Below are 57,671 nucleotides of genomic sequence, written 5' to 3'. Positions count from 1 at the left end.
ATTCAAACAGAAAAAATGTCTAGTTTGGGGCAAATGGTAGCGGGAGTAGCTCATGAAATTAATAATCCTATTAATTTTATTCATGGTAATATCAATCACATTGGTGAATATATAAAAGAATTATTAGAATTCATTAATATATGCCAAGAAGAATATGCATCTGCTGATTTTTTTAATGAAAAAGCGGCGGAAATTGATTTAGATTTTATTGCGTCAGATTTGCTGAAAATACTAGATTCAATGAAAACAGGCAGTACAAGAATCCGGAATATTGTTTTGGGTTTACGTAACTTCTCCAGATTAGATGAATCTGACATGAAGCGGGCTAATATTCATGATGGACTGGAAAACACTTTGATGATTTTACAACACCGACTTCAGAAAAAAAGCGATCGCCCTGAGATTCAGGTTATCAAAGAGTATCAGCAATTGCCAGAAGTCAATTGTTATGCCAGTCAACTCAATCAGGTATTTATGAATATTTTAAGTAATGCAATTGATGCCTTAGAGGAGTCAGAAAATAGAAAAAATAAAAATTCCCAACCAACAATTCGTATTTGCACAGAATTAGGCGAATCAAATACCGTTAAGATTAGAATTATTGATAATGGTTGTGGTATACCAGAGCTAATTATACAGAAAATTTTCGACCCATTTTTTACTACTAAACCTGTAGGTAGTGGTACAGGTTTGGGCTTATCAATTAGCTATCAGGTAGTCGTCGATAAACATAAAGGTCAATTGCTCTGTAGTTCTACTCCAGGTGAAGGTACAGAATTTATCATTGAAATTCCGATGTAAGTGAACAAAACGCACTGTAGTGTCCCTCAGGCTAGATATGAATCAGATTTCTTCCTGCTTAGACAATTTCATTACACATAAAATAGTTACATCTCTGATTGCAGAATAGTTTAAAAAGGTTTAAATTTTACTCCACAAGAGCTAGACTTAACATCTCAGAAGTTAAATATCCTTTATCTTCATTTACTAGAGAAGATTCTAAATTTTCTGATAGTTGAACTTTGAAGAATTCTAACAATGGTATTATATGCACATCTTCTAACCATTCTGCCGCCAAATCCTCAATAACATGATGTTCTTGAATTAATCTACTACCACAAAAACGTCTAATAATAGGATGGATGAAAGCGCTTTGTGCAGCATTGCTAGCATTATTTTTATGAACCCGATCAAGTGCGAAAGGATCTGAAATTTCACCTACTTCCAAACCAAATTCTAAGGAAATAGTATAGTAATGATTACATTTACCAAGTTTACTTTCATGGATATAGTCTTTAGGTAGTTCCTGATAATACTTAGCTGATTTACCTAGCTCTGAAATAACTATTAAGTCGCAGAGAAAGCCTGTTTGCTGCCATAATCCAGAACTTGTATTAACTCGCTTTAAAATTTCCTCTGTCAAAGCTTCAGGTGTAGCAGTGAGTAATTGATAGGGCAATTCTTGGTTATGATACTTATAATCTAAAATTTTTTGAATTGCACGAATATTATAACGAAATCCATGAATAAAGCCGGATTGCTTTTTCTTGAAATCTCGCATATGACTCAGTACTCCGATAAAGTACAAATCTTTAATATTGACTGATTCCCATTCACTAGTTTGAGCCGGAAAACGGTTGTTAATAACTAACTCAGGTTTACAGGATTTATCAAAAATTGAATCATCAAAGCGAAAGCCAGTGCAGACAATAACGCGATCGTAAACTAGATCTTCTTCTTCTCCATTAGCGTGTGTATAGGCAAAAGATACAATGAATTTACCTTCATGACGCTCTATCTTAGTAATACTTGCATCTAAAACAGCATTCTGAGATTTTAGCTGGTATGTATCGAGAAAATTATTATTGACTGCTCGTAGATGTCCTACATATTTAGTCTTCCAGGCCATAGATATAGGATTTTGACTAGCTATATGAATTATTGCGGCTGTATCGATGAGATTATCAGCTGTTTCAAAGCCAGAATTTCCTTTACCAATTATTAAGACTTTTTGATTCACAAAATCTTCTGGATCTGTGCTGACATCAACGTAGTTTTCTGCTAGTTCAATTCCAGGTATTTGTGGAATGTAGGGTTTTGCAAACCCTGTAGCAATGATGAGACGGGATGCAGAATATATGTTACTGTCTTTGTCAGTGACAACAAATTTACTATCTTTATTGATATTGACAACTTGGCAGCCGTATTTAACGTTGAGATGAAAGTGGTTAGCAAAATCGTGAAGATATCTGACGAGATCGCTTGCATTGGGAAAATATTTCCTGCTGTAATTCTTGAACAGCATGATATCGCTATCATTCAATAGAGAATTCCAATCCCACCTCAGATTAATTTCTTTATCATCATAGCCAGTATGAATTTTATTAATCGAAATTAACTTACCGTGTCGGGGAAACTTTTCAAAAGAAGTCCCTGGAGAGTCTCCTGATTCTAGTATCAAATATTTTCTTTGGCATTTTTCTAAGAAATAACCTAGTTGTAATCCAGCAGGGCCAGCACCAATTATCAAATATTCAAACTCTGTTATTACGTTCATGGTCTTACCTGTTTATATCTGTGACTAATTTGGATGAAACTAATGGTTGTCTATCTGTATAAGAAAACAGACTCATTAGGAGTATATGAATTGCAAGTATGTGCAGTTTGTAAAAATCAGGAAAGCAATTTTTGATTTATGCAGCATTAGACAGTTGTTGTATTTTGTGTTTTTCGGCATATATGAGAAGAGAATGTGTAAATTCAGTGAAAACCGCAAATAGTTTCTCGACTAATTCAAAAGCATCTTTGCGAGTTTCTTCTGTAAGTTGAATTTTTTTGATAAATTCTTCTGTACCAGGAAAACCTGTTGTGTGCCCAGTTTCTACAGCTAAATGAAAATCTGCAAAATATAAGCATTCTTTTTGAGTAATTGATTTAAGTTCTTTACCAATATTGGCTGCTGTTGAAAACATCACATTACCCGTAGTTTCAACAACTTCAATTACTATCAATTTCTGGATAGGAGTAGCTTGTAAAATATATCGATAAAGTTGATATGTTAACCAACGTGACGTTTCGGTTTCTTCACTCCAAAGAAATCTCAAAGCTTCACTAAATTTTAGTGATTTGTCAAGTTCTAAATGCTTGAGATCTTCCAAAAACCATAGCCAATGATGGTCGTCTTCATAAGTATGTTTATTAATTAGTATTTGTAGAGGATCGCTAGTTGGTTCTACTCGTAAAAAATATTTATTCAGTTCTCCAAAATTCATGACAAAATGAGCCGCGCATGGTGCCCAAGCCAGCCTTTGTTTGGGATCTATACTTTGATCTCTCATAAAATTAAATAATGGCAACTGAGCAAATTCTTCTTTTCTAAGTTGAATCAATTCTAGAACTTCTTTCATGTTCAAGCCTCTCAAAAGTTGGATGAAAGTAGACTCTGATACTTTATAGTAAGTTTCTTGGTAATATCGTCTTCATAACCAACTATTACGACCGTTAATAAAATAGCGATCGCTTGTGTACAAAAGTTGGTATGACCACAAAAAATAACTAGCCGAAAAAAGTAATGTTGATTTTTGTTCTAGAAACTGAAGTGAAGCACCCAAAAACAAGCATATCTTGCTAGAACATCAACATTTATGTTCTCAAAAATTTAACTACCCGATTTATTCGTTAATGAGAATCTATCTCTCCTGACCTTAATTACATTAGGTATTCAAATGCACCTTGATTACCATAATCATTCCGCAACACAGAACAAATGAATGACTAACAAGTCATCAAAGAATTCTTATCTGGTAAGATTTCTGGAAACATCAATCAATTTAATACTACTTCTACACAACTTCATAAATATTATGTATGCTGCTATAAGCAGTATGTATTATTGATAATTTAGATGTCCAAGAATTAATCTATTTAATTATTTTTTAATTTTTAAGCTACAAAAGTATCCGTAAATATCGGTAACTATTTAGTTTTTTTTTACATTGAACTACAAAGTAACAAAAAATACATTTTGATAGAAAAGTTAGCTTTGCATGACTATCTAGGTTGTAAAGCTAGGCATAGCTTGCTTTCTATCTAAGAATATATAGTAAATTGTGATTACATATACGTATTTTTCTGTCCATTTACGAATAAGCATAAATTTAAATTATGTAAAAGCATTTGTAATATAGTTTAAACAAAAGATAAGTTGTAACAAAATATACATTTTACTTACCTTGATAATACATAAATGTCATCGTTGCTTGACAAGCCTTACATTAAATGTGTTTTTTGACCATAATTTACGTACTTAGGTAAGTCTTGACTTAGCTTTCCTAGATGGCTGTAGTCAGCATACAGGATTGTGGATATAGCTGCAAATTCGCACTTAACAGCCAAAATTCAATACTTCGGCAAGCGAGTACATCTATGAAAAACTTAAAGCAGAATCATTTATTTGTGGAATTTACCTAAGTAGTAAATTGAACTAGTAGGTAAATCATTAGTACAAAGCTCACAATGCAGATATTTTTTTAGCTATGCTGGTAATGTTTGCAAAATAACGCCCATCCTTTGATAGCATCTGGGAAATGTCAACATTTGTGTCTCAAGAGATAAGTAACAGCAGCTATGACAAAGGCATCTTACATTTTTCTGGCTGGAGCCAGTCGTGGTGTGGGGCGAGAAATTGCCAACTACCTCACAAATCAGTTGTTTGCACAAGCGGATTTTGCGGAATTTAATTTAGATTAATGTTGACGGTTGACTGTTGACGGTTGACGGTTGACTGTTGACGGTTGACGGTTGACAACTGTACGGGCGGGTTCACAAATATGCGCACTGATCAACGATTACTCTCAATAAACCCGCCCCTACTGACTGTTGACTGAGGGGAGAGATTTTCTGGAATTAATCTGGACTACTCCCCAGAGATTTGTACAAATACTGTACGCTGACGGGGGCCGTCTAATTCAAAAAATAATATTGATTGCCAAGTTCCTAAAGCTAATTTGCCATCGACAATAGGAATAACTTCGCTAGTACTGAGCATCATTGCCATTAAATGAGAATGTGCATTCATCGGTTCGTCTTCGGGAACAATCCTTAAATGCAAGTCATTATGTAAATATTTATCTGACTCTGGCGCTAATTTCCGCAAGAAGACTTTGATATCTTCTAATAAACGTTCTTCATTTTCATTGATAGCTAAAGCAGTTGTGGTATGTCTTGAAAAGACTAACACTTGTCCATTTTGAATTGATGTGGAGTTAATTACATCCTGAATTTGGGGCGTGATGTTATGGATATTAATTCCTTGTTCGGTTTTAATTTCTAAGATTTGATTAATAATTGTCATATCTTCAATTACTAAGCTAATACAAGTACGCGCTTCGGGGCATGGCAGTGCCAGTGCCCCTACAATCAACGATATAATCTGTACTTCACCAACTGGCAATCTGCTGTAAAAGCAGAATAGCTTACTTCAATATTGTTTGTAAGCCTTGTACTAATCTTTCCATACCTGTTTTGACTGTTTCTTGTTGCAACGCACCGTAAGCAACGCGCAGATAACAGCCATCTTCCATCCCAAATGTTGTACCGGGAATTACGGCGATTTGATGTTCTTGAATGAGTCGTTTTACTAATTCAAAAGCATCAATTTGGGTATGCACTTTGAGGAAAAAATAAAAAGCGCCATCAGCAGGAGTAATAGTACATAAGCCTTGTAAACGATTGAGATATTTAATTACTAATTCTCGCACTTGGGCGATTGCTCCAATATGTTCTGTAAAATATTCCTCTGTGGCTTGTAATGCCCCTAATGCGGCATACTGAGAAATTACAGGCGGACAAATCAAAATTGTATCTTGGACTTTTTTAATCGGATCGAGCAGGTGTTGAGGAATTACCATATAACCGATACGCCAGCTAGCAAAACCGTAGGCTTTAGACAGGCTGTAAAGAGAAATGGTGTAGTCGCTACTACCAGCAAAAGCTCCTGGTGATAGGTGTTTTACGCCGTTATAGGTAAAGTATTCATAGGCTTCATCGCTAATATGATAAATATTGCGATCGCAACATAGTTGATTAACTGCCCGTAATGTTGCTTCTGGATACACCACTCCTGTAGGGTTATTCGGTGAAATTGTCACCACTGCTTTGGTTTTAGGTGTAATTGCTTGCGCGATCGCATCCGGACGCAGTTGATAGTTTTCATCTGTATCTACTAATACCGCCCGACAACCCGCCATTGCGATCGCCATTTCATGATTGAAATAGTACGGCTTATTCAAAATAATCTCATCGCCTGGGCTAGTAATTGCCAAAATAGCGTTTACATAAGCCATATTGCTTCCTGCAGTCACAACTATGCAATTTTCGGCGTTAATTTCAATCTGATTAAAAGCTTGTAACTTGGCAGTTAATGCCGCTATTAATTGAGGAATTCCCTCAACAGCTTTGTATAAATTATTGGTTGGCTCTGATAAAAATTTGGCTAAAAAGTCTACAGATGATTGCGGTGGGCTGTATGAAACAACACCTTGTCCTAAAGAAATTGTTCCGGGAGAGTTTTTAATTAATTCCCCAACTACCGGAATAATCGGCGATTGTACCGCCTGCATACGAGATATTAGGGATTTCATATAGTAATCCTATTTGATATGCAAACAAAAGGGACAAGGGGGACAAGGGGGACAAGGAAGACAAGGGGGACAAGGAAGATAAGTATTTATCATTGATTTAGGATTGCTATATTCAGTTTTTACGCTGATAGGGCAGGAGGAAAGCGGATATCGGCACTAAATTGCTCAACATTGGCACTGCGATGAATCGGTAACACATATTCTAAATTTTCATGGGGACGGGGAATAATATGATGAGAAAGAATTTCACCCCCATTAACTCGCCCTACTGCTGCTAACCCAGAGACTACAGCCACATTTACCTCACCCACTTCCCCCCGAATCAGCACGGTAATTCTTCCCAAATCAGTATTTTCATACCCTACCAGAGTGATGCGAGCAGCTTTACACATAGCATCCCCTGCTTCCACTGCTGCGGGGATACCATAAACCTCAATCATTCCCAGTGCCAGTGTCACGTCGCCTCGCTCCGAATTTTAAAATTAAGTAGGTTGGTGTAATTAAATATAACTGGCAAGGGCTGTCATTTGTCATTTGTCATTTGTCATTTGTCATTTGTCATTGGTAATACCAATTCTTGATGAAGATACATATAGCAATCTTATCTGAGTTGTGAAAATATTTTTTTAATGAACCGCCAAGTACGCCAAGTACGCCAAGGGTAAGAGAAAAAACTGAGAGTTCTTAAATTTTACCAATGATTTAAGATTGCTATATAATTAGCCTGCGTAGGCAGGCTTTGTTGGTTTAGCCCCACCCTTGGAGGGTGAGGGCGTTAATATGTAGGCTGACATAAAATTGGTATGAGAACAGTCAAAAAACTGATTTGGCGTAGGTTGGGTTGAGGGACGAAACCCAACATTTTCGGCGCTTTGTTGGGTTTCACTTCGTTCAACCCAACCTACATTTATCTTTAACTGAACCGTATTGTATTAGAACAGTTTTTTATGTTCTATTCAAGGGGATTATTTATTAATTTTGTTAAGTTGCATATATCTATAAATAGCTGCAATATTGCGAGCATCATCAATACCGCGATGGTGTGTACCTTGCAATTCTAATCCTAGATGTTCTAGTGCCTGTGCCATGCCAAATCTTTTAGATACACCCAGATATTCGGAAAATTTCTCTTTAATATTTATATGCTCTGAACTAAAGGGATAGGGGATTTTATGATATTTACAATCTTGCAAGAATTGATTTTTATCATAGTTGCCCCAAGAGCAGAAAATATAATTAGGAAATAATTTCAGCCAAGCTTGTAATTTCTCAATTGCTTCAGTAAATTTGGGTGCTTGGGCAATATCTTGCTGTTGAATGCTAGTTAATGTTGTACAAAAATTTGTTAATTGCGGATGTCTTACAGGCTGGATAAATTGTTGAAATTCGGAATCAATTTCCCATGTGGTGCGATTGAGGATAACTGCACCAATTTCGATGATTTCCATTTCATGTCTGGGAACTGAGCCACCATCACAACATGTGGCTTCTAAATCTATGATGAGATAGTAATGGGAATTTTTAGCTGTCATATTCATAAGTAAATATGAGTAAGTTAGTTAACTGCGTTATAACTAGAATTCTATGTGAGGCTGCCCATTAACGCCCTCAGGCTCCAAGCCTGGGGCTATAATTACAAAGCCTGCCTACGCAGGCTAGATGATATGCGTCTTCATATTGAATTGGTATGAGATAAATCATACTTCTTTTGTAATACATATATTACATAGAAGATTTTTGAAGTCAATAGTCTGTGGGGATTGAGGGGAAAGGTTTGAGCCAACCAATTTGCATTGCGGTATCTATGACTCTAGCCGCGATCGCAAACCACAATACACTTTCACCAGCTAAAATCACAGAAGGTAATACTGTAGCCAGAGAATTCCAGCTAGCTTCTATTTGCGCTAACCCCCGCACCAAGCCAAAAGCCAACACACCACCAGATTTAAGATGAGGATTGCTGTCCTTGCGGATAATATAGCGATAGGTAGCGCCAAATAAAAAACCAGAGAAAGAAGCGATCGCGCCACTCAGGGCAAAATCCAAATCCAACGGCTCAATTGCTAAACTTGCAAGCACCGGGAAATTCTTCGATAGAACCAGGGTATTGACAAGACTAGCGATAATAAACGCGATAAACAGGGAAAAAGCACCAATAATTCCCACTTTTAGCGATTCTATCCGTTCTAACATTAACTGAGGCTCAAAAATTCTCTTCACAATATTGCAACGCCAAAGAGGGAAATAAGGACAAGGGAAGGAGGCAGGGAGCAGGGAGCAGGGAGCAGGGGAGAGATAAATAACTTTTGCCCAATGCCCAATGCCCAATGCCCAATGCCCAATGCCCAATGCCCCCTTTCCCAGTATGATAAATATTAGAAACGTTTTGTAATTATTTTAAAAGTGGGATTATGGCAATTTTGACACTGGGTTGGGTATCACTCTTAGTCGTGTTTACTTGGTCTATTGCAATGGTAGTTTGGGGACGTAACGGATTATAGAGGTAACGTGGAAAATCCAGTCCTAAATATTTTGGCATTGTTGGGCATACTGCTGCTAGTCTTAGTGACTGGGGGTGTTGGTTATTTAACCTTGGCAGATTGGCGCGATCGCCGTCGTCAAGAAAATGAAAAACGCGATACCAAACCCATCACTCCTAAGCGACGGTGATTTCCCGCTTTTCTTTCACCAATAATTCTTCTTTAGGGACACGAGCGATCGTTGTCCCTATATTGTTTTATATATTACCAAGTAAAAATTATTAAATTTTTTTGTGATATTTATTACTTCTATTGTAAAAAATTCTGGATTTATGTAAATATCTGTTACTTCAGAGAGATATATTTACATATTTGTTACCTTGGTAGTGATTCAGGGAATTCTGAAATAGAAGACTTTCATTATTTAAAGTTCTATTCGGCATGGAAAACTCCTTTACCCTGACATCAACACAACCGAATTCAGAGCTAAAAGAATATCAACCCGATCATTCTTTTCATCAAGGTGATAAGTATAAAGCCTTATCTAAAGTGATCGCCCGAATTCGCGAGTCATTAGATATAGATACTATATTCAAGACTACAGTTACGGAAGTACGCCAACTTTTAAATAATGACAGAGTAGGGGTGTTTCGTTTTTACCCTGAGTTGGGGTGGGAAGGAGAATTTATTTATGAAGATGTGGGAAATGAATGGAATTCTGTACTAACAGCTAAACTTTACGACCATTGCTTTGCAGAGGAATTTGTAGAACTTTATGAGCAAGGTAGTATTAATGTTATAGCTGATATTCATCAAGCTAGTATTAGTGATTGCCATATCAAAATTCTCGAAAGATTTCAAGTCAGAGCTAATATTGCTGCTCCCTTGATGAAAGGTAAACATTTATGGGGATTGCTTTGTATTCATCATTGTAGCGAAGCTAGACAATGGCAAGCCTCAGAAGTTGAATTTGTGCAACTGATTGCTGAACATTTAAGTGTGGCGTTACAACAAGCAGATTATCTCGAACAAGCAAAAATACAATCTGCACAACTAGCCAAAGCAAAAGCTAGAGCCAAAGTAGCCGAATGGCAAAAAACCATAGCTATAACTGTAGAAAAAATTCGTCAGTTTCTTGATTTAGAAAGCATTTTTCGCGCTAGTACTGAAGAACTAAGAAAACTTTTAAATACAGATCGCGTTGCTATCTACCGATTTTATCCAGATTGGAGCGGTGAATTTGTTTTTGAATCGGTAGCAGCAGGTTGGACTTCCTTAATAGATGAACAACTTCAACGCCCAGAATTAGGTGAAAATGTCAGCGAATGTAGTGTTAAAGATTTAGCGGAAACGCCAGTAGTAGATACTTATCTACAAGACACAGAAGGCGGTCGTTTTGCTAGGGGTGAAGTCTACCGCGTCTGTAATGATATATACAATGCTGGCTTTAGTGAATGCTACCTCAAAGTTCTAGAAAGCTATCAAGCAAAAGCTTATGTCATCATTGCTATTTACCACGGACAAAGGCTTTGGGGTTTGCTAGCTGTTTACCAAAACGACAGTCGGCGTGATTGGCAAGAAGATGAGGTATATTTGCTCACTCAAGTTAGTACTCAACTAGGTGTAGCATTACAGCAAGCAGAATTTTTACAACAATTGCAAACTCAAGCAGCAGCACTCACCAAAGCGGCGGAAAGACAAAGAGCTTTAGCGAATACCGTCGAGAAAATTCGCCAATCTTTAGATATAGATACAATTTTTCAGGCGACGACTCAAGAAGTGCGCGGACTATTAGAAGTAGAGAGAGTATCAATTTATCGCTTCTACCCTGATTGGAGTGGTGATTTTGTTGCTGATTCCATTGCTGATAATGCCATAGCCGACATGAGACCGCAATTAGCGATCGCACATAATCTCTTACCCAAAACACCAGCAAACAAACATCCCCGTCATGAAGTTTTTGTCCCCATATCTCAAGGCGAAAAACTCTGGGGATTGTTAGTAGCTTATCAAAACTCCCACGCACGTTATTGGCAAGATGAAGAAATCAACTTACTGGCGCAAGTCGGCGTGCAATTAGGCGTAGCAATACAACAAGCAGAAACCTTGAAGCAAGTACAATTACAAGCACAGCAACTTGCACAAGCCGCAGAACGCGAACGGGAAGCCGCAGAACGCGAACGCAAAGCTACCGAAAGGGAAAAAACATTAGCTGCAACGGTAGAAAAAATTCGCCAATCCCTTGATTTAAAGAATATTTTTGCTATCAGTACAAAAGAAGTTAGACAACTTTTAGAAGTGGATCGGGCAACAATTTACCGTTTACTTCCTAACAAAACTGTGGAATTTGTAGCTGAATCGTTAGCTCATAATAGTACATCAAATCAAGAAGTTGTACCTTTTATTATTCAGGATTACTTACAACAAACTCAAGGAGAAAATTATGATATTGGTCAGATTGTCATAATTAAGGATATTTACAATACTGTAGATTATCCTAGTCAAATTAATTTGCTCAAACCCATTGTGGCTAGAGCATATATGATTGTACCAATTTTTCAAGGAGATAAAATCTGGGGATTATTAGCAGCTTATCAAAATACTAAGCCCCGGAATTGGCAACAAGAAGAAATCGATTTATTGGTACATATTGGCAATCAATTAGGTGTGGGAATTCAGCAAGCAGAGTTACTAGAAAAGACTCAGATTCAAAAAGAAGAACTAAAGCAGACGCTACAAGAATTACAACAAACTCAAAGCCAGTTGATTCAAAGTGAAAAAATGGCAGGTTTAGGACAGTTAGTGGCTGGTGTAGCTCATGAAATCAATAACCCCATAAATTTTATCTATGGGAATATTACCTATGTATCTGAGTACGCAGAAGATTTACTAAAACTGCTACATATTTATCAAAAAAACTATCCTAATCCGAAAGCAGAAGTTCAAAAGCATATAGAAAATCTAGATTTAGATTTTCTGGCGAAAGATTTGCCCAAAATTATCAATTCCATGACTGTTGGAGCAGAACGAATCAGCGAATTAGTACTTTCATTACGTACTTTTTCTCGCTTAGATGAAGCCGACATGAAACCAGTCAATATTCATGAGGGTATTGATAGTACATTATTAATTCTCGAACATCGTTTAAAGCCCCAGGATAATTTTACAGCAATTGAGGTATTTAAAGAATATGGCAACTTACCCTTAGTAGAATGCTATGCGGCTCAGTTAAATCAAGTTTTTATGAATGTGATTAGTAACGCCATTGATGCGCTAGAACATTCAATCAGCAAAGACAAAAAATTGCATAAGCCACAAATTCATATTCAAACAGAAGTAATAGATGAAAACTCTATTGCGATTCGGATTGTTGACAATGGTTGTGGTATTCCTGATGATGTGCGATCGCGGATTTTTGATCCCTTCTTTACCACAAAAGAACCTGGTAAAGGTACTGGTTTAGGATTGTATATTAGTTATCAAATTGTTGTTGATAAACATGGTGGTCAAATTCAATGTATATCTGAACCTGGTAAGGGTGCTGAATTTCGGGTAGAAATACCGATAAAACGGGAGGTAAGTTAAGCAATTTTAGCTGTGCGATCGCTTTTTTTGGCTCACGCAGAGGCGCAGAGGCGCGGAGGAAGAGGAGGAGGGGCTATAGCTGGGCGAATACTATTAACTTTATAATTTCATTACTATGAGTAATATAGGTGGCTCTAGTAATTAACATGGAAACTCAGCAAATTCTCCAAGCACTTGCAAATCTAAATGTAAGCGATCGCCTAAAAATAGCTGAAGCAGCTTTGAAATTGGTGCTTCAAGAGCAAAATTCACTTACTAAAGATGAGCAAAAACGTCAATTAAAACTAGCCGCAATGACAGCTATTGAAGATTATGCACCTGATGGTGAATTAAATATCTTTTCTGATTTGGATGGAGAAGATTTTTATGAATATCCAGATGAAGACTTAAAGTAACTCAGAGTCTTATGTATAGAGGTGAAGTCTGGTTAGTTAATTTAGATCCAACCGTAGGGACAGAAATTAGCGATGCCTGCGGCGGGCTTTGTCTATGCATTTTGGCGCGTGAGATGCGATCGCTTTTTCTAAAAAACCGCAGAGGCGCAGAAGAGAACACAGAGGAAGAAGAGAGTGATAACTGCACTAAGCTATACTGCCACAGCTATAATTTTATTAATACCAGAAATAAACTTATGAGCAATAATCAACCTATCTCAGAATCTTCAAGCAACCCTCGCAATGATTTGTTATTAGAAATTGAACAAACCCCAGAAGAATATCTGCCAGAACTACTAAAAATTATCCGTTTGTTTCCTCAAAGTATAATGATGAAACAGGCTGCGTTAAATGATTGGGAAAAAGCTCTGAATGAAATTAATCAGAGCGATGATAATCAAAAGCAAAACCGGAGAGCCAATATTCAAAATTTATTCACTTCATGGAGAAATATAGATGAACAAAAAGAACAACAAGAAACATTAGAAATTATTGATTCTATGAAAGGTATCTCTATTTAATTTGGCAATTAAAAACTAATTTTCTACAAAATAATTTCAAATTAAAAGGTAAAAATCATCAGGATTTATACCAAGATTTAGTTTTAAGCTTCTCAATATTTTTCCAAACTAAAAAACTTGCTTCAGAAGCATCACACCCCTAAAGCAAGCCACTCTCAAATTCTTTCTTTACTTCGCGCTCTTCGCGTCTTCGCGGTTCGTTAAAGCTGCTTCACTTCCGAAACCAACTTCGACACCATATCCTTCGCGCTACCAAAAAGCATCGTAGTTTTATCCTTGTAGAACAATTCATTATCTACACCGGCAAAACCTGTACTCATCCCGCGCTTAATCACAATTGTCTGCTTCGCCCGATCTACTTCCAAAATTGGCATTCCAAAAATTGGGCTATTCACATCAGTACGCGCTGCTGGATTAACTACATCATTAGCCCCAATTACTAAAGCCACATCCGCTTGTTCAAATTGAGGATTAATATCATCCATGTCATACAACTGGGTGTAAGCCACATTCGCCTCAGCTAGCAACACGTTCATGTGTCCTGGCATTCTTCCCGCTACAGGGTGAATGGCATACTTAACATCAACACCCATCCGTTCTAGGTGATCTGCCAACTCTCGCACGCTATGTTGTGCTTGCGCTACCGCCATACCATAACCAGGTACAATTACCACAGAACGGGCATAACCCAACATCATCGCCCCTTCTTCGGGATCGATGCTGCGCACGGTTTGATCGATGACATCACCACCAGCAGCACCACCAGCCGCACCGCCTGTACCAAAAGCGCTGAACAGCACGCTGAAGAGAGAGCGGTTCATGGCTTTACACATAATTTCGGTGAGGATGATCCCAGAGGCTCCCACCAATGCACCAGCGATGATTAACATATTGTTCATCACCACGAACCCGGCGGCTGCTGCTGCTATCCCTGATAAAGAGTTCAACAGCGAAATTACTACCGGCATGTCGCCGCCACCAATGGGGATGACGAACATGACACCTAGTACTAGAGAAACAGCTACTACCGCTAAGAATATCGGTAAGCTATCTGGTGTAACGATTAAGTAGGCGCTACCTGCGATATAAAGCCCCAGCAATAAAAGGTTAAATGGTTGCTGGAAAGGAAATGTAATCGGGGAACCGCTTATTAAACCTTGCAATTTAGCAAAGGCGAGAAAACTACCTGTGAAGGTAACACCACCGATTAACACATCCAACAGCATGGAAATGTTGACATCTAAAGGTATGGGTGAGCCTGAATCCAATAATCGCCAAAATTCAGCCACAGCGACTAATGCAGAAGCTGCACCACCCAAACCATTGAGTAAACCCACCATTTGGGGCATTTCTGTCATTTGGACTTTGTAAGCTGCGATCGCACCAATACCCGATCCAATCGCTAAACCTAACAAAATCATCTCGTAGTTCAACACATGCTGATCTAACATTGTGGCGACAATCGCCAACAACATCCCCACAGCCGCGACAACATTACCGTTTCTAGCTGTTGCAGGTGAACCTAGCTTTTTCAATCCGAGAATAAATAAGGATGCAGCGACTAAGTACGTTAACTGAATCCCAGTTGGTATAAAATCGCTCACGCCTTAATCTCCTTTTTCTTAAACATTTGCAACATTCTGTCTGTTACGAGAAAGCCGCCCACAACGTTAACCGTCGCTAGTACTACGGCAATTAAACCGAGAATCACTGATACGCTGGTTTCTCTAGCACCAGAAGCCACGATCGCGCCTAATACAGCAATCCCTGAAATCGCGTTCGATCCCGACATTAGGGGAGTGTGTAAAGTTGGTGGCACTTTATTGATGACTTCAAACCCAATAAACGATGCCAGCACAAACACAAACAAAGCAGCAAGTAATGCCTCTGTCATGAAATAAAAACTCCTTGTTTAAATGGGCATGGGGCATTGGGCATGGGGCATTGGGCGGAGACGCGATTAATCGCGTCTCTACAATTGTCCCCCTTGTCCCCTAGTCCCTATCTAGCCTCTAACTTTCAACGCTGCTAATGCTTCACTAACTCGTTGATTGCGAATTTCACCGGCATGGGTGACGCAAGCTGCTTCAACGATGTCATCGGCAAAGTCCACATTTAAAGCTTTTTCTTTATTAATCAACAATTGCATCAATGATGTCAGGTTCTTGGCGTACAGTTGGCTGGCGTGAACTGGCATTGATGATGGCAGATTGATCGGCCCGATGATGGTGATGCCGTTGTATACGATGTCTTTACCGGGATCGGTGCAAGCACAATTACCACCTTGTTCGGCGGCTAAGTCTACAATCACTGAACCTGGTTTCATCTGTTTCACCATTTCTTCGGTGACTAGTAGGGGGGCTTTTTTCCCTGGTACTTGGGCTGTGGTAATTACCACATCGGCATGTTTAATATGTTCGTTGACAACTTCTTGGGTGCGTTGTTTGCTAGTTTCGGAGATTTCTTTGGCGTAGCCACCAGCCGCTACGGTTTCTTCTTCTAGTTGAACTTCGACAAATTTCGCGCCTAAGCTTTGCACTTCTTCTTTAACGGCGGGACGGATATCAAAGGCTTCGACAATGGCTCCCAGGCGTCTAGCGGTGGCGATCGCTTGCAATCCAGCCACACCTGCACCCATAACAAATACTTTCGCTGGGGCGATTGTACCTGCGGCTGTGGTGAGCATGGGGAAATATTTTGGTAATGCAGCAGCCGCAATCAATACAGATTTGTAACCCGCTAAGGATGCTTGCGAGGATAATGCATCCATGCTTTGCGCCCTGGTAGTTCGGGGGATCAATTCCATACTCAAGGCTGTTACTTGGCGACTTGCCAATTTTTCTACAATCGCCGGATTTCCTAAAGGATTGAGAAAGCTAATTAAGACAGAACCTGCTTTGAGAAAATCTATTTCGGAGCGTCCATCTTCCCGTTCTTGTGGCGGACTAACTTTCAATAAAATATCAGCTTCGCCCCATAATGTAGCAGGGTCAGAAATAATTTTTGCTCCTGCTGCTTCATAGGCAGAATCGCTAAAAAATGCTCTTTCTCCCGCACCTGTTTCTACCCAAACTTCTAAACCTTGTTTGACCAATTTGGCAACAATGTCAGGAATTAATGATACACGACGCTCACCAACTTCAATTTCCTTGGCTACTGCTATTCTCATGAAATCTCCTGGAGATAAATACTTACATCTCTGCAAACTATGCGCAAACTCTGCAATTATTCGCTGAATGATTCCCCGTTCTTATGCCTTATCGGCTGGTAATTTCAGCCGTTGATTGATTCTCTAGATTGAATCTTGACCCTTGGTTGTATCATCTTGCTGGTTCTACGGCCAAGTCTCATTTTTTTAATCACAAATGTTAACAATCTGAGATAATTTAAATAGGCTTACATACTGCATATCCTATGTTAATTCCCAGAATTTGCATCTGTGTCTTCAGCTTATTTTAGGGATTGAAAAAATTTTGTATTCCTCTATGACATATTGCAATATGCATCCAATTAGAAAAAATCTGATTTTGCCCAAAGTAAATTTTACTGATTAGTACTTGGATTCGTGCTTGTTTTTATCAATCTAGCCCAAGTTCACCAGCGATCGCTGTTTGAATTGCTCAATTTTTATAACAAACGTCTTACAATTCAGATACATTTGTACATATTCAGCAACAATCCTTGATCCCCATGTGTAAGTTTGGGGTAGAGAATGAGGACAAGGAGGACAAGGAGGACAAGGGAGACAAGGAGAACAAACTAATGACTAATGACTAATGACCAATGACTAATGACTAACGGCACTTTTTATGGCATTGAACGTCTATTTTCAGAAATTCAGTAGTAAAGTTTAGTTACGAATACTAAATTTTTAGTTATTTAGTAAAAAATCCCAGCTGACTACTTGATAGTGAGGAGCTTAATTATGAAACGTTTACTTTCTACTTTAGCGGTGGCTAGCTGCTTGTTGACGGGTTTTCAAGCTGTCAGCTGGGCACAAAGCCTACCAGGATTGACACTATTTAGCGGTATTAAGGGTGAAAATCAACTACCCTATCGTTTAGACTTTGGCGGACAAGCTGATGGTTGGGATCGCTATATATTAAGAATCCCTGCCCAAAAAATGAAATTAGCAGTGGCGCAAATTGCCATTACTTACCCTAACTATTACAAAGGCAGTTTCAATCCCAAAAAGATTGAGGTGATGGTCAAAAATAAACCTGTCCCCTTGTCTGAAGTGAAGTGGGATAAAGAAGGTCGAATAATTCAAATTTACCCCCAAGAGCCAATACCCTCAGGCAGTAAAGTCGAAGTTGTGTTATCTGATGTGAAAAACCCCTCTTTTGGTGGAACCTTCTATTTCACCTGCCAAGTTCTCTCTCCTGGAGACGTTCCCCTATTGCGCTATCTGGGAACATGGATTTTGAGTATTTCTTAACTTGGGTCAGTTGACGGTTGACTGTTGACTGTTGACTGTGAATCCTAATATCTACCCTTTAGCCATAAGAGTGATAAAATTAGAGATTGTGACTTTTTATCAGCACCTAAGAGGAGCATATTATGCAAAGAACCCTGGGCGGTACTAACCGTAAAAGAAAGAGAACTTCTGGTTTTCGTGCGAGAATGCGGACTCCAGACGGCAGAAACGTGATTAGAGCTAGAAGAAAAAAGGGTCGTCATCGTTTGAGTGTTTAGGGCGTATTAGGCGAAAGAGCATCTGTGGCTTTGCCCAAAGCATATCGGCTAAAATCTCGCAAAGATTTTCAGGCAGTTTTCCGCGAAGGAATTCGGCGTCATGGTTCTTTGTTCACATTAAGGGCCTTGAAACCGGCGATCGCCAAACAACCTTCTGTGGATACTGCCGGTGAAAATTCACAGTTAATCCAGACAGCACCTTTAGACAGCACCAAATTTGGCATTTCCATTAGCACCAAAGTCAGCAAGCGTGCAGTAGTCCGCAACCGGATCAAACGTCAGATAACAGTAGCTTTGTATAAGTTGTTGCCCAGATTGTCACCTGGATGGCGGTTAGTGGTAGTTGTGAAACCAACAGCAGCAGAACAAGAGTGCGTAAGCCAACAATTTCTGCAAGAATTAGAGCAGTTGTTAGCACAAGTTGAGGTACTCAATGGGCATTCGTGAAGAAATTTATTATGAAGGTGGCCCTCATATTGGTGATTTGATTCTAAATTTGCTGGTGGGATTAACGGTTGTGGGTATACCTTTGGCAGTTGGAGCCATTGTCAGAGCATTGTGGCTGCGTTTCCGCATCACCGATCGCCGAGTGACTGTGACTGGGGGTTGGATGGGACGCGATCGCACTGACGTAATTTATGCAGAAATTGTCAAAGTTGTGAAAGTTCCCCGTGGCGTAGGCTTGTGGGGAGATATGGTCATCACCCTGAGAAATGGTAGCCGTCTAGAAATGCGGGCTGTGCCTAATTTTCGGGCGGTTTATGACTACATTAACGAAAGAGTTGCTGCCAAAAATTCTGAATATACTACTGCTGCCAAATAATCTATCAGCATCAAGGCTGAGTCAAACACCTTCCCTTACTCAGCAGCAATAGCTCGTGCAAGTGGTGAAAACTACCTATACACATAGCTTTTGGAAACTTTGGCCCGGTTGATATTTAGCATTCATTTTTTCATATCATGGGCGGCTATCCGTAGTGAATGATAGTCGCAGACAGATCGTGATTTAGATAAATTAGATTCAGTCAGTTTACAGTACCTCAGGTTGAATTCAGAATAATGGATTTTGGTATCGGGTTTCTCTCGAACAACGTGATGCTGCCGATCATAGACTTTTTCTATGGCATTGTGCCTAGCTATGGATTGGCGATCGTTGCTTTAACTTTGATAATTCGTTTCGCGCTCTATCCCCTGAGTGCCGGTTCCATTCGGAATATGCGGCGGATGCGGATTGTTCAACCGCTCATGCAAAAGCGGATGGCAGAAATTAAGGAGCGTTATAAAGACGATCCCCAAAAGCAGCAAGAGGAAATGGTCAATGTTCAAAAGGAATTTGGCAACCCTCTAGCAGGCTGTTTACCACTGCTGTTGCAAATGCCAGTATTGTTAGCGCTGTTTGCCACTTTGCGGGGTTCACCCTTTGCTGGTGTCAATTACAACGTTAATTTGCAAATACTGCCCGCCGAACAAATCGAACGAATTCAACCCCAAGCCTTTGCGACTTCACCGCAAAACATCTACATTGCTGATGGCGAACATGTTCCTGTAACAGCGATTCTGCCAGGCGGTAATAAGTTAGCGGTAGGAGAACACACTAAGATCCAATACCAAACTGTTGAAGGCAAACCATTTCAGGTGCTTTTAGCAGAACACCCAGAAAATAAATTGATTCCTGATTGGAAAATTACCAAGGGCGAAGACAGAATCAAAATTGACGCTGAAGGCAATATAGAAGCCTTACAGCCGGGAGATGTGACACTTCAAGGCACTATTCCCGGATTAGCAGCAGATAAAGGATTCCTGTTCATTGACGCCTTAGGTAGAGTCGGCGCGATCGATCCAGATGGCAAAATCCACTGGGATATTGTGGCGATGGTGATTTTCTTTGGGATCAGTCTCTACGTCAGCCAAATTCTTTCCGGGCAAAATTCTGGCGGTGGCAATCCACAGCAGGATACAGTCAACAAAATCACTCCTGTGATCTTTTCGGGGATGTTCTTGTTCTTCCCTCTGCCAGCTGGGGTTTTAATGTATATGGTAATTGGAAATATCTTCCAAACTCTGCAAACCTTTATTCTCTCCCGCGAACCCTTACCGGAAGAATTGCAAAAAATCGTAGCAACCCAAGAAAAAGAAGCAGCAACGGCAGAACAGAAAGCGTTGCCGTTTGAGCCAAAAAGTTCTAAGAAAAAGGCTACAAATTGATCATGAGCAACAGTCCCATGCAGCGAGGGCAGCAATGGTTAAAAACATTGCTGCTGCTTACTGGGGTATCTGCTGAGGTTGAGGGAAATTTAGAACCTGCTCAACCTCAGAGCGGCGACTCCGAAGAACCAGATAATTATTGGTTAACAATTGATCAAACCACTCTCAGTCCCGAACAAATCAATATTTTGATTGGGGCTGATGGCTCGGTTTTAGATGCAATTCAGTACCTAGCTAATTCAGTACTGAATATTAACCAAGCACAAGAAGACCAAGCTTCCTATACCATTGAGTTGAATGGCTACCGCGTCAAAAGACAAGCAGAAATTCGCGCTTTGGCAGAAGCCGCATCAGAAGAAGTGCGGGCTACAGGTAGAGAAGTAGAAATAAAATCCTTGAGTTCGGCAGAAAGGCGGCAAATTCACACATTTTTGAAAGAATTTACCGATTTAGAAACCTTTAGCCGAGGCAAAGAACCCCATCGTCATCTTGTCGTGCGTCCCGCGATCGCTCCTTGAGACAAGGAAGACAAGGCGGACAAATACCTATTGTCTTCTTCACAAATGACCATTGACCATTGACCATTGACCATTGACCTAACAGCTAAAATATAGATCTAAGATCGGCAATTTTGCTGGTAATTAAACTAAGTTTCGTTGAGTGAGGATGTCTCACAAATCCTATGGACGCAATTTTTATTCCGCAGCTCACCAAAGCCCCGGAGCGGACAGAGGAAATTCAAGTTAAGGATTTTCTGCCTGGTTTGGAAACTTTGACCCCAGTTCGCGGTACCATCCGCGTACAGCATCAGGGTAATTACTTAGAAGTGGCTGGACAAGCAGAAGCTATAATTACTTGTACTTGTAACCGATGCCTACAGCAATACAATCAGCGTTTGGTGGTTGATACCAAAGAAGTTATTTGGTTAGATGCCACAGCTAATCAATCACAAGACTTACCATTAGAGCGAGAAGTAGCGGTAGAAGATTTGGTAGAAACTCTACCACCTGATGGCTATTTTTATGCTAGTGAATGGCTGTATGAGCAAATGTGTTTAGCTTTGCCGCAACGCCAATTGTGCGATCGCAATTGCCCAGGAATTGTGAATAGTAGTGCTGAAAGTTCCGAAAAGCCTGTTGATAAGCGCTGGGCTTCCTTGGAAGCTTTGAAAAAGAAACTTCCGGGTTAGTGATGTTAACTGTTGACTTTTGAATTGTTGGCAGGATATCATATAAATAATGGAGAAGGTGTGGGCATATATACTAAACCTCTTCAAAAATATTCCTGTTTCTCAACAAAGAGAACTTTAGATCCCCGATTTCCTCAAGAAGTCGGGGATCTTGTTGTTCGGGAATGATTTAGGATGACGATAAAACTCAAACATCAGCAAAGCAAGCATTGAGGAAATAAATTCAAAATTCTCTCTTGGAAAGTTCTGATCGCCGGAAGCCGGCGCTCAGACTTTCCGCAAAATTCAAAATTAAAGACATTTTCAATCAGAGATTTCAACAATAACCAATGCCCCATGCCCCATGCCCAATTATGATAGGAGTAAGTGAATGACCTTTCGTGATGAGTTTAAACTACTGCTACGTGCCCGTTACCCTTTGATTTATATTCCCACATACGAAGAGGAAAGGGTAGAAGCAGCAATTCGGGAAGAAGCCACAAATCAAGGTAATCGTCCGGTATATACTTGGGATTTTGTGGATGGTTACCAAGGAAATCCCAATGATGCAAATTTTGGAAGGCGTAACCCGTTGCAAGCTTTGGAATTTATCGAAAAATTACCCGCTTCTGCGCCTGCGGTAATTGTACTGCGAGATTATCACCGATTTTTAGAAGATGTGGCGATCGCGCGTAAGCTGCGCAATTTAGCAAAACTGTTGAAATCGCAACCCAAAAATATTGTAATTTTATCGCCGCGAATTGCGATTCCTGACGATTTAACCGAAGTGCTGACAGTTGTGGAATTTCCCTTACCCGCAGCAGGCGAAATTAAAACCGAGGTAGAACGCTTGCTGCAAGCGACGGCTAATTCTCTCAGTAGTAAAGTCATCGACGATTTGGTGCGCTCCTGTCAAGGGCTATCAATGGAAAGGATTCGCCGGGTGTTAGCAAAAGCGATCGCAACTCACGGGGAATTGCAACCGGAAGATGTGGATTTGGTATTAGAAGAAAAGCGCCAAACTATCCGCCAAACCCAAATTTTGGACTTTTACCCCGCAACCGAGCAAATTTCCGATATTGGCGGATTGGATAACCTCAAGGATTGGCTGCTGCGTCGGGGTGGTTCCTTCACCGAACGGGCGCGACAGTACGGATTACCGCACCCGCGTGGTTTAATGTTGGTGGGTATTCAAGGTACAGGGAAATCTTTAACAGCAAAAGCGATCGCCCATCATTGGCATTTACCTTTATTACGCTTAGATGTTGGGCGGTTATTTGGCGGTTTAGTGGGTGAATCTGAATCGCGTACCCGCCAAATGATCCAAGTTGCGGAAGCTTTAGCGCCCTGTGTATTGTGGATTGATGAAATTGATAAAGCCTTTTCGGGATTGGGGAGTAAAGGCGATGCGGGGACAACTAGCCGTGTATTTGGGACATTTATTACCTGGTTAGCCGAAAAAACCTCACCTGTATTTGTTGTTGCTACCGCTAACGATATCCAAGCCTTACCACCAGAAATGCTGCGTAAAGGGCGATTTGATGAAATTTTCTTTGTCGGTTTACCAACCCAAGAAGAGAGAAAAGCAATTTTCAACGTCCATTTATCCCGACTGCGCCCCCATAACTTGAAAAGTTATGACATTGATAGGCTAGCATACGAGACACCAGATTTTTCTGGTGCGGAGATTGAACAAACTTTAATAGAAGCGATGCATATCGGATTTAGTCAAAATCGTGATTTTACCAACGACGACATTTTAGAAGCTGCTAGTCAAATCATCCCCTTAGCGCGGACTGCTGTAGAGCAAATTCAGCAACTACAAGAATGGGCTGCTGCTGGACGCGCTAGACTAGCCTCAAAACAAGCTCCTTTAAGCGATAGCTTTGGTAAGCTACGTTAAGGTATTTAACAAAAATTAGTCAATAGTCAATAGTCAATAGTCAATAGTCCATAGTCCATAGTTCATAGTCCATAGTCCAATCACCAATGGCAACTGACAACTGACAACTAACAACTGTACAGACGTGATTAATCGCGTCTCTAACCAATAACCATTGACCCTTGACTGTTGACCATTGACAATTGACCAATGGAAATAAGGTTATAAATTATGTTTACTAACGTACTAAAATTTATACTTGGTGTTTTGTTGGCGATCGCTATTTTAATCGGTAGTGGTGTAGCTACAGCGCTGTATTTCATGAATCGCACTGCTATACCACCATCAAAACCAATTTTTCCCAACGATAACCCATCTCAAAAAGTCCAATCGCCAAAACCGACGGGAAAAGTAGCTCAATCTACTGCGTCACCATCTCCTAGCGCTTCACCTTCAGCTTCACCTTCGCCTACTCCCACAGAATCGCCTACAGATGAAGCATCACCCAAACCTTTACCAGATGGAGCTTATCGCGGAAAAGTTACTTGGTCTCAAGGTTTGAGTTTGCGATCGGAACCAAAGCAAGATGCTGAACGTGTTGGTGGGGTTGGTTTTAATCAAAAAGTGGTAATTTTAGAGGAAAGTCCTGATAAACTCTGGCAGAAAATTCGCCAAGAAGATACTAATCAAGAAGGTTGGGTCAAAGCTGGTAATACACAACGAGTTGACGATAACGAGGAAACTCAACAACCACAAGCGCCACAAGAAAACCAGCAACCAGAAAATCAGCAACCAGAAAACCAATAGATAGACTGATAAATTTTCACTGAATAGGTAAGCTAATGGGCGTCTAATGCATAACTACTAATAAGGGCTATTGACTGTTGACTGTTGACTGTTGACTGTTGACTGTTGACTGTTGACTGTTAACAGCCCTCACAATGGATTGTGCAACTTAAAAGCAGAATAGCTTATTTCAACCACCTGGTTAAGGCTTGCTTACCAGGTTATTTTTTATGTATTAATTGTTTCAATTTATCTTTATTTTATAGTATACTGGTAGCCAAAATTCCTCACAAATGTAGCTCAAAAGTAACTTCACAAAAAAGGTAAAAGATTAAAGCCTTACCTGTTTTGAGAGTAATAATCCTTGTGTTGCAAGGCTATATTCCCGTGATGTGAATTATGGTTGATTGAGTTTTCTCTATGTAATGCTGGCGATGATGGTGGGAACGTTCATCTACTGAGATATTTAGATGACGCGATCGCACTACAAAACGTATAAAAATTTTTACTTAGTTAATAATCAGAATTTTCTTGTATCTAGCTTATGAAAATTATCAGTGCTCTACCTATCAACAGCGATTCCAAAGTATCTGCAAATTCTGATATTGTGCCTATAAATTTCAGATTTTGGAATTGGACAAAGCTATCTAGCGCAGTTTTGATGCGTTTTTTATCTTTAGGAATTACGTTAGGTATTGTCAGTATAGCTGGACAAAGTTTAGCACTGCAAAAATTTGGCAGTAACGGCCCAGAAGTAGCCAATATCCAAAGATGTTTGAAAAAATTAGGATATTTTAACGGCCCGATTAATAGTAACTTTGGCCCCCAAACCCAGCAAGCTGTAATTGCTTTTCAGCAAGCCAAAAAATTACCTGCTGATGGTGTTGTGGGTGTGGGTACAGAGCGATCGCTACAACAATCTTGCCAAGGTAGAGTTGCTAATAGTAATGTCGGTGGTAATCTGCGCTTAGGTAGCAGAGGCCCAGAAGTTGTTAAACTCCAACAGCGTTTACAGCGCTTAGGCTATTTTCAAGGCCCCATTACAGGCTATTTTGGCCCCCAAACTCAGCAAGCATACATTCGCTATCAGCAAGGTGCTAAAGTTCCTCGTAATCCTGTTGTTCCTCCCAGAGTCCAACCAGCACAATTTAACACTCCTAGCCAAGGAGGAGCTTACCCGATTCTTTCCCAAGGTAGTCAAGGCCCAGCAGTCACCAGACTACAACAGCGTTTGCAAGAGTTAGGTTATTTGAATGCTAATCCCACCGGTAATTTTGGCCCCTTGACAAGAGATGCATTAATTGCATTCCAGAGCAACTCTGGTTTATATGCTAATGGGATTACAGATCAACAAACTTGGAACAGACTATTCAATTCCTCAACTGCGATCTCACCTGAAAGAAATAGTCTTTCTTCCGTACAAATTCGCGAATTGCAAGAACTCTTACGGGAGATGGGATATTTAACAGCTAATCCGACTGGTAATTTTGGCGCTTTAACTAGGGATGCGCTAATCCGGTTCCAGCGAAATTATCAACTACCTGCTGATGGTATAGCTAATATTCAAGCTTTAGAAGCAGTACGGGCAGTTGCACAAAATCAAAGTAAACCTATCCAACCAGGTAGAAATTATCTCACAGTTGGTGATAGTGGAGATAATGTAAGAGCTATTCAAGAGCGATTGTTACAATTAGGCTTTTTTAATGGTAATCCCGATGGCTATTACGGTGAAAACACCAGACAATATGTGTATGCTTTTCAACAATATATGCGACTAACACCAACGGGAAATGTCGATCCTCAAACTTGGCAAGCCTTATGGTCAAATAATCCCACTGAAGTTAACGGCAATAATAATAATCAAAAAGGCTATGTGGTAGTAATACCAATTCATAATGCTGATACTCTCAACAAAGTACGTCAATATATCGCTAATCCTGTAGTGGAAAAATCAGGTTTAGGTGATTATGTCAATGCGGGGAGGTTTAGCAATCGCGCAGAAGCAGAAAATCTTTCTAAGCAGCTACGTTCTTATGGTTTAGATGCAAGGGTTGATTATTTTTAGGGAATAGGGGCTAGGGGCTAGGGGCTAGTACAGTTTTGTATAAAATCGTGGTTCATTGAGGGTAAAATATTTAAACGCAAAGGTGCGCAAAGGTAAGCGCAAAGGTACGCAGAGAATGAGCTACTAATATTAATGAAATGTATTAGGGGTTAGGGGATAGGGATTAGGTGCGGGAGAAATTTTCTTGATAGATTGGGTTTTCTGGAGAAAGTTAGGCAGAGAATTGTATTCAGCATAGATAAACAATCATCACTATCATTGTTTATCTATGAATGGATATGAAAAACATCGATATATAGCAATCCGTTTAGGAGTTGCAAACACCTATCTTCCTTGTCCTCCTTGTCTCCCTTGTCCTTTTTGTTCTCACTCTCAATGGCTAAGTTGACTATTTTCTGTTGAGACCTATTGCTGAATTGGTGTTATAGTGCTATACCAATGCACACAACTTTTGCTACAGCATGGATTTCTCTGAGGGAAATTTGTTTATGTAAGTGTGTCAGTAGTGGCAAAAATTAATTATACCTACTTCCAGGTGTGACTTAATTCTCACCCGCAAATTTAATTGTGCCCGATTAATTATCTTAATCAAGGTGCAATGATATTTACTATGTTTATAGTTAGTAGATTTTACTAATTTACTAGTTAGTTAATGATGTAAAAATCACACCTTATCTATGTTATCTGCCTTACTTTTATCTGGGAAAAACACTAGTTATTATGACTCCATGCTGATCGGCAGCAAAAAGTTTGTATATTAGCACTGTAAACTAGTTCGCAAATCTTAAATAATCCTAATAGAGGACAACAAGAATGCTGGAGTTATTGAGTTCAGGTTTAGTTTCAATTTGGCTAGAAATGGCTGGCTTACAAATTAAGCCTTTGGATGCTTTAGATGCATTGGCTTGGCAAACTAGCCCTGGCTTGGTTGTAGCTCCCGATCCTAATCCAGCTAGTGTTAATACAGTCCAAGAATATTTGAAGGGGCTGATTACATCGAAACTAATAGAACAAAATCTCGCACCAAGTCAAGGAATTTGGATGCAGTCGGGGCCGATGTTGATGGCTAATCATCAAGGAACAACACCTTTACCTGCTGCTTCTTTAACTAAAATTGCTACTTCACTGGTTGCTTTTAAAACTTGGGGGCCAAATCATCAGTTTGAGACTTTAGTCAGCGCTACAGGGCCAATAGTTAATGGTGTATTGCAAGGCGATTTAGTCATTACGGGTGGTGGCGATCCGATGATGGTTTGGGAAGAAGCGATCGCTTTGGGAAATACTCTCAACCGCATGGGAATTAAGCAGGTAAAAGGAAATTTGGTAATAACTGGCTCTTTTTCGATGAATTTCCAGCGCCATCCCCTATTAGCTGGGCAAATCTTTAAACAAGCGCTAAATTCGTCTACTTGGACTCGTCCGGCGATTTACATTCATTCAATCATGCCTAAGGGGACAGCAAAACCACAAGTAGCGATCGCGGGTACTGTGAAAGTCGAAGCTCAACCAAACGCTCAACGTGCTGTGCTAATTCGTCATCTGTCTTTACCGATGAAGCAAATCATCAAAGAGATGAACGTTTACAGCAACAATGATATCGCAGAAATGCTAGCCGAGTCAGTGGGCGGACATACGGTAGTCCAAGCAACCGCAGCCAAATTAGCAAGAGTTCCAGAAGGCGAAATTCAGCTAATCAATGGTTCGGGATTAGGTACAGAAAATCGTATTTCTCCCCGTGCTGCTTGTGCGATGCTAATGGCACTGCAACAACAAGCTGTAGTTAATAATCTCACCATAGCCGATTTATTTCCCATGTCTGGGTTCGATCATCGGGGGACAATGCACGCCAGACACATGCCGGCTGGTACAGTAATGAAAACTGGGACGCTACGAGATGTTAGTGCTTTAGCAGGAGTTATACCCACACGCGATCGCGGTTTAGTCTGGTTTGCGATTATCAACCGAGGTAATAATGTCTCCGGTTTCCGTACAGGACAAGATCAATTGCTACAGCGTCTCGTGCAAACATTCCAACTAGCACCCCAAATCCCCGCAGCTTTAACCCCTCATTCCACCAGCGTCAACAACCTCCCCGAACTAGGCGCAACCAGCCGCAATCAGGTTATGTTTAAGAGTTAGTCAAAAGTCAAAAGTCAAAAGTCAAAAGTCAAAAGTCAATTATCTAATCACTATTGACCATTGACCATTGACCATTGACTAATCATTATTGCCCTCTTCCTTTCTCTTGAGGAATAATTTCTGTAACGACTCTGCTACCACTTCCACCGCCTTTGACAACGATATTTTCTGTTTGCAGGTTGCCAACGGCTGTATCTCCAGCGAAGTTTAATGGTGGCTCAATTTGTCGATAGGATACATTACCTTTTGCTTCCAATAATTTATTGTCTAGATACCAAGTTAATGTTTGCGATTTGAGAGACTGGCGACGCTGTCCAATAGCGTTAACATTACCTGTTAAATAAACTGTTTTTTGTGGTATCTTCATTTCTCCTTGATTCGCAGTAACTGTGACATTTTCTGCCTTATGAAATACCCGTAGCGGCGAATTTGTTGTCACAGTTTCAGCATTCATGTTCCAGGTCATAGAATTACTAGTTATCTGCATGGGTGGGTCTAGTAATTCTAGCTGGGCATTATTTTTTACAGTGGCAATTTTGGTTTTTAAATTAATTTCTGTCGCATTTCCGCGCCCACGGTCGGTAATTTGATTGTTTTTATAACGGTCAATTTGTACGGGGCGATCGCCAATTAATTTTTCTTCTTTAATTTTCCAAATTAAATGTTCTGTGCGCATTTGCAATTGGGGATCTAAGGAGTTTGCTACTACTCCTCCAGAAAATTCCATGCGCTGTTCGCGGGTTTTAACTTTTGCTTCTTGGGCTACTGCTTGGAGTTTTTGATGACTACCTGTTAATTGATTGCGCACAATTAATAAATCTTCTTGGGGTCGCCATTCTAATTCGTTACCGCGCAATACAATGCCATTACTGGGGTCTGTGGCGACTATCTTACCCTTAAGAAATAATTGCTTACCATCCTGTTCAATATCTGCTCGTTCGGCTTTAATTTGATATACTACTTTGCCATCTTGATATAGTTCGCCATAGGGGCTTTCGGCTTCACCGATTTGTTTTTCTTTTGTATATTTTGCGGCTTTGGCGTTAACTTTCCAAATTGGTCTTCCGACTTCATCAAATTGTTCAAACGCTACACCAAAAAAAGTTAATTTACTATCTGTATTTTGTTCGCCAGAATTATTTGCTTGATTATTATTAGCTTTGTTATTGCAAGCAACTAAACTAAATAATAAGAAAAATATCAAAGGGAGACGCAACCAATTGATTTTCTTTGGTAAAGCACTGAGAATTGTTGGGAAAAATAATTGGGGGAAATGTGCTTGAATAATTCCCCCCTGTTGTTGTGAAACTCGTCTCCCTCGATAATTATGCGCGTCCTGCTTCATTAATCTTGAATTTCTAAATGTCCATCAGCGTCTCTGGGATCGTCTAAAAAGCCCATACCCGATAAAGGACGGTATGGATAGCTTTGGCGGGGGGTTTTTTGGATATCTTCTTTGATTGCTTCTAAGTCAATATAGCGATCGCTCACGTTGATTAAGCTGTCGCTAGTCATGGAACGTAAACTGACTACTTCTACCCTGACACCCCGATAGCTCACTGAGTTGACTGCATAGGCTAAATCGCCATCACCACTGACTAAGACGGCGGTATCATAAGAGTCAACCAAGGCCATCATATCTACGGCTATTTCCACATCTAAATTGGCTTTTTTTGAGCCGTCTGGTAGCTGGACTAAATCTTTGGCGATGACTCGATAGCCATTGCGCCGCATCCACAACAAAAAGCCTTGTTGTTTTTCGTTGGTGCGATCTACGCCAGTGTAGAAAAAAGCCCGTAGCAGTCTAGATCCGCCAGTTAATCTACAAAGTAACTTGGTGTAATCAATTTCGATTCCTAATTGCAGTGCCGCATAAAATAAATTTGAACCATCAATAAATATAGCTACACGACCCCGATTTTCTAAAACTTGTTCCGGGGTAAATATGGAATCATTTTCTAAATTATTCAACATTGATGTCATACCTCAATTATTATCCTTGTGATTTTTGATACTGTTTTTAACTTTTTTCATTGGAATTGACAGCGATTTATCATAATCCCTTGGGGCTAATCTCTATAGCCCCAAGCTTTTTTTGACAGAATTAGAGATTAGGCAAAATCAAAAAATGAAAATACTAATCGTTTTTTGGAGCTTCTATGCGTTTAAAAATTGGTTGGGGTGTACCCAACTGTTGTTGATCCGATAGTAACCCCCAGCTGGCATGAACATCGAAAGGTGCGGCGATCGCACTTTCTCTTGGCTCATTAAAGTTAATTCCCAAGCCCAATTGCTGATAAATATCGCTACTGATATTAGGAATTACTGGGGACAACAGATAAGCAGCTAGTCTAACTGATTCTAGAACTGCATACAGCACTTGTTCTAATTTTTCCTGTTGTCCTTGCTTGTATAATGTCCAAGGAGCTTGTTCATCAATAAATTTATTGCTGGCTTGCACGAGCAATAAAATAGCCTCGCAAGCCTGATTAAAAGCTAGCGTACAGTAAGCATTTTTGACTTTTTCTCCTAAATCTAACCCAATCGTTTTTAAAGGATTTTCTACGGGAATGGCTGCACTAGCAATTGCTGGTACATTACCGCCGCAGTATTTCTTCACCATGTTGAGGGTACGATTGAGCAAATTACCTAAATCATTTGCCAAATCTGCATTCAAAACATTAATGAATCTAACTTCATTAAAATCGCCATCCTTGCCAAATTCTATTTCCTTAAGGAAGTAATAACGAACGGCGTCGCTACCATAACGCTGGACAAGTTCTACGGGGTTGAGGGTATTCCCCAAGCTTTTACCCATTTTTTGCCCGTCTTTAGTTAAAAAACCATGTCCAAATACTTGTTCTGGTAAGGGTAAGCCAGCACTTAGTAACATAGCAGGCCAGTACACTGCATGAAAGCGTAAAATATCCTTACCAATTAGATGTAAATTCATCGGCCACCATTTAGCTAAAGCATTAGCTAAAGTGGGTTCCTCATCCGGTTCTAATAATGCTGTGACATAACCTAGCAGCGCATCAAACCAGACATAAAGGGTATGCTGGGGATCTACTGGTACAGGAAAACCCCAATCTAAATTGACTCTGGAAATAGAAAAGTCTTGCAACCCTTGATTGACGAAGTTAAGGACTTCATTACGCCTACTTGCTGGCTGGATAAAATCAGGTTTGGCTGCGTAAAGTGCTTGGAGTTGACTTTGGTATTTGGATAAGCGGAAGAAGTAGTTTTGTTCGTCGCGCCACTCAACTTCTTTATTGGTATGAATGGGACAACGGTTTCCCTCTAATAGTTCGCGTTCTTCCTTAAATTCTTCGCAAGATACACAGTACCAGCCTTTTTGTTGTCCCTGATAGATATCACCAGCATCCCACACTCGCTGGAAAAATTCTTTGACGATCGCCTCATGACGGGGTGAGGTAGTGCGAATAAAGCGATCGTATTTAATATTCAGCAATTCCCACAGAGAAGAGAAAGTCAAAGAGATTTCATCGCAAAATTCCTGGGGCGCTTTGCCGAGATTTTCTGCTGAACGCTGGATTTTTTGACCATGTTCATCTGTTCCGGTAATGAGCAGGACTTCATTTCCTAAAAGCCTTTGAAATCTTGCTACGACATCAGCAGCCATCGTTGTATAAGCACTACCAACATGAGGGACATCGTTGACATAATATAGCGGTGTTGTCAGTGCAAATGTTTTTACTTTTTTATTCACTAGATTCATGCACAATTAAAAACAACTTATTAAAACGTTTTTATCTTACTTTTGTCGGCAAAACCACGTAATTATATAACATTGCTACTTTTTTTTCAAATGACACCTTAATATTAGCAAATCTATTCAGACCAATTATTTTATGACTGATATAACGCCAGCTAATTTATGGCAATAGTTAAAAAATAGCGGCTAACACATAGTTAGTAAAGCGTTTAATTGGACTGATTGTGGCTAAAAATACAAAAATCCTGACTCAGAAAATATAGACGACTTGGGAAGGAGACATTTCTACCTGAAGACAGTCGTGATACTGGTGAAGAAATGTAATCTTAAGTCAAGATAAACTGCGATATTTTCGGAAAAATATATTGATTGCTATGAATGTAAATAATCCTCTGGAGATTTCTCGATGGTCATTAGCAGCATTATCAACGAGAATGCTTCTTTATTACGAGGATCGGATTCCCCGTGATGCTAGTGTTTTAGTCGTCAGCAATCACCGCAGCTTTATGGATGCGCTGATTTTAATGGCGGCGCTATCCACTCCTATCCGCTTTGCTTGTCATCATTACATGGGTCAAGTACCAATTCTGCGGGAATTGGTGACAGGTCAATTGGGGTGCTTTCCTTTAGAGGATACTCATAAACGCCAACAGAGCTTTTTTGCCCAATCGCAGATGCTGTTGCAGTCCAAACAGATGGTGGGAGTGTTTCCTGAAGGCACTGAGCCAATGGTAAAATATACTCAGCCCCATCATGTTGGCGAATTTCAGCGAGGATTTGCGCATTTGGCATTACGAGCATCGGTGAGAGACTTGGCGGTTTTACCAATCGCGATCGCCTCTTTAGAAGAAGTCAACACCACATCTGTGCCGTTACGCCTATTAAGTCTCTTCGACCCCAGCGAAGCTTTGTTTAATCAACCAGGTTGGCATCCCTTGGTTATCTATCGTCGAGTCGCAGTGTTAATTGGTAATCCCTATTGGATTAAGCCCCAACATCAAAAACAATATCAAGGAAAACAAGCGAAAAATGTTGTGGCTGAACTGACAGATAGCTGTCATGATGAAATCGCCAACTTACTTCGCCAAGGTTGTTATTAAAATATCTCCAATTGTGGATGGTTTATCTCACCATCTACAACATCATAGCGATACTTACTATAGATTAATTGCCTATACATCGACCGCAGGACAATCTTTTTAGTGATAGCACTAGCAAAAATTAAATGTCAAGGAGTTTTAAATTAGGGAATTTGTAAATTTTTTTGGCAAGAATTTACACAAAAATTGCACAATATATATGTATATTAATTTTGATTTTTTAGCTAAGATTTTTGACCAAAAATGTATATAAATTCACAAATTAACTGCAAATGAACGCCCAAACTTAAAAAATATTGAGCTAACACCAAGTAAAGTTAATAAACATAACAAAATTAATTAAAAGTTGACAATGCCAGAAGTTGAGTTAAAGCCTTGTTTCCTCACTCCTAAACGTATTCAGCCAGAATCTCCCCTATTTGTTTATTTGCCAGGAATGGATGGCACCGGTCAACTATTGCGATCGCAAACTGCGGGATTGGAAACGGGTTTTGATGTGCGCTGTTTAGCAATTCCCCGTCAAGACTTGACTACCTGGGAAGTACTCACCAATAACGTAGTGGAATTAATTTATACTGAGTTAACCAAAAACTCTCAGCGCCCCATTTATCTGTGTGGTGAATCCTTTGGTGGTTGTTTAGCGATGAAAGTAGCCATCCAAGCACCCCAGTTATTTAAACGAATTATCTTAATTAACCCGGCTTCTAGCTTTAAATTACGTCCTTGGTTCACCTGGGCTTCCCAGCTAACTTACCTAGTACATCCTTGGCTGTATGAAATCGGCGCGTTAGGACTTTTACCATTTTTAGCATCTTTACAACGGATGACGCAGAGCGATCGCCAAGAACTACTCAAAAGTATGCGTTCCGTACCCCCCGAAACAATTATGTGGCGCGTGGCTTTACTACGCGAATTTGAGGTTGAAGAAGAAAAACTACGCCAACTGACACAACCAGTATTACTCATCGCCGGTCTTCAGGATCGGCTATTACCTTCTGTAGAGGAAGTCAAGCGGCTAGTTAATATATTTCCTCACAGCCAAATGGTAGTTTTACCGGAGAGTGGACATGCTTGCTTACTAGAGAGTCAGACGAATCTCTATGAAATTTTGAGGGACAATCAATTTTTGTCAAGTGGCGCAGTACTGAGTCAGGCGATGAAAATTAGAGATGCTGTCAGATAATAGCCTTTCTTGTTCAAGATACTCTCAATTCTCTTAATCTTTTATTTCTTAGCGTACTTCGCGTCTTAGCGGTTCAATCCCTAATTTTATTTTGGGTAAGCTGTAGCGCAAAATAAGTTCGTGAAATACCGAAATGAGAAAGTGTTTAACCTTTTCACCTGCGGAAAACACCAAAATGAGTAAGCGTTTAAGCCTTTCATCTGCGGAAAACACCAAAATGAGTAAGCGTTAAAGCTTTTTAAGTAAGCGTTAAAGCTTTTCATCTGCGGAAAACACCAAAATGAGTAAGCGTTAAAGCTTTTTAAGTAAGCGTTTTCGATAAATGAGTAAGCAAAAAGGCAAAATGAGTAAGTTTTTCACTCAATTGTGAAGTAATTTGCCTTTTGGATGATGACAATCGGTTTAATTATGTTGTTTTGATGAAGATACTCAAAAAGCGGTTAACCCCTCAATGTCGATCTAAACACTTTTCTCGCTTGTCCGACAGATCGCCCACAGGCTATAAGCCTGGGGCTAATGCTACAAAGCCTGCCTCCGCAGGCTAAAGAAATTGAGCCTGCGGAGGCAGGCTTTGTTCGGTTAGCCCCACCCTTGAGGGTGAGGGCGGGATTTCGGGATTAGCGATGGATCTTACCCCTAATTCACCAGTAGCACCCTACGAGTTGCGTACTACGATGCTCAATTTTTTTTAATGAACCGCCTTCTCTTCGAGAGGCTTCCGCCAACGCGCAGCGTCTCGCAGAGAAGACGCCAAGGACGCGGAGAGAAGAAGAAATAGAAAGAAGTAATGCTTAACTGAACTGTATTGTCGAATGGTTATAGTTGATGATTAACTAACGACTTATTCTCAAAGAAAGAGGTTAATTTCGGGCATCTTTGCTACAAACAAAATAGCAAGGCTTAACAATTAAGGTGCCCAGCAATGGCAGAGAAAATTAAAATAAATCAGCAAGAAAATAATTCTTCTGTTAAGAATACAAAAAAAGATGAAAAATCATTTTTAGAAACTGTTGCTGAAACTGTAAGCTGGGTAGCCGGAAATTTTGTGAAGCAAACCCACAAGCTAATTGAACAATCTACCCAAAATACCGGGAATTTAGTTAATAGCCTTGGTGAAAATTGGCTAATTCGCAAATTATCTGGTGTCTTAAATCTTAATTGGTTGATTGGTGCAAGTGCAAATATTGATTTACAAAAAGCCCAAGATACAGTCAATAAACTAAAACAACAGTATCCCCAAGAATCACCTAGCCAAATTTCTCACCGCATCATGGTAGAAAAAGCTACGAAAGCTGGTGGAATTGGATTAGCTACTAGTATTTTGCCAGGAGTAGCAGCAGCTTTATTAGCCATTGATTTGGCGGCAACAACAGAATTGCAATCGGAAATGTTATATCAAATTGCTGCCGCCTACGGATTAGATTTAAAAGATTCGGCGCGTAAGGGCGAAGTTTTAGCAATTTTTGGTTTAGCTTTGGGCGGTAGTCGTTTATTGAAAGCTGCGGGTTTAGGTTTGCTGCGAAATGTACCCTTTGCTGGTGCAGCGATCGCAGCTAGTTCTAATGCGACAATGATTTATTCTCTGGGCTATGCTGCTTGTCGATTTTACGAAGCCAAGTTAGATGAATCTACGTCTCTCAATTCCCCAGAGACATTAAATACATTAAAGCAACAAAGTGAAAGGTATTTAGAAACTGCGATCGCACAAGAAGCGGTAATGGATCAAATTTTAGTACACATGATCCTTGCCAGTCATCCTGATAAAACTTGGGCGGAAATTATTCCAGAATTAAAAGTGATTAATCTGAGTGAGAATTCATTAAATGCGATCGCCCAGAATATCAAATCGCCCCAACCTTTAGATAGCCTGCTGAATCAACTCAATCGTGATTTTGCCATTCCCTTGCTAGCCCAATGTAAGAAAATTGCCCATATTAACGGTGAAACTACAGAGGTAGAACAGAATATTATTGACGCGATCGCCAAGAAATTTGATATTGGTCAATAGTCAATGGTCAATAGTCCATAGTCAATAGTTGCTTATCCTCCTTGTCTCCCTTGTCTCCCTTATCCTCCTTGTCCCCCTGCTCCCTGCTCCCTGCCCCTCTGCTTCCCATACCCCTAATCTTTCTAAGCACGAATAGAGATTTTTAAGCAATACTGGTACAAGAAGTTTTACACAAAATCCCAAAATGGTAATTAGAGCGAGTGATACCTCTCTATTGGAGTGGACAGGAGATACTTTAGCAATTGGCTTATTTGAAGATGGCGTAGAGTTAACTGGCGAATTGGCGACTTTAGATAGTAAATTTGCCGGGATTTTGAAAGAACTTATTGCCGAAGAAGAATTTAAGGGTAAAGCCAATAGCACTATTTTTACGCGGATAGCTGCTAGTACTCCTGTAAAAAAAGTGATTTTGGTGGGTTTGGGAAAAGCTGACTCACTGAAAGTAGATGGTTTGCGACGCGCAGCTGCGGCTGTTGGGCGAGTAGCGAAGAAGCAAAAAAGTAAAGTTTTAGGTTTTAGTTTTCCATTATGGAACAACGATCCAGCGATAACTGCTCAAGCGATCGCGGAAGGTGTACAATTAGCGCTTTATCAAGATACCCGCTTTAAGTCGGAATCTGAAGAAAATAAATCACAAGTTGAAACAGTAGATTTACTAGGATTTGGCGGACAAGAAGCCGCTATTACCAAAGCAAATCAAATAGTTTCCGGGGTAATTTTAGCTAGAGAATTAGTAGCAGCCCCAGCCAATGAGGTAACACCGATTACAATGGCGGAAACTGCGCAAGCGATCGCCAAAGACCACGGTTTACAACTGCAAATTTTAGAAAAGGAAGATTGTGAAAAGTTAGGTATGGGTGCTTTTCTCGGAGTTGCCCAAGCTTCCGATTTGCCACCAAAATTTATTCACCTAACTTATAAGCCAGAAGGCGCACCCACACGCAAACTAGCAATTATTGGTAAAGGCTTAACCTTCGACTCCGGCGGACTCAACATTAAAGGTGCTGGTAGCGGAATTGAAACTATGAAAATTGATATGGGTGGAGCCGCCGCCACCTTAGGTGCAGCCAAAGCCATTGCCCAATTAAAGCCTGGTGTCGAAGTACACTTTATTTCCGCCGTCACCGAAAACATGATTAGCGGTAAAGCGATGCACCCAGGTGACATCCTTAAAGCTTCCAATGGCAAAACCATTGAAGTCAATAACACCGATGCTGAAGGACGTTTAACCCTTGCTGACGCCTTAGTTTATGCCGATAAATTAGGCGTAGATGCGATCGTGGATTTAGCCACCCTCACTGGTGCCAATGTTATCGCCTTGGGTGATGATATTGCCGGTTTATTTACTCCCGATGATGGTGTAGCTTCCCAGCTAGAAAAAGCCGCAGCCAACACCGGCGAAAAGATTTGGCGGATGCCAATGGAAGAAAAATATTTTGAGGGGCTAAAATCTGGCATCGCCGACATGAAAAATACCGGCCCCCGTCCCGGCGGTGCAATTACAGCTGCTTTATTCCTCAAACAATTCGTTAAAGACACCCCTTGGGCACACTTAGATATTGCTGGCCCAGTATGGTCAGATAAAGAAAACGGCTACAACGGCCCCGGTGCCACCGGTTTCGGTGTCAGAACTCTGGTTGATTGGGTGTTGAGTTAAGGGCATTGGGCATGGGGCATGGGGCATTGGGCATTGGGCATTGGGCAAAGACGCGATGAATCGCGTCTCTACAATTGTCCTCCTTGTCCCCCTCCCCCTGCTCCCTGCCCCCTGCCCCCTTGCCTCCAATCCCCCCACACACCACCAATTCATGTTATGTTGGGCTTGCCAGAAACTCTTACGTAGTAGGCAGAGTAATTTGGCAGTCTAAAGTTCCGATTTTTCGGTACAAGCCATCTGGTAAAATTTGTAAGGTTTCTAAAAGCTCTAAGCAATGGGATCGACTGGCGTAAGGATCGCAATTGACGCAATGGGAGGGGATCATGCACCCGCTGAAATCGTAGCTGGCGCAATACGAGCGCGAGAAGAATTGGGTGTAAAAGTCCTGTTGGTGGGTGATCCCCAACAAATTGAAGCTTCCCTACCGCCAAAAACCAACATGGCGGAGGTAGAGATCGTTCCTGCTGAGGATGCGATCGCAATGGATGAGGAGCCTTTAAACGCGGTTAGGCGCAAACGTAAGGCTTCAATTAATGTGGCGATGGATCTAGTCAAACAACAGCAAGCTGATGCAGTGTTCTCAGCCGGACACTCTGGGGCAGCTATGGCCTCGGCTTTGCTGCGTCTAGGACGATTGCCGGGAATTGACCGCCCCGCAATTGGCACAGTGTTTCCCACAATTAAAGCTGGCAAGCAAGTACTTATACTTGATGTGGGTGCCAATGTAGACTGCCGACCAAAATTTTTAGAGCAGTTTGCTGTGATGGGTTCTGCCTACAGTAAGTATGTGCTGGGTACAGATGAACCACAAGTAGGTTTGTTGAACATCGGCGAAGAAGACACCAAAGGTAATGAAGTAGTTTTGCGCGCCCATCAACTCCTGCGGGAAAATTCCCAAATCTCTTTTAAGGGGAATGCCGAAGGGCGTGATGTGCTTTCAGGCGACTTTGATGTGATTGTCTGTGATGGCTTCGTCGGCAATATTCTGTTGAAATTTGCTGAAGCCGTAGGCGGCGTGATTTTGCAAATTCTCCGAGAAGAATTACCCCAAGGCTTGCACGGTCAAATCGGTACAGCAATTTTAAAACCCAACCTCAAACGAATTAAGCAGCGCATGGATCACGCAGAACATGGCGGTGCTTTGCTCTTAGGCGTGGACGGAGTTTGCTTAATTGGTCACGGTAGCTCACAAGCACCTTCAGTTTTTAATGCAGTTCGCATGGCCAAAGAAGCTGTAGACAATCAAGTGCTACAACGACTTCGGTCTCAATATGAAGCCCTACAGCGTGATAGTGATTAGCAATCAGCCAAAATACAGCAATATAAAGCACAAAAACAGCGATTAGTCAATAGTGAATAACTAACGACTAATGATTACTAATGACTAACAGCTGATAGGTGAGATTTCGGGAGACAAGGAGTGCATAAGTTAGGCATAGCAATTACTGGAAGTGGCTCGGCAGTACCAGAAACTTCCCTAGCAAATGAAGCGCTGACTGAACTGGTGGAAACATCCGACGAATGGATTACCACTAGGACAGGAATTCGCCAAAGAAGAGTAGCATCGCCAACAGAGTCTTTGAGTTTACTGGCAGCTAAAGCTGGTCGTCAAGCGATCGCCCAAGCGGGTATTACTCCAGAAGATGTAGACTTGATTTTATTGGCAACTTCTACCCCTGATGATTTATTTGGCAGTGCTTGTCAAATCCAGGCTGAATTAGGCGCAACCAAAGCCGTAGCTTTTGACTTAACTGCTGCCTGTTCTGGCTTTGTATTTGGACTAGTAACGGCTGCCCAATACATTAGAACTGGCGTATATCAAAATGTACTTTTGATCGGGGCAGACATCCTCTCTCGCTGGGTAGATTGGCAAGACCGCCGCACCTGTGTATTGTTCGGTGATGGTGCAGGGGCAGTAATATTGCAAGCCAATGAGAGCGATCGCTTGCTAGGATTTACACTCAAAAGTGATGGCAGCCAAAACCACTACCTGAATCTCGCCTATCAAGCTGCTGCTAAAGAATTGATTCCTGGCGTCAACATCAGCCAAGGTAAATATCATCCTATTACGATGAACGGCAAAGAAGTTTATCGCTTCGCCGTGCAAAAGGTGCCAGAAGTCATCGATAAAACCTTATTTCAGGCTAACCTCACCATCGACCAAATAGATTGGCTAGTCTTACACCAAGCCAACCAACGGATTTTGGATGCGGTTGCTCAACGCCTCAATATTCCCAACGATAAAGTAATTAGTAATCTCGCCAATTATGGCAACACCTCCGCCGCCTCCATCCCCATCGCCTTAGACGAAGCCGTGCGGCAAGGTAAAATCAAACCCAATGACACAATAGCTGTATCCGGCTTTGGCGCTGGACTCACATGGGGTGCAGCAATATTCCAGTGGGGAAGATAAAGCTTAGTCAAGAGTCCATAGTCCATAGTCAAATGACTGTTGACTGTTGACTGTTGACTGTTGACTGTTGACCAATGACAATTGACCAATGACTAAAACTGCATGGGTGTTTCCCGGACAAGGTTCCCAAGCTATAGGAATGGGAATAGATTTATTAGATATACCTTTGGCGAAAGAGAGATTTGCCGAAGCTGAGACTATCTTAGGCTGGTCTGTCATCGAAAAGTGCCAAAGTGAAGTAGAAGAGTTATCGCGTACTCTCTACACTCAGCCTTGTCTCTATGTAGTAGAAACCATTCTTGCTGACTTAACTAGGGAACGGGGACAACAACCAGATTTAGTCGCCGGTCACAGTTTAGGCGAATACATAGCCCTTTATGTTGCAGGTGTATTTGGTTGGGCTGAAGGCTTACGCCTAGTCAAGCGTCGCGCTGAACTCATGGATAGCGTTTCTGGGGGAATGATGGCGGCGCTGATGAACTTTGATCGCGAACAGTTGGATACAGCGATCGCCGCCACACCTGATGCAGTCCTAGCCAATGATAACAGCCCCGCCCAAGTCGTCATTTCTGGCACTCCAGACGCCGTACAAAAGGTAATGTCTGAAGTTAAAGCCAAACGCGCCATCCCGTTAAAAGTTTCCGGTGCATTCCACTCCCCCTTAATGCAAGCAGCTTCGCAAGAATTCCAAGAAATTCTTGCATCTGTGGAATTCCAACCTGCTAACGTCCCCGTAGTTTCCAACGTCGAACCCGCACCCAGCATTGAGCCAGAAAATTTAAAACAGCGCCTCATCAATCAAATGACAGGTTCAGTCAGATGGCGAGAAATTTCCTTACTACTTCCCACCATTGGTATTGAGAAAGTAGTAGAAATCGGCCCTGGTAACGTGCTAACTGGTTTAATTAAACGTACCACCTCTGATTTAAGCTTAGAAAATATTCGTAACGCCTCTGAGTTGCCTAGTTAGGGGCTAGGGACTAGGGAAGGGCGACAAGGGGGACAAGGGGGACAAGGGGGAGATTGACCATTGACCATTGACCATTGACCATTGACTATTGACTATTGACTATTGACCAATGACCAAAAGCCGAGAACCATTAATTAGTTTGGCACTGTATCACGCTTTTAAGTGGTCAGTGGTCAGCCCTATGCTACATACTTACTTTCGCGTCCGGATTGAGGGTGCGGAAAATGTACCGCAATCCGGGCCTTTATTGGTGATAAGTAATCATGCTAGCTACTTTGACCCGCCAATTGTCTCTAACTGCGTGCTGCGTCCTGTGGCGTACATGGCGAAAGAGGAGTTATTTAAAGTACCTGTTTTGGCGCAAGCAATTAAATTATATGGTGCGTACCCTGTCAGCCGGGGTTCAGCCGATCGCACTGCTATTCGTTCTGCTTTAGAATGTATTGAAAATGGTTGGGCTGTCGGTGTTTTCTTGGAAGGTACCCGCACCCCAGATGGTCGAATTACAGACCCCAAAAGAGGTGCAGCTTTGTTAGCCGCGAAGGCGAAAGCACCGATTTTACCAGTTAGTTTATGGGGTACGGAGAAAATTTTACAAAAAGGCTCGTCAATACCCCAAGCAGTTCCCATCACTGTGAGAATTGGTAAGGTAATTGATGCACCTACTTCCACAAATAAAGAGGAATTACAAGCGCTGACGCAAAAATGCGCCGATGTAATTAACCAGATGCATGATTTAGGAAGATAAGCTAGAAAACCAGAAAAATCTGCTCAAAGGAGGTAGCGATCGCTCTTAGGTTTCTGTAGGTTTAAATACAATGCCTTTTTTGAATTCCTTATGAGCGCCTTTGAAGCTAAGACTTTTTGGGAACGATTACATAATTTAGCGTTAGTCCGTTTTTTGCTGTTAGTAGCTTCTGGCTGGGCAAGCATCCTACTTTTAGAATACTTTCAAGGGGTGATTGTAATTTTTACCTTCGCCGCCATTTTAGCTTTTTTACTTAGCTATCCCGTACAATGGCTGCGGCGGTTTTTACCCCACGGTATCGCTGTTTTTTTGGTTTTCCTCCTTAGCATTGTGATTATTGGCGGAATAGCAATTACATTAGGTTTAGCTGTTTTATCCCAAGGTCAACAATTAGTAGATAGTATTACTACTTTTTTAAATTCTTTAGCTCCTTTCATAGAGCGATTAGAAACATTTTTACGCAACCGCAACTTGCAAATAGATTTAGACTTTATTCAAGAGCAATTACGTAATCAAGCTGTTAATAGCTTAGTTAATAGTTTAACTATTTTACAACAGTTTTTAACTAATTTTGTCACTTTTATATTAATTGCTGTAATTGCCTTCTTTATGCTGTTAGATGGCGAGAAAATTTGGCAATTAATATTAAAAATTGTGCCCAGACAGCGCCGCACTAGATTTAATAAAGTTATCCAACGCAGCTTTTTAGGATTCTTTCGCGGTCAATTGCTATTAACTTTATTTTTAACCAGTGCGACTTTATTAGTATTTTTACTTTTAAACGTGCCTTTCGCCTTACTATTATCAGTAATTGTGGGTCTATTAGATGTTATACCTGGTATCGGCGCAACATTAGGAGTTAGTACTATCACCTTAATTGTATTATCTCAAAATGTTTGGCTAGCTGTAAAAGTATTTATTGCTTGCATTATTCTTCAGCAAATTCAAGATAACTTAATTGCGCCGCGAATTATGCAAGGTGCGCTGAATCTAAACCCGATAGTAGTATTTTTTGCATTGCTAGTAGGTGCGAGAGTAGCAGGTTTGCTAGGAGTTTTTATATCTATTCCTATAGCTGGTGTAATTGTCTCTCTATTTGAAATTGAGGAAATGCAAGCAGAGAGTTAGTAATGTTCATGCAAAATTATCAATCACCCCGGATTTATCCGTGGTTTTGAAATAATGATGCTTCGCTTTTTATACCCAAATTAATTATTTTTGAATTTTGAATTTTGAATTTTGAATTGGAGCGAAGCGACAGTCATTTGTTTTTGGTGTTTACAAAAATGTACAATTAAATTGAGGCTGATAAAAAGATGAGGATTTATGCCAGACTTAAGAGCAGATTTGACAGAGAATTTAGATGAGGCAGAATGGGAATGGCTAATTCCTCATGTCAAAAGAGATGCAGTAATTGTAGTAGCACAAGGGTTAGACTTGTTAGATGTGGGAGTTGCGATCGCAAGCGATAATATTCCCCAAGTACAAATATGGATTGATGAGCAATTAATTACTAAACCTTCGACAGAACAGTTAGGAGAATGGAATAGTAATCCCCAAAAACGGTTTCAAACGCTGATTGTTCAGCCATACGTAATAGTACAGGAAATGGTAAATAGTTAATCTAAAAAATGGTAGGGTGTGTTATGCCGCAGGCTAACGCACCTTCAATTTTTATATATCTTATCAATGCAAATATAACTTTAACACAATCAATATATTTACACGGTGCGTTACGCTGAAGCGATAACGCACCCTACAATTTAAGGTTGATTTTAAAAATAATTTCTAGCTAAACTAAAGCTTTTAATAAAGCCTGAAGTTTCAATTGTACCTCTGCAAATTCTTTTTCTGGGTCGGAACCGGCAACGATACCAGCACCAGCATACAACCTAGCGCGATCGCCATCTATTAGCGCTGAACGAATACCCACAATAAACTCGCAGTTACCGTGAGAGTCTACCCAGCCTAAAGGCGCAGCATATAAACCTCTCTCAAAGTTTTCGTAACGGCGGATTTCTGCGCAAGCAATATCCCGCGCTGCGCCAGCTACAGCCGGTGTAGGATGCAATTGTCCGACAATCTTGAGAGGATGGACATTAGGTGGAACTATGGCGCTAATGGGTGTCCATAAATGTTGAATGTTGGTTAACTGTCGTAAACGTGGCGGTAATACCTGGGGTAATAAGCCGATGTGCGAGAGGCGCTGAGTAATATAATCAATTACTAGGGAATGTTCGTGTTTTTCCTTTTCGCTATTAATTAAACTATTGGCGTTTGCTGCATCTTCCGCAGGTGTTTTACCTCTGGGTGCGGAACCTGCTAAAGCGTCAGTAATTAACTGCTGTTGACGAATGCTAATTAAACGTTCGGGACTAGCGCCAATAAAGTTTTGTCCTTTACCATTACTTGTAGAAAAAATATAGCAATTTGGATGGATTTCTCGGAGATTATTTAAAGATTTAAATAGATTAAAATGATTGCTAGATTTGACATCTAAAACATCTGCTAACACAACTTTAGTTAAATGTTTAGCATGAATTTTATTTAAAGCAGATGAGACAGAATTTTTAAAATGATCGGCGTTGGTAACAGAGGTTTTTTGATAATTTCCGGGAAAATTATCAATTTTAGGCGAGTGATATTTTAAAGAACTGATGATTTCGATTTTATTAAATAGAGTTTGGATTAATTTAGAAATATTAACGCTGGCATTCATCACTGAATTCATTACCAATATACAAGATTGATTTTTGACAGAAATTTGCCAACGGGGGAGAAAAATGGTTGCCGATGAAAAGGGATAATCTGCTTGAAAATTTTGATTAAAAAAGCTGAAGTAACAGAAAAAATGCGGCCCTGAAAAAGGTTTGTTATTATTTCCAAAGCTAATAATATTTTTGAGAGAATTTTTGATAAAATATTCGGCTTTACTGAAGCGATCGCTGCCATCAATATGTAAGTCGGCTACAGAATCAATCGCGGCGATCGCTTCTCCTTTACCCTTATTTTCAAAATAAAAATTTATCTCATTCACTTGAGAAATTGTATCCAAGATCACTAAAGGATCGACCAAGTCAATTTCTAGAGAGATACTGACGATTTGCCTACTATTATTTGTCAGGCAATTTTGCTGCACTCCTTCCAGAAATTGGTAGAGGCCTTTGCGATCTACAAAGAGGTTGTGACGACATGGTGAAACTGTCATGGATCTAGTAATAGTAAATTTTTTTTAAGTTATCTTCCTAAAGTGCAATTAAACATGGTCATGTATTCTTACAGGTAACATATTAAGTCGCCATTTCACCAGAGTATGGTTTGCCTTGTTTTCGGTGTTGCAAGACCACGACAAGCCATGCTCAGTTTTATGCTGCAATTTGAGAATATGCTGCGAGTAAAAACCCAAATTTTTTGCAAATTAGCAATATTTGGTGTCTCACAAAATAATAAAATCTAAAGATGTATAAGCTTATGGCAATTTAGTTAACCACGGCTGATGACTACAAAGCAGATTTTATATCCCAAAGGCAAGTTATGGATGGCGGCGATTAAACCGCCAATGTATAGCGTTGCCATTATGCCTATTTGGGTAGGAACAACCGTAGCATTTGCAGAAACAAAAATTTTTAATGGGGCAATATTTTCTACTTTTATTGCGGCGGCAATTTTAATTTTAGCCTGGGAAAATATCAGTAATGATGTTTTTGATTCGGAAACGGGTATAGATAAAAATAAACACCATTCATTGGTAAATTTAACAGGGAAAAAATTAGCAGTATTTTGGTTAGGAAATCTGTGCTTAATTTTAGGTTTGCTGGGCATTCTAGCGATCGCAATTTGGCAACAAGACCTAACTGTAATTTGGTTAATTCTGCTTTGCTGTGGTTTGGGCTATATGTACCAAGGGCCTCCCTTTCGTTTAGGATACCAGGGTTTAGGTGAAATTCTCTGTTTTTTTGCCTTTGGGCCCTTGGCAGTGAGTGCAGCCTACTACAGCCAAACCCAAACTTGGTCAACAACCAGCTTACTAGCTTCGGTCATAGTTGGCATTGTTACTAGTTTAATTTTGTTTTGCTCCCACTTTCACCAAGTTAACGATGACATAGCCGCCGGAAAGCGATCGCCTATTGTCCGCTTAGGAACTGATAAAGGTTCGCAACTCCTGACTTGGTTTACCGCCAGTATTTACCCCCTCAGCTTGATTTTGGTATTGTGGGGAGTTTTTCCAGCTTGGACATTGTTAAGTTGGCTAAGTTTACCCTCAGCCTTTAAGTTATGTCGCCACGTGCAGCAAAATCACAACCAACCAGACAAGGTAAGCAATTGTAAATTTATCGCCGTCGCCGTTCATTTTTGGAGTTGTTTGCTATTGGGCGTCGGGTTTGTGTTGTAGAGGCTAGGTGTGAAGGGAGACAAATGAAAATTGTACAGACGCGATTAATCGCGTCTCCATTAGCTATTGATAATGTGACTTACAAATTTGAATTTAGGCCGCTCGCGCGGAAGTTTTTGCGATCGCTTACCACGAGTCATGGTAACTGGGATATCCGCGAAAGCATTATTATTCGGCTGATTGATGATGCAGCTAGGATGGGATTCGGTGAAATTGCGCCTATTAGCTGGTTTGGTTCGGAAACTCTCACACAAGCTTTAGATTTTTGTCACCAATTACCCCAAGAAATTACAGCCAAGGAAATTTTCACCATTCCCGATGATTTACCCGCCTGTCAATTTGGTTTTGAGTCAGCATTGGAAGAATTGGCGACAAAGGGTAATAATCAATGCCCAATGCCCCATGCCCAATGCCCCATGCCCAATGCCCCATGCCCCATGCCCCATTACAGCGCCCTACTTCCCGCTAAACAAGGGGCATTAAATGCATGGCAGAATCTTTGGGAGGAAGGATATCGCACGTTTAAATGGAAAATTGGCGTTGATGCGATCGCGCAAGAACTGGCAATTTTTGATTTACTAATTCGCAGCTTACCAGATACCGCAAAACTACGATTAGATGCGAATGGTGGGTTGAATTATTCAGAAGCCCAGTTATGGCTGGAAAATTGCGATAAATTTAGCGAAAAGATGGAATTTATTGAACAACCGCTAGCTGTGGCGGAATTTGCAGGGATGTTGCAGCTGAGTCAAATGTATAAAACTGCGATCGCTTTAGATGAATCTGTCGCCACCATCGCCCAGCTTAAAGCTGCTTATCAGCAAGGTTGGCGAGGGATTTTTGTCATTAAACCTGCGATCGCGGGTTCACCATCCAAATTAAGACAGTTTTGCCGACAATATAACATTGATGCGGTGTTTTCATCAGTATTTGAAACTGCGATCGGTAGAAAAGCCGCACTCCAGCTAGCAGCAGAATTATCTCAGCATAACCGGGCATTGGGTTTTGGTACTAACCACTGGTTTGAACAACAAGAAGATACTTGGCTTGAAAGTTTATGGTAAACCCTTTAAACGATTTGAGAAATTTAGGCTTGCGTGATTGGCTAATTGGTGGCGATAGTCTGCAATTACAGCAATTAGCAGAAGAATTTTATTTAGAACTCATCAATTTTTGTGCATCAGGTACAACACCAAAAATTATTTTAGCGGAACGCCAACCAGAGAAATTTTTAGCAGGTTTTATCGCAGCTTGTAGTGCTAATTGTCCTGTATTTCTCTGTAACCCTGATTGGGGAACACAGGAATGGGAACAAGTTTTTGATATAGTTCAACCTGATATTATTTGGGCAACTGAAGTGATAAATATATCCCCAAAAATTTATCAGCCTCAATCTAAAATCCCCAATTGGATTATGATTCCCACAGGTGGCTCATCAGGAAAGATTAAGTTCGCCATTCATACTTGGGATACTCTTGTCGCTTCTGTTCAAGGATTTAAACAGTATTTTAATTTAAATTATATTAACTCTTTTTGTGTACTACCGCTTTATCATGTAAGTGGTTTAATGCAGTTTATGCGTTCTTTTACTACTGGCGGTAAACTAGCTATTTTACCATTTAAATCATTAGAATCCGGTCATATATATAATATAGATATATCAGATTTTTTCCTATCTTTAGTGCCAACCCAATTACAGCGACTACTACAAAACCCTAATTTAACTAATTGGTTATCGCAATTTCAAACTGTAATGCTAGGCGGTGCGCCAGCATGGGATGAATTATTAGAAAAAGCTCGATTTCATCATATTAGATTAGCACCAACCTATGGGATGACAGAAACCGCCTCACAAATTGCTACCTTGAAACCTGATGATTTTCTTGGTGGTAAAGTTAATTCTGGTCAGATTCTGCCTCATGCTCAAGTAATAATTCGCAACCAAAATGGCGAGATTTTAGATAACAATCAACTAGGTAATATCACTATTCAGGCTAAATCTTTAGCCCTTGGTTACTATCCAAATCTCTGGGATAATCGGCAGAATTTCTCAGTTGATGATATTGGATTTTTAGATGAACAAGGTTATTTAAATATTATCGGGCGGAATAGTGACAAAATAATTAGCGGCGGTGAAAATATATATCCCTGTGAAGTGGAATCGGTTATTAGAACTACCCAAATGGTTAATGATATTTGTGTAATTGGTGTACCAGATAATCATTGGGGACAAGCGTTAACAGCAATTTATGTACCTAAAGAAGCTTATACTGCATTACACATTAAAACAGCGATTCAAGATAAACTCTGCAAATTTAAGATACCAAAACACTGGATTTCTGTACCTGAATTACCTCGCAATTCTCAAGGTAAAATTAACCGCCAGCAACTACATCAAATAGCAGGCGCAGCGCCAAGTACCGTTAAAATTTAAAGGTGCGTTAGCCTCCGGCATAACACACCCTACAAATTACAAATTTCACTACTATAACAATCCTAAATCATTTTTGAAATTTACCAATTCTCATTTTTTTCTCTTATCCTTGGCGTACTTGGCGTCTTCTCTGCGAGACGCTGCGCGTTGGCGGAAGCCTCTCGCAGAGAAGGCGGTTCATTAAAAAAATATTCTCACAACTCAGCTGCGTAGGTTGGGTTGAACGAAGTGAAACCCAACAAACCCCTGGAAATGTTGGGTTTCGTTCCTCAACCCAACCTACAATTATCTTTAACTAAACCGTATTGTAATACTCCCTACAAAATAATTACGAATTACGAATTACGAATTACGAATTACATCGTTTCTCTAGCCTTTCTTCTCTCTGCTTCCTCTGCGTCTCTGCGGTTCATTTCCAACCAATTAATTATTTCACTAGGCAATTCCTGCTTACTTCTACTACTCACATCAATACAAACATGACGAGTAATCGCCTTAGCCACTAACACATCAGCCAAAGAAATTTCATAAGCGATTTCAAACTTTTCACCGCTTAATTTTTGTGGCATTAAATTAACTAACAACTTATCACCACAAAATATAGGACGCAAAAAATCCACATTAGCATGAACAATGGGAAAAGCCATAGCAGGGTTGCTAAAAAAAGCTTTTAAATCAATACCTGCTGCTTCTAAAGATTCTTCGTAAGCTTCATGACAAATCCCTAAAATATTCGTAAAATACACTACTCCAGCAGCATCGGTATCTTGAAAGCGAACGCTACGGTTATAAGTGAATGGCATATTTATTGATGCAAAAATTTCAGCATAAAAATAGCAGGCGATCGCCTGCTTTAAATCATCTTACCGTAACTCAGTATTTTGTAGCCCAAACACAACAATTAATGTAACGGAGAGTAAATATCTTCAGAACGAGGATTGAGGTAAGGACGCTGTACATCTACTAAATGTCTGTTAAAGTGACGGTTAATGGCGTACATCCGTTCGTCTAAAGCATTCTTACCATTTTGCCAAGCTTCGAGTAAACCATTGGCAACAATTTGACAACGATTCATGCCAAAACTTTCTTGTGCAGCAAACTTTTTAATTGGTTCTTCAGCTAAACCCAATCCTGGGGCTAAATATTTGGTAAATAAGGGAATTTCGGGGTTAAAATGCGATTCATGTTCTGTATAAACAGTTTGCAAAACTTCACGAATCGCTGAATAGTTGTGAGGTTCAAAATAAAGTATCCCAGAATCGTAGCGTTCGTATGCCGAGGGATTGTAGGGAACTTGGAAACTAAAGGGAATACCAGCTTCGTTGAGTTCCATTGTCAGACTATCCATAAGCGCGATCGCACCAAATGGTGTGATATTAAAATAGATTCGTCCTGTACCTAAATCTGCATCTGGATTATCTTGTTTTAGTTGTCCAAAATTGCTGACTGCTAAATAACAGCCGTTTTGAATGCGATTTTTTGGCATCCATATTGCTACTACATCACCAGGTTTAGCTTTGCGAGATTGGGGTTTAAGATGACAATCTGGCTCAATATATAAAGTTAAACCACCTTTAATTACAGCAATACTACCATCAGGTTCTTGACGCAATACTTCCCAATTCGGATCAAAATAACCAGTACCGTGATTGCAATTGTGTAGGCGTTCGTAAAATTCCCCATCAATTCCTAAAGCGGAACTATTTTCTAAATTTTGGTGTGGTAAATTCTGTGTCGCATCACCATTAACTGCCAAAATATTTTGCAGATATCCGTTGTAATAGATACCATACAGAAAATTCCGCAATAACAAAGTTAAATACTTGTGCTGCAAATCTGGCGAATTTTGCTGAAATCTGTCTGCTACTTTCGCTGGTAAAGCAAAAGGCTGATAATTTGGGTGATGAATCGAAAAATTCGATTCAATTTGAATATTGCTAGCAATATCAAACAGCGAAGTCAGTGGTTGATCGACAGAAGAATATACCATTGAATTAAAACCTCAAAATTCAGAAGGGGGAATGTTTACCAATTCGTAATTCGTAATTTGTAATTCGTCATGCAGAATTGGTATGCAACAACCAACATATAGTCAATAGCGGACTTCCCTGATACCAACGTCAAGTAATAGAATATTCTGTGTGAGGAAATAGAATAAAAACTTCAAATGCAAAAGTTAATATTTTGCATGTTATATAGTTCGGCTAATATAGCTTAACAACCACGTAGGCGGGTTTTTTCGTAATAAAGGCGAACTAATTGCTTCTCGCGTTCTGGCTGCGTAACTTTCTCGACTTTCACCACAGGTGGCAATATTTCTGCTGCGGAAATTCCGAAAACAGTTAGCACGCCTTTTTCTGGCATAGTCAATAAATTTTTGGCAACTTGCAACACATAAATGTCGCTATCATCAAAGTCTTTACGACATTTAATTTTATCTTGAATTTGATGAATTAAGGCTAATCCAGCAAATTGGACTACGCGCAAAATAAAATCGCGACGGTATTCTAAAATCATCGGGAAAGCATCAAGATAACTCCTGATTAAAGCCAGAATTGAAGGTTGCAATATCTCCAACGGTATTACCGCCAGATGCAGCGATTCTTCTAATGTTAAAGAGGAATCTACTACCAAACTTGAAAGCCAAATTTGTAAATAGCTGGCGATGATACTACCTAAATCAAAGGCGGGATCTCCCCATGAGCAAGCTTCCCAATCAATTAATCTTACCAAGCAATTATCAAGCTGCTGCCAGCGCGAATGCACCAAAATATTGGTTAAGTTCAAATCGTTATGAGTGAGACAGCAAGGATTCCATTCATAGGCTAAGTCTGCAATTGCCGATTCTAAGCTTTCGTAACGCTGACATAGAGTATAAAACTTTAAGGCGGCGCTGGGAATTCTGCCAAAAATCTCCGGTGTAATCGATTCGATACCTTGGGCGGGATTATAGAAATGATAGCGAAATTGTCCTTGGGGTGCAGTCGCCATAAAATCGCGATACTCTCGGCGGTTGAAAGTCGCACGATGTAGCGCTGCTAATGTCGTACCAATAGCTTGAGCAATTTCTTGGGGAAAAATATCGCTTTTATGATAAAAATCCCCTAGTTCTTGATAATCGCTTAAGTAGTTGCGGACAAGGATGGAATTATCCTCATCAAAATGTACTACTAAAGATGCGATCGCAGAAATATTACCAATCACCGGAAACTGTTGTAGCAATTGGTGAAACAACCACTCATTGAAAAACTCATGAGGTGTTTCTGCTGGATTTTGCTGACGTTCTTGTTTAACTAGTAGTTTGCTATTACCTACCCGATTAACTAATAAATTGAAATTTTTACTACCATCTGGTAACTCAGATTCATTTGCTGTTCCATCTTCTGAGCTACACAGCCCTGCATCTTGCAGATACTGGATAACGTTTTGAGAAGACAGTGTTAATACCATGTATGATGATTTCCTGCTAAGTAAAATTGCTGACAAATTCACCTATTTTAGGATGAACCTAGCTCTAGGAGTTTTCGGTAGATAGCAACTATGTGTATGAATATCAATAACTATTCGTACAATCTATTAATATCCGATATCTCCTAGCAAAACCTGCCAAAATGCCGATATATCCTTTACTGTTCCTTTACAAACTCACGGCAAAAATCGACCAATCTTTACATTTTTTGGTCTATTTACTTAGGTATATATAAATAATTGCGGTTGTGTATTTTGTGCCAGCGCTATTTTTAGCGGCTCAAAATCTGTCAATCAAATTTATGATTTTATTCATACCGCAATTTTTTGCTTACCGAGTTCGTACTAGCTCAGTTCGTGGTGTTAAACCCTGGTGTAATTGCTAACTATGTCAGTAGTTTGTTAGAGACACGATTAATCGCGTCTGTTGTTTGGGAATCTAATTCAGTAGCAAGGCTAAAAGCGCACAATAAATTTACATGAAATCTTGTCGTTTCTGCCTGCTACCATGTTGTTAGCAATGAAAAACTATTAACTGTGCAATAAGTAACTAAGAAAAGTCTATTAGTTCTTAAAGTTATTCGATGCTAAAAATTTGTGTATCTAAATGTTAGAAAAAATGTATCTCGTATGACATTTATTCCCGGTTTAGCATCGTTCACAATCACTCAGACTCCTCAACGCACAAAACATTAATTTCAGCATTCATATTTTCATTTAACAGCAAAAAGCCAAGCAAACCGGATGTTTTAAATGGGTAGTTATGATTTTTTTTTGGTTAAATTTAAATCATTCTTACTGGAATGTACGGTAAGCTGTGACTTTTGCAACTCATGGTTTTAACAGAGTATAAGTAATAAGCAAATATTCAACCCGCAAGTAGCCTGTTACTTGAGTTTTATTTCTGTCTTTGATTACTCAGGTAAATTATTCAGGACTTACGCAAAAATTGCCAAAAAGCTTAATTTATTGAACCGCCAAGACGCCAAGAACGCCTTCGCGAAGCGTCTCCCCTTGGGAGAAGAATTTGTAGAGTGTGCGTAAGTCCTATTATTGCTTAGTTAAGACTAATCAAAATTAATTACACATAACAGTAAAAATACTACACAATTATCTCAAGAGCATTAAGGGGTATGACCCTCTGTAGAACAAAGGATTGGGTAGTGAGAATCTTGCTCATTGAGGATGATGAAGTATTAACAAGTATTGTGTCGCAATCTTTAAATAAACAACATTATGTTGTGGAAATTGCCAAAGATGGACAAATAGGTTGGGAATATTCCCAAAGCGCCAGTTATGACCTAATTATGATAGATGTAGGGTTACCGAAATTAGATGGTATCACTCTCTGTCAAAGGCTGCGTTCTAGTGGCTGTGCAGCGCCAATTTTGTTGATGACAGCAAGGGAAGCTACAAGCGATCGCATCCGTGGTTTAGATGCAGGTGCAGATGATTATCTCATTAAACCCTTCGATTTAGAAGAGTTGCAAGCGCGAGTTAGGGCGTTACTGCGTCGCGGTGAAGTTAGTCGCAACCCAGTGCTAGAAATTGCTTCTCTGCGCTTAGATCCGAGTGTTCATGAGGTGAGTTACAATGGCAAACTTTTAGATTTAACACCAAAAGAATACAGCCTCTTAGAACTGTTAATGCGCAACCCAACACGGGTATTTAGTCGGGGGAATATCATCGAGCATCTTTGGAGTTTTGACGATCCACCCCAAGAAGAAACCGTCAAGTCTCATATTAAATGGTTGCGCCAGAAACTCAAAGCTGTTGGTGCAGGTAATTGGATTGAAAATGTTTACGGGGTGGGTTATCGTCTCAATCCTCCCCCAGAAGGAACGCCAAAAACGCCAATTGCAACAACTGATACTGCAAAAGCTGTCAACCAGCAATTCCAAACAGCAATGACTGGTTTATGGAACAAGTATCAAGGATTAATGATGCAACGGCTGGAGATAATTCAACAAGCTGCAACTGCAATTAAAACCGCTAATTTAACTTCAGAATTACGCCAATCTGCGGCACAAGCTGCACATAAATTAGCGGGTGTGTTGGGGATGTTTGAATTGGAAAGTGGCACGCAAATCTCACGAGAAATTGAAAAGATTCTCAACGGAGAGGGCGATTTATCTATATTAAAAACCCAGGAATTATTATCTTTAATTCAACAGTTAGAAAACTTATTAAATTTACATACTAATAAATATATTGCTAATGCTTCTCCAACTAACCGCTTATTATTAATTGACACAGATTTACAACTTTTTACCCAATTACAACAATTAACATCTACAGGTGAGTGGCAGCAAATAGCGACAATTCATGATGCGAAAAATCATTTAAAAACGGCATCACCAGATTTAGTGATTTTAAATGTAGATGATGTAGGCACGCGAGAAGAAAGTCTCACATTATTAGCAGAATTAGCTAACCGCACGCCATCAATACCCGTGATTGTCTTAGCCAATGCTGACGCTATATTAGATAGAGTCACAGTTGCGCGTGCTGGGGGAAGAGGGTTTTTAGTTAAGCCGACTACAGCCGCAAAAATCTGGAATATCGCTGGGAAAGTTTTACAGCAAACTATTAAAACAGCAGTCAATATTTTAGTTATAGATGACGATCCTGTAATTCTTGATGCTTTACGCTCAATACTTGAGCCTTGGGGAATGCGGATGACAGGGTTAAGCGATCCATTACAATTTTGGGATGTTATGCAATCAGTAACGCCCGATTTAGTAATTTTAGATGTAGAAATGCCGCAAATAAATGGTATTGAACTTTGTCAGGCGGTACGTACAGATCCACAATGGCAGAATTTACCAATTTTATTTTTAACTGCACGCCGGGATATTGAAACTGTACAGCAAGTTTTTGCCGCCGGTGGCGATGATTATGTGGTAAAACCTGTAGTTGGTGCAGAATTAATTACCCGGATTTTACAGCGTTTAGAACGTAATCGCTTATGGCAAACATTATCTTTTAAAGATGCATTAACAGGATTGAAAAATCAGCCTCAGTCTAGCAGAGAATTACAACAAATGCTGGATAAAGCGCAGCTAAATCGCGAGTTAGTTTGTATGGCGTTGCTTTGTGTGAGCGATCTAGGGCAAATTAATATTAAGTATAGTCATGAAGCTGGTCATCAAGTATTACAAAGATGGAGCAAGATTTTACAATCAGCCTTTCGTAGTGGGGAAATATTGGGTTATTGGGGTAATGGGGAATTTGCAATTGGGATATCTAGCTTAACAAAATTGGAAGTATGCGATCGCTTAACGGAAATTTTGACAACGCTACGGCAACAAATCTTTACAGATGTTAATGGCGATCGCTTTCAAAGTCTGTGCAATTATGCTGTAGTTGAGTATCCTCAAGATGGGTTGAGTATCCAGGCTTTGTATCAAAATGCTGTAGCAAAGATTGTTGACTGTTGACTGTGCGCCAGCTTTATCATTTACACATATTCAGGACTCATTTTTAAATTTTTGGTAAAGAGAAATTGCGATCGCTTTCTCGTTTATCTAAATCAAGTACTCATTTTCCTGTTTTTAGTAGGCAAAAAGCCATTTCACCTACTCATTAAGCCTTAACGAGTTCTCATTATTGTGTTTTCCGCAAGTAAAATACTATTTTACCTACTCAAAAAGCCTTATCACTTACTCGTTTAAGTATATCGCGCACTCATTTTAGTGTTTTCCGCAAGTGAAAAGGTATATCGCTTACTTGTTTTAGTGTTTTCCGCAGATAAAAAAGTATATTGCTTGCTCAAAAATCGCCATGTTTGACAATAAAAGGAACTTTAGTTCCTTGCTAATAGCCAAAGTCTACTAAAGTAGACTCAAGATTTTGAGGATATTTAGTCATCTTTAGATGACTTTGGCTATTAGCCTTGGAATTCATTCCAAGGCGTTTGACAAAGCTAAGACAGAAGCTATTTTTAGCTTAATTTGACACCAATGAGCATTGCTAAACCCCTAATAATCTATCTGTTTAATTACTAATAAATGTAAGTTAATACCGAGATTTTTCCGGCTTTTTAGAAGTCCTTGCCAAAACTATCATCATTAAAATGAGCGTCAAAATCAAAATCTACTTGCTGTGGTTCGGGTATTTTAACTAATAGTAAAGCTCCGCCAATTACTACAAAAATTGACCCGATGCCGGTAAATATAGCTGGAAATCCCCACAGAGTAAACCAAGAGTTTTCTCTAGCAGCATTAGGTTGTTGCGGATTGTATAATATGTTTATTGACTGACCCTGAGAATAACTTGGTGGATTGCTACCTGTATCTGATTCAAATATTGTCTCTTCACCAGAGGCTGGTGTAAATTTGACAACTGGATAGTAAAAGTATGATATACGTCCCTTATTATCTCTTGATGAACGTCTGACTACATCAACTACTGTTCCTTGTGTTTGGATTGATGAAGCCATAAAAGAGCGGGTATCTAATGCATCGACAACACCTATAACACTACATATACTGCCCATACCAGCCATAACCGAACCAATCAACTTAAGAGCTTTACTCATAGGATTTGTTGAGCTTGTAACATATTTACTTAACTACCTGATAACTTAGGGATTAATCGGGGAAAAGTAGGGGAGATTTCCAAAAACCTTTATTAAGAAATGGCTATGACTGGGGAAACTATCGAGGAAATCCATCAATTACAGGCGATACTCAGCAAAATGCAACTTACCCTGGGAGCGATCGCGGATGCTGTAGTTTGGGTAGGCGCAGACCAAGCAGTACAATGGTGTAATGCCGCTTTTGCTCATTTGCTCAATGGCCAGGATAGAGACATCATTGGCTGGAGATTTGATGAACTCATAGTTTTGCAACAATCTCAACAACCCATAGCCTTAGAAGCATATCCCCATATTTTGTTACATCAGGGAAAGTATGAAACGACAAACTATGAAGTGAAGCTAAAAGCACAAAGTTTTATC

50 protein-coding genes and 1 pseudogene (2 of these 51 cut by a window edge) are annotated in these 57,671 nt (G+C 40.1%); 33 read left to right on the top strand and 18 right to left on the bottom strand.

Annotated elements, in window-relative coordinates; genetic code table 11:
* Positions 1-801: the 3' end of an ATP-binding sensor histidine kinase gene (locus tag H6G08_RS06305; protein ID WP_190539716.1), read on the top strand. It extends 4,791 nt beyond the left edge of the window; the window shows 801 of its 5,592 coding nt (coding positions 4,792-5,592); its start codon lies beyond the left edge, outside the window; it ends in the stop codon at positions 799-801.
* 127 nt (positions 802-928) lie between these two features.
* Here H6G08_RS06305 and H6G08_RS06300 read toward each other — a convergent pair whose 3' ends face one another.
* Entirely contained in the window at positions 929-2,557 is a 1,629-nt protein-coding gene (locus H6G08_RS06300) for an NAD(P)-binding domain-containing protein (RefSeq protein ID WP_190539714.1), read from the bottom strand.
* Positions 2,558-2,693: 136 nt separating this feature from the next.
* Positions 2,694-3,407, bottom strand: coding sequence for a hypothetical protein (locus H6G08_RS06295; RefSeq protein WP_190539713.1), 714 nt, complete (start codon positions 3,405-3,407; stop codon positions 2,694-2,696).
* A gap of 1,219 nt (positions 3,408-4,626) precedes the next feature.
* Between H6G08_RS06295 and H6G08_RS06290 the strand changes: the two are divergent.
* Positions 4,627-4,707 (top strand): annotated as a pseudogene (locus tag H6G08_RS06290) (SDR family oxidoreductase); the annotation flags it as partial.
* A 208-nt stretch (positions 4,708-4,915) separates the two neighbouring features.
* Here the strand turns inward: H6G08_RS06290 and H6G08_RS06285 are convergent.
* The 5 genes from H6G08_RS06285 to H6G08_RS06265 form a co-directional block, all read right to left on the bottom strand.
* Positions 4,916-5,353: a secondary thiamine-phosphate synthase enzyme YjbQ gene (locus tag H6G08_RS06285; RefSeq protein ID WP_190539798.1), complete on the bottom strand. Its 438-nt coding sequence runs from the start codon at positions 5,351-5,353 to the stop codon at positions 4,916-4,918.
* Between the two features lie 121 nt (positions 5,354-5,474).
* Positions 5,475-6,641 carry a pyridoxal phosphate-dependent aminotransferase gene (locus H6G08_RS06280; RefSeq protein WP_190539711.1) on the bottom strand — a complete coding sequence of 389 codons (1,167 nt, stop codon included), beginning with the start codon at positions 6,639-6,641 and terminating at the stop codon, positions 5,475-5,477.
* A 119-nt stretch (positions 6,642-6,760) separates the two neighbouring features.
* Positions 6,761-7,099: a carbon dioxide-concentrating mechanism protein CcmK gene (locus H6G08_RS06275; protein ID WP_190539709.1), complete on the bottom strand. Its 339-nt coding sequence runs from the start codon at positions 7,097-7,099 to the stop codon at positions 6,761-6,763.
* Between the two features lie 507 nt (positions 7,100-7,606).
* Positions 7,607-8,173 (bottom strand): 3'-5' exonuclease, encoded by a 567-nt coding sequence (locus H6G08_RS06270; RefSeq protein WP_190539797.1) that lies wholly within the window; start codon positions 8,171-8,173, stop codon positions 7,607-7,609.
* A gap of 211 nt (positions 8,174-8,384) precedes the next feature.
* Positions 8,385-8,834 (bottom strand): hypothetical protein, encoded by a 450-nt coding sequence (locus tag H6G08_RS06265; RefSeq protein ID WP_190539796.1) that lies wholly within the window; start codon positions 8,832-8,834, stop codon positions 8,385-8,387.
* A gap of 218 nt (positions 8,835-9,052) precedes the next feature.
* Between H6G08_RS06265 and petN the strand changes: the two genes are divergently transcribed.
* The 5 genes from petN (at position 9,053) to H6G08_RS37375 (ending at position 13,661) form a co-directional block, all read left to right on the top strand.
* The gene (gene petN, locus H6G08_RS06260; RefSeq protein WP_010998401.1) at positions 9,053-9,142 is read left to right on the top strand and encodes a cytochrome b6-f complex subunit PetN; all 90 of its coding nucleotides are present in this window, start codon (positions 9,053-9,055) and stop codon (positions 9,140-9,142) included.
* A 7-nt stretch (positions 9,143-9,149) separates the two neighbouring features.
* Positions 9,150-9,311 carry a hypothetical protein gene (locus tag H6G08_RS06255; RefSeq protein WP_190539707.1) on the top strand — a complete coding sequence of 54 codons (162 nt, stop codon included), beginning with the start codon at positions 9,150-9,152 and terminating at the stop codon, positions 9,309-9,311.
* 251 nt (positions 9,312-9,562) lie between these two features.
* Entirely contained in the window at positions 9,563-12,706 is a 3,144-nt protein-coding gene (locus H6G08_RS06250) for a GAF domain-containing sensor histidine kinase (protein ID WP_190539705.1), read from the top strand.
* 128 nt (positions 12,707-12,834) lie between these two features.
* Complete coding sequence (locus H6G08_RS06245) at positions 12,835-13,101, top strand: hypothetical protein (RefSeq protein ID WP_313941375.1); 267 nt, start codon at positions 12,835-12,837, stop codon at positions 13,099-13,101.
* Positions 13,102-13,112: 11 nt separating this feature from the next.
* On the top strand, positions 13,113-13,661 hold the full coding sequence (locus H6G08_RS37375; RefSeq protein ID WP_242046083.1) for a type II toxin-antitoxin system PemK/MazF family toxin: 549 nt from the start codon (positions 13,113-13,115) through the stop codon (positions 13,659-13,661).
* Positions 13,662-13,861: 200 nt separating this feature from the next.
* On the opposite strand, the gene H6G08_RS06235 is transcribed toward H6G08_RS37375, so the two are convergent.
* The 3 genes from H6G08_RS06235 to H6G08_RS06225 all read right to left on the bottom strand — a co-directional run bounded on the left by H6G08_RS06235 (position 13,862) and on the right by H6G08_RS06225 (position 16,830).
* Positions 13,862-15,265, bottom strand: coding sequence for an NAD(P)(+) transhydrogenase (Re/Si-specific) subunit beta (locus H6G08_RS06235; RefSeq protein ID WP_190539702.1), 1,404 nt, complete (start codon positions 15,263-15,265; stop codon positions 13,862-13,864).
* Positions 15,262-15,519 (bottom strand): NAD(P) transhydrogenase subunit alpha part 2, encoded by a 258-nt coding sequence (locus H6G08_RS06230; protein ID WP_313941411.1) that lies wholly within the window; start codon positions 15,517-15,519, stop codon positions 15,262-15,264. The genes H6G08_RS06235 and H6G08_RS06230 overlap by 4 nt, the downstream gene beginning before the upstream one ends.
* 147 nt (positions 15,520-15,666) lie before the next feature.
* Positions 15,667-16,830, bottom strand: a complete 1,164-nt coding sequence (locus H6G08_RS06225) for a Re/Si-specific NAD(P)(+) transhydrogenase subunit alpha (RefSeq protein ID WP_190539700.1) — start codon at positions 16,828-16,830, stop codon at positions 15,667-15,669.
* A 756-nt stretch (positions 16,831-17,586) separates the two neighbouring features.
* On the opposite strand from H6G08_RS06225, the gene H6G08_RS06220 reads away from it, so the two are divergent.
* From H6G08_RS06220 to H6G08_RS06170, 11 genes are all read left to right on the top strand, one after another.
* Entirely contained in the window at positions 17,587-18,099 is a 513-nt protein-coding gene (locus tag H6G08_RS06220; protein ID WP_190539697.1) for a DUF2808 domain-containing protein, read from the top strand.
* Positions 18,100-18,221: 122 nt separating this feature from the next.
* Positions 18,222-18,356, top strand: coding sequence for a 50S ribosomal protein L34 (rpmH, locus tag H6G08_RS06215; protein WP_015139827.1), 135 nt, complete (start codon positions 18,222-18,224; stop codon positions 18,354-18,356).
* A 24-nt stretch (positions 18,357-18,380) separates the two neighbouring features.
* A complete protein-coding gene (gene rnpA, locus H6G08_RS06210; RefSeq protein WP_190539696.1) occupies positions 18,381-18,803 on the top strand; it encodes a ribonuclease P protein component in 423 nt (140 codons plus the stop codon).
* Complete coding sequence (locus tag H6G08_RS06205) at positions 18,790-19,179, top strand: PH domain-containing protein (protein ID WP_096643017.1); 390 nt, start codon at positions 18,790-18,792, stop codon at positions 19,177-19,179. Before rnpA ends, H6G08_RS06205 begins: the two co-directional genes overlap by 14 nt.
* 236 nt (positions 19,180-19,415) lie before the next feature.
* The gene (yidC, locus tag H6G08_RS06200) at positions 19,416-20,561 is read left to right on the top strand and encodes a membrane protein insertase YidC (protein WP_190539694.1); all 1,146 of its coding nucleotides are present in this window, start codon (positions 19,416-19,418) and stop codon (positions 20,559-20,561) included.
* 2 nt (positions 20,562-20,563) lie between these two features.
* A complete protein-coding gene (locus tag H6G08_RS06195; protein WP_190539691.1) occupies positions 20,564-21,079 on the top strand; it encodes a Jag family protein in 516 nt (171 codons plus the stop codon).
* A 164-nt stretch (positions 21,080-21,243) separates the two neighbouring features.
* Positions 21,244-21,750: a YceD family protein gene (locus H6G08_RS06190; protein WP_190539689.1), complete on the top strand. Its 507-nt coding sequence runs from the start codon at positions 21,244-21,246 to the stop codon at positions 21,748-21,750.
* A 370-nt stretch (positions 21,751-22,120) separates the two neighbouring features.
* Positions 22,121-23,632 carry a Ycf46 family AAA ATPase gene (locus tag H6G08_RS06185; protein ID WP_190539687.1) on the top strand — a complete coding sequence of 504 codons (1,512 nt, stop codon included), beginning with the start codon at positions 22,121-22,123 and terminating at the stop codon, positions 23,630-23,632.
* A 210-nt stretch (positions 23,633-23,842) separates the two neighbouring features.
* Positions 23,843-24,418 (top strand): SH3 domain-containing protein, encoded by a 576-nt coding sequence (locus H6G08_RS06180; protein WP_190539685.1) that lies wholly within the window; start codon positions 23,843-23,845, stop codon positions 24,416-24,418.
* Between the two features lie 523 nt (positions 24,419-24,941).
* Positions 24,942-26,462 (top strand): peptidoglycan-binding domain-containing protein, encoded by a 1,521-nt coding sequence (locus H6G08_RS06175; RefSeq protein ID WP_190539683.1) that lies wholly within the window; start codon positions 24,942-24,944, stop codon positions 26,460-26,462.
* 813 nt (positions 26,463-27,275) lie between these two features.
* A complete protein-coding gene (locus tag H6G08_RS06170) occupies positions 27,276-28,601 on the top strand; it encodes a D-alanyl-D-alanine carboxypeptidase (protein WP_190539681.1) in 1,326 nt (441 codons plus the stop codon).
* A gap of 85 nt (positions 28,602-28,686) precedes the next feature.
* Here H6G08_RS06170 and lptC read toward each other — a convergent pair whose 3' ends face one another.
* The 3 genes from lptC to metG all read right to left on the bottom strand — a co-directional run bounded on the left by lptC (position 28,687) and on the right by metG (position 32,340).
* Positions 28,687-29,946, bottom strand: coding sequence for an LPS export ABC transporter periplasmic protein LptC (lptC, locus tag H6G08_RS06165; RefSeq protein WP_190539679.1), 1,260 nt, complete (start codon positions 29,944-29,946; stop codon positions 28,687-28,689).
* Complete coding sequence (locus H6G08_RS06160; RefSeq protein WP_096643008.1) at positions 29,946-30,575, bottom strand: LabA-like NYN domain-containing protein; 630 nt, start codon at positions 30,573-30,575, stop codon at positions 29,946-29,948. Before H6G08_RS06160 ends, lptC begins: the two co-directional genes overlap by 1 nt.
* A gap of 163 nt (positions 30,576-30,738) precedes the next feature.
* Positions 30,739-32,340, bottom strand: a complete 1,602-nt coding sequence (gene metG / locus H6G08_RS06155) for a methionine--tRNA ligase (protein ID WP_190539677.1) — start codon at positions 32,338-32,340, stop codon at positions 30,739-30,741.
* A 371-nt stretch (positions 32,341-32,711) separates the two neighbouring features.
* On the opposite strand from metG, the gene H6G08_RS06150 reads away from it, so the two are divergent.
* The 10 genes from H6G08_RS06150 to H6G08_RS06105 all read left to right on the top strand — a co-directional run bounded on the left by H6G08_RS06150 (position 32,712) and on the right by H6G08_RS06105 (position 44,039).
* Positions 32,712-33,437 (top strand): lysophospholipid acyltransferase family protein, encoded by a 726-nt coding sequence (locus H6G08_RS06150; protein WP_190539675.1) that lies wholly within the window; start codon positions 32,712-32,714, stop codon positions 33,435-33,437.
* 352 nt (positions 33,438-33,789) lie between these two features.
* Positions 33,790-34,620, top strand: a complete 831-nt coding sequence (locus H6G08_RS06145; protein WP_190539673.1) for an alpha/beta fold hydrolase — start codon at positions 33,790-33,792, stop codon at positions 34,618-34,620.
* 922 nt (positions 34,621-35,542) lie between these two features.
* Positions 35,543-36,628, top strand: coding sequence for an EcsC family protein (locus H6G08_RS06140; RefSeq protein WP_190539671.1), 1,086 nt, complete (start codon positions 35,543-35,545; stop codon positions 36,626-36,628).
* Positions 36,629-36,812: 184 nt separating this feature from the next.
* Entirely contained in the window at positions 36,813-38,285 is a 1,473-nt protein-coding gene (locus tag H6G08_RS06135) for a leucyl aminopeptidase (protein WP_190539669.1), read from the top strand.
* A gap of 274 nt (positions 38,286-38,559) precedes the next feature.
* Positions 38,560-39,585, top strand: coding sequence for a phosphate acyltransferase PlsX (gene plsX / locus H6G08_RS06130; protein ID WP_190539667.1), 1,026 nt, complete (start codon positions 38,560-38,562; stop codon positions 39,583-39,585).
* A gap of 120 nt (positions 39,586-39,705) precedes the next feature.
* Positions 39,706-40,698 (top strand): beta-ketoacyl-ACP synthase III, encoded by a 993-nt coding sequence (locus tag H6G08_RS06125; protein WP_190539665.1) that lies wholly within the window; start codon positions 39,706-39,708, stop codon positions 40,696-40,698.
* Positions 40,699-40,786: 88 nt separating this feature from the next.
* The gene (fabD, locus tag H6G08_RS06120; RefSeq protein WP_190539663.1) at positions 40,787-41,668 is read left to right on the top strand and encodes an ACP S-malonyltransferase; all 882 of its coding nucleotides are present in this window, start codon (positions 40,787-40,789) and stop codon (positions 41,666-41,668) included.
* A 109-nt stretch (positions 41,669-41,777) separates the two neighbouring features.
* A complete protein-coding gene (locus tag H6G08_RS06115; RefSeq protein WP_190539661.1) occupies positions 41,778-42,416 on the top strand; it encodes a lysophospholipid acyltransferase family protein in 639 nt (212 codons plus the stop codon).
* A gap of 90 nt (positions 42,417-42,506) precedes the next feature.
* Positions 42,507-43,544, top strand: a complete 1,038-nt coding sequence (locus H6G08_RS06110) for an AI-2E family transporter (RefSeq protein WP_190539659.1) — start codon at positions 42,507-42,509, stop codon at positions 43,542-43,544.
* Positions 43,545-43,742: 198 nt separating this feature from the next.
* A complete protein-coding gene (locus H6G08_RS06105) occupies positions 43,743-44,039 on the top strand; it encodes a DUF2288 domain-containing protein (protein WP_190539657.1) in 297 nt (98 codons plus the stop codon).
* A 169-nt stretch (positions 44,040-44,208) separates the two neighbouring features.
* Here H6G08_RS06105 and H6G08_RS06100 read toward each other — a convergent pair whose 3' ends face one another.
* The gene (locus tag H6G08_RS06100) at positions 44,209-45,624 is read right to left on the bottom strand and encodes an isochorismate synthase (RefSeq protein ID WP_190539654.1); all 1,416 of its coding nucleotides are present in this window, start codon (positions 45,622-45,624) and stop codon (positions 44,209-44,211) included.
* Positions 45,625-45,912: 288 nt separating this feature from the next.
* On the opposite strand from H6G08_RS06100, the gene menA reads away from it, so the two are divergent.
* From menA to H6G08_RS06085, 3 genes are read left to right on the top strand one after another with little or no spacing between them, the layout of a single operon-like run.
* Positions 45,913-46,809, top strand: a complete 897-nt coding sequence (gene menA, locus H6G08_RS06095) for a 2-carboxy-1,4-naphthoquinone phytyltransferase (RefSeq protein ID WP_190539653.1) — start codon at positions 45,913-45,915, stop codon at positions 46,807-46,809.
* Positions 46,810-46,832: 23 nt separating this feature from the next.
* Entirely contained in the window at positions 46,833-47,873 is a 1,041-nt protein-coding gene (locus H6G08_RS06090) for an o-succinylbenzoate synthase (protein WP_199322392.1), read from the top strand.
* Positions 47,867-49,243, top strand: a complete 1,377-nt coding sequence (locus H6G08_RS06085; RefSeq protein ID WP_190539651.1) for a 2-succinylbenzoate--CoA ligase — start codon at positions 47,867-47,869, stop codon at positions 49,241-49,243. Before H6G08_RS06090 ends, H6G08_RS06085 begins: the two co-directional genes overlap by 7 nt.
* A gap of 356 nt (positions 49,244-49,599) precedes the next feature.
* On the opposite strand, the gene H6G08_RS06080 is transcribed toward H6G08_RS06085, so the two are convergent.
* The 3 genes from H6G08_RS06080 to H6G08_RS06070 form a co-directional block, all read right to left on the bottom strand.
* Positions 49,600-50,046, bottom strand: coding sequence for an acyl-CoA thioesterase (locus H6G08_RS06080; RefSeq protein WP_190539649.1), 447 nt, complete (start codon positions 50,044-50,046; stop codon positions 49,600-49,602).
* Positions 50,047-50,144: 98 nt separating this feature from the next.
* Positions 50,145-51,233 (bottom strand): T3SS effector HopA1 family protein, encoded by a 1,089-nt coding sequence (locus tag H6G08_RS06075; RefSeq protein ID WP_190539647.1) that lies wholly within the window; start codon positions 51,231-51,233, stop codon positions 50,145-50,147.
* A gap of 224 nt (positions 51,234-51,457) precedes the next feature.
* Positions 51,458-52,693, bottom strand: coding sequence for a phosphotransferase (locus H6G08_RS06070; protein ID WP_190539645.1), 1,236 nt, complete (start codon positions 52,691-52,693; stop codon positions 51,458-51,460).
* Between the two features lie 1,181 nt (positions 52,694-53,874).
* On the opposite strand from H6G08_RS06070, the gene H6G08_RS06065 reads away from it, so the two are divergent.
* Positions 53,875-56,151 (top strand): response regulator, encoded by a 2,277-nt coding sequence (locus tag H6G08_RS06065; RefSeq protein ID WP_190539643.1) that lies wholly within the window; start codon positions 53,875-53,877, stop codon positions 56,149-56,151.
* Positions 56,152-56,753: 602 nt separating this feature from the next.
* Here the strand turns inward: H6G08_RS06065 and H6G08_RS06060 are convergent.
* A complete protein-coding gene (locus tag H6G08_RS06060; protein WP_190539641.1) occupies positions 56,754-57,251 on the bottom strand; it encodes a DUF3592 domain-containing protein in 498 nt (165 codons plus the stop codon).
* Positions 57,252-57,356: 105 nt separating this feature from the next.
* Here H6G08_RS06060 and H6G08_RS06055 point away from each other — a divergent pair, with 105 nt between their 5' ends.
* Positions 57,357-57,671, top strand: the beginning of a protein-coding gene (locus H6G08_RS06055; protein ID WP_190539639.1) for a PAS domain S-box protein. 4,089 nt of this gene lie beyond the right edge of the window; only the first 315 of its 4,404 coding nucleotides appear in the window; its start codon is at positions 57,357-57,359; the stop codon falls past the right edge of the window.

This window comes from Calothrix anomala FACHB-343, from assembly GCF_014696435.1.
In the GTDB taxonomy this organism is placed as follows: domain Bacteria; phylum Cyanobacteriota; class Cyanobacteriia; order Cyanobacteriales; family Nostocaceae; genus Aulosira; species Aulosira anomala_A.
Note: the sequence above shows the minus strand (reverse complement) of the source record. Positions and strands in the feature narration are given on the sequence as shown.

What these genes read in the sequence shown, in the direction of transcription:
- H6G08_RS06105 (WP_190539657.1), top strand. Translation starts at nt 43,743, where the DNA reads ATGCCAGACTTAAGAGCAGATTTGACAGAGAATTTAGATGAGGCAGAA.
- H6G08_RS06265 (WP_190539796.1), bottom strand. Translation starts at nt 8,834, where the DNA reads ATGTTAGAACGGATAGAATCGCTAAAAGTGGGAATTATTGGTGCTTTT.
- H6G08_RS06075 (WP_190539647.1), bottom strand. Translation starts at nt 51,233, where the DNA reads ATGGTATATTCTTCTGTCGATCAACCACTGACTTCGCTGTTTGATATT.
- H6G08_RS06070 (WP_190539645.1), bottom strand. Translation starts at nt 52,693, where the DNA reads ATGGTATTAACACTGTCTTCTCAAAACGTTATCCAGTATCTGCAAGAT.
- fabD (WP_190539663.1), top strand. Translation starts at nt 40,787, where the DNA reads ATGACTAAAACTGCATGGGTGTTTCCCGGACAAGGTTCCCAAGCTATA.
- H6G08_RS06110 (WP_190539659.1), top strand. Translation starts at nt 42,507, where the DNA reads ATGAGCGCCTTTGAAGCTAAGACTTTTTGGGAACGATTACATAATTTA.
- H6G08_RS06170 (WP_190539681.1), top strand. Translation starts at nt 27,276, where the DNA reads ATGCTGGAGTTATTGAGTTCAGGTTTAGTTTCAATTTGGCTAGAAATG.
- H6G08_RS06085 (WP_190539651.1), top strand. Translation starts at nt 47,867, where the DNA reads ATGGTAAACCCTTTAAACGATTTGAGAAATTTAGGCTTGCGTGATTGG.
- H6G08_RS06135 (WP_190539669.1), top strand. Translation starts at nt 36,813, where the DNA reads ATGGTAATTAGAGCGAGTGATACCTCTCTATTGGAGTGGACAGGAGAT.
- rpmH (WP_015139827.1), top strand. Translation starts at nt 18,222, where the DNA reads ATGCAAAGAACCCTGGGCGGTACTAACCGTAAAAGAAAGAGAACTTCT.
- H6G08_RS06195 (WP_190539691.1), top strand. Translation starts at nt 20,564, where the DNA reads ATGAGCAACAGTCCCATGCAGCGAGGGCAGCAATGGTTAAAAACATTG.
- H6G08_RS06220 (WP_190539697.1), top strand. Translation starts at nt 17,587, where the DNA reads ATGAAACGTTTACTTTCTACTTTAGCGGTGGCTAGCTGCTTGTTGACG.
- menA (WP_190539653.1), top strand. Translation starts at nt 45,913, where the DNA reads ATGACTACAAAGCAGATTTTATATCCCAAAGGCAAGTTATGGATGGCG.
- metG (WP_190539677.1), bottom strand. Translation starts at nt 32,340, where the DNA reads ATGAATCTAGTGAATAAAAAAGTAAAAACATTTGCACTGACAACACCG.
- H6G08_RS06250 (WP_190539705.1), top strand. Translation starts at nt 9,563, where the DNA reads ATGGAAAACTCCTTTACCCTGACATCAACACAACCGAATTCAGAGCTA.
- H6G08_RS06100 (WP_190539654.1), bottom strand. Translation starts at nt 45,624, where the DNA reads ATGACAGTTTCACCATGTCGTCACAACCTCTTTGTAGATCGCAAAGGC.
- H6G08_RS06145 (WP_190539673.1), top strand. Translation starts at nt 33,790, where the DNA reads ATGCCAGAAGTTGAGTTAAAGCCTTGTTTCCTCACTCCTAAACGTATT.
- plsX (WP_190539667.1), top strand. Translation starts at nt 38,560, where the DNA reads ATGGGATCGACTGGCGTAAGGATCGCAATTGACGCAATGGGAGGGGAT.
- H6G08_RS06140 (WP_190539671.1), top strand. Translation starts at nt 35,543, where the DNA reads ATGGCAGAGAAAATTAAAATAAATCAGCAAGAAAATAATTCTTCTGTT.
- H6G08_RS06205 (WP_096643017.1), top strand. Translation starts at nt 18,790, where the DNA reads ATGGGCATTCGTGAAGAAATTTATTATGAAGGTGGCCCTCATATTGGT.
- petN (WP_010998401.1), top strand. Translation starts at nt 9,053, where the DNA reads ATGGCAATTTTGACACTGGGTTGGGTATCACTCTTAGTCGTGTTTACT.
- yidC (WP_190539694.1), top strand. Translation starts at nt 19,416, where the DNA reads ATGGATTTTGGTATCGGGTTTCTCTCGAACAACGTGATGCTGCCGATC.
- H6G08_RS06150 (WP_190539675.1), top strand. Translation starts at nt 32,712, where the DNA reads ATGAATGTAAATAATCCTCTGGAGATTTCTCGATGGTCATTAGCAGCA.
- H6G08_RS06160 (WP_096643008.1), bottom strand. Translation starts at nt 30,575, where the DNA reads ATGTTGAATAATTTAGAAAATGATTCCATATTTACCCCGGAACAAGTT.
- H6G08_RS06090 (WP_199322392.1), top strand. Translation starts at nt 46,833, where the DNA reads ATGAAAATTGTACAGACGCGATTAATCGCGTCTCCATTAGCTATTGAT.
- H6G08_RS06225 (WP_190539700.1), bottom strand. Translation starts at nt 16,830, where the DNA reads ATGAGAATAGCAGTAGCCAAGGAAATTGAAGTTGGTGAGCGTCGTGTA.
- H6G08_RS06270 (WP_190539797.1), bottom strand. Translation starts at nt 8,173, where the DNA reads ATGACAGCTAAAAATTCCCATTACTATCTCATCATAGATTTAGAAGCC.
- H6G08_RS06185 (WP_190539687.1), top strand. Translation starts at nt 22,121, where the DNA reads ATGACCTTTCGTGATGAGTTTAAACTACTGCTACGTGCCCGTTACCCT.
- lptC (WP_190539679.1), bottom strand. Translation starts at nt 29,946, where the DNA reads ATGAAGCAGGACGCGCATAATTATCGAGGGAGACGAGTTTCACAACAA.
- H6G08_RS06300 (WP_190539714.1), bottom strand. Translation starts at nt 2,557, where the DNA reads ATGAACGTAATAACAGAGTTTGAATATTTGATAATTGGTGCTGGCCCT.
- H6G08_RS06175 (WP_190539683.1), top strand. Translation starts at nt 24,942, where the DNA reads ATGAAAATTATCAGTGCTCTACCTATCAACAGCGATTCCAAAGTATCT.
- H6G08_RS06080 (WP_190539649.1), bottom strand. Translation starts at nt 50,046, where the DNA reads ATGCCATTCACTTATAACCGTAGCGTTCGCTTTCAAGATACCGATGCT.
- H6G08_RS06180 (WP_190539685.1), top strand. Translation starts at nt 23,843, where the DNA reads ATGTTTACTAACGTACTAAAATTTATACTTGGTGTTTTGTTGGCGATC.
- H6G08_RS06115 (WP_190539661.1), top strand. Translation starts at nt 41,778, where the DNA reads ATGACCAAAAGCCGAGAACCATTAATTAGTTTGGCACTGTATCACGCT.
- H6G08_RS06295 (WP_190539713.1), bottom strand. Translation starts at nt 3,407, where the DNA reads ATGAAAGAAGTTCTAGAATTGATTCAACTTAGAAAAGAAGAATTTGCT.
- H6G08_RS06060 (WP_190539641.1), bottom strand. Translation starts at nt 57,251, where the DNA reads ATGAGTAAAGCTCTTAAGTTGATTGGTTCGGTTATGGCTGGTATGGGC.
- H6G08_RS06190 (WP_190539689.1), top strand. Translation starts at nt 21,244, where the DNA reads ATGGACGCAATTTTTATTCCGCAGCTCACCAAAGCCCCGGAGCGGACA.
- H6G08_RS06285 (WP_190539798.1), bottom strand. Translation starts at nt 5,353, where the DNA reads ATGACAATTATTAATCAAATCTTAGAAATTAAAACCGAACAAGGAATT.
- H6G08_RS06280 (WP_190539711.1), bottom strand. Translation starts at nt 6,641, where the DNA reads ATGAAATCCCTAATATCTCGTATGCAGGCGGTACAATCGCCGATTATT.
- H6G08_RS37375 (WP_242046083.1), top strand. Translation starts at nt 13,113, where the DNA reads ATGTATAGAGGTGAAGTCTGGTTAGTTAATTTAGATCCAACCGTAGGG.